Annotated in this window: 46 protein-coding genes, 1 tRNA gene and 1 pseudogene (1 of these 48 running past the window's edge); 31 read left to right on the top strand and 17 right to left on the bottom strand. The window is 65.9% G+C overall.

Going from position 1 to position 57671, the window contains the following annotated elements:
• The 4 genes from NN5_RS09345 to NN5_RS09360 all read left to right on the top strand — a co-directional run.
• Positions 1-880, top strand: an 880-nt coding sequence (locus tag NN5_RS09345; RefSeq protein ID WP_245656386.1) for a GNAT family N-acetyltransferase, incomplete at its 5' end; no start/stop codon positions are given.
• A 37-nt stretch (positions 881-917) separates the two neighbouring features.
• On the top strand, positions 918-1181 hold the full coding sequence (locus NN5_RS09350; RefSeq protein WP_067734013.1) for an acyl carrier protein: 264 nt from the start codon (positions 918-920) through the stop codon (positions 1179-1181).
• Between the two features lie 10 nt (positions 1182-1191).
• The gene (locus NN5_RS09355) at positions 1192-1866 is read left to right on the top strand and encodes a hypothetical protein (protein WP_067734014.1); all 675 of its coding nucleotides are present in this window, start codon (positions 1192-1194) and stop codon (positions 1864-1866) included.
• Positions 1863-2654, top strand: a complete 792-nt coding sequence (locus tag NN5_RS09360) for a hydrolase 1, exosortase A system-associated (RefSeq protein WP_067734015.1) — start codon at positions 1863-1865, stop codon at positions 2652-2654. The genes NN5_RS09355 and NN5_RS09360 overlap by 4 nt, the downstream gene beginning before the upstream one ends.
• 703 nt (positions 2655-3357) lie before the next feature.
• Here the strand turns inward: NN5_RS09360 and trxB are convergent.
• A complete protein-coding gene (gene trxB / locus NN5_RS09365; protein WP_067734016.1) occupies positions 3358-4311 on the bottom strand; it encodes a thioredoxin-disulfide reductase in 954 nt (317 codons plus the stop codon).
• Positions 4312-4453: 142 nt separating this feature from the next.
• Here trxB and NN5_RS09370 point away from each other — a divergent pair, with 142 nt between their 5' ends.
• The 9 genes and pseudogenes from NN5_RS09370 to NN5_RS09410 all read left to right on the top strand — a co-directional run.
• Positions 4454-5329 (top strand): alpha/beta fold hydrolase, encoded by an 876-nt coding sequence (locus NN5_RS09370; protein WP_067734017.1) that lies wholly within the window; start codon positions 4454-4456, stop codon positions 5327-5329.
• 291 nt (positions 5330-5620) lie between these two features.
• The gene (locus NN5_RS09375; protein WP_067734018.1) at positions 5621-6715 is read left to right on the top strand and encodes an HlyD family secretion protein; all 1095 of its coding nucleotides are present in this window, start codon (positions 5621-5623) and stop codon (positions 6713-6715) included.
• Positions 6716-6739: 24 nt separating this feature from the next.
• Positions 6740-8278 (top strand): DHA2 family efflux MFS transporter permease subunit, encoded by a 1539-nt coding sequence (locus NN5_RS09380; protein WP_067734019.1) that lies wholly within the window; start codon positions 6740-6742, stop codon positions 8276-8278.
• A 1-nt stretch (position 8279) separates the two neighbouring features.
• A complete protein-coding gene (locus NN5_RS09385) occupies positions 8280-9728 on the top strand; it encodes an efflux transporter outer membrane subunit (protein ID WP_067734020.1) in 1449 nt (482 codons plus the stop codon).
• Between the two features lie 53 nt (positions 9729-9781).
• Complete coding sequence (locus NN5_RS25765; protein ID WP_157081073.1) at positions 9782-10108, top strand: hypothetical protein; 327 nt, start codon at positions 9782-9784, stop codon at positions 10106-10108.
• A gap of 406 nt (positions 10109-10514) precedes the next feature.
• On the top strand, positions 10515-10895 hold the full coding sequence (locus NN5_RS09395) for a winged helix-turn-helix domain-containing protein (protein ID WP_067734022.1): 381 nt from the start codon (positions 10515-10517) through the stop codon (positions 10893-10895).
• Between the two features lie 106 nt (positions 10896-11001).
• Complete coding sequence (gene modA, locus NN5_RS09400; protein ID WP_067734023.1) at positions 11002-11772, top strand: molybdate ABC transporter substrate-binding protein; 771 nt, start codon at positions 11002-11004, stop codon at positions 11770-11772.
• A 7-nt stretch (positions 11773-11779) separates the two neighbouring features.
• Entirely contained in the window at positions 11780-12481 is a 702-nt protein-coding gene (modB, locus tag NN5_RS09405; protein ID WP_067734024.1) for a molybdate ABC transporter permease subunit, read from the top strand.
• Positions 12471-13088 (top strand): annotated as a pseudogene (locus NN5_RS09410) (molybdenum ABC transporter ATP-binding protein); the annotation flags it as partial. The gene modB and the pseudogene NN5_RS09410, both read left to right, overlap by 11 nt.
• 32 nt (positions 13089-13120) lie before the next feature.
• On the opposite strand, the gene NN5_RS09415 reads toward NN5_RS09410, so the two are convergent.
• The 4 genes from NN5_RS09415 to NN5_RS09425 form a co-directional block, all read right to left on the bottom strand.
• The gene (locus NN5_RS09415) at positions 13121-14278 is read right to left on the bottom strand and encodes an isovaleryl-CoA dehydrogenase (RefSeq protein ID WP_067734026.1); all 1158 of its coding nucleotides are present in this window, start codon (positions 14276-14278) and stop codon (positions 13121-13123) included.
• A 297-nt stretch (positions 14279-14575) separates the two neighbouring features.
• The gene (locus NN5_RS09420) at positions 14576-16087 is read right to left on the bottom strand and encodes an MFS transporter (protein ID WP_067734055.1); all 1512 of its coding nucleotides are present in this window, start codon (positions 16085-16087) and stop codon (positions 14576-14578) included.
• A 199-nt stretch (positions 16088-16286) separates the two neighbouring features.
• Positions 16287-16655, bottom strand: a complete 369-nt coding sequence (locus NN5_RS25770) for a hypothetical protein (RefSeq protein ID WP_157081074.1) — start codon at positions 16653-16655, stop codon at positions 16287-16289.
• Between the two features lie 167 nt (positions 16656-16822).
• Positions 16823-17857, bottom strand: a complete 1035-nt coding sequence (locus NN5_RS09425) for a LacI family DNA-binding transcriptional regulator (protein WP_067734056.1) — start codon at positions 17855-17857, stop codon at positions 16823-16825.
• A 302-nt stretch (positions 17858-18159) separates the two neighbouring features.
• On the opposite strand from NN5_RS09425, the gene NN5_RS09430 reads away from it, so the two are divergent.
• The 5 genes from NN5_RS09430 to NN5_RS09450 all read left to right on the top strand — a co-directional run bounded on the left by NN5_RS09430 (position 18160) and on the right by NN5_RS09450 (position 28205).
• On the top strand, positions 18160-20928 hold the full coding sequence (locus NN5_RS09430; RefSeq protein WP_174523886.1) for a TonB-dependent receptor: 2769 nt from the start codon (positions 18160-18162) through the stop codon (positions 20926-20928).
• A gap of 228 nt (positions 20929-21156) precedes the next feature.
• Complete coding sequence (locus NN5_RS09435; protein WP_067734027.1) at positions 21157-22668, top strand: tryptophan halogenase family protein; 1512 nt, start codon at positions 21157-21159, stop codon at positions 22666-22668.
• A 92-nt stretch (positions 22669-22760) separates the two neighbouring features.
• A complete protein-coding gene (locus NN5_RS09440) occupies positions 22761-24497 on the top strand; it encodes an alpha-amylase family glycosyl hydrolase (RefSeq protein WP_084384856.1) in 1737 nt (578 codons plus the stop codon).
• Between the two features lie 16 nt (positions 24498-24513).
• A complete protein-coding gene (locus tag NN5_RS09445) occupies positions 24514-26151 on the top strand; it encodes an alpha-amylase family glycosyl hydrolase (RefSeq protein ID WP_067734028.1) in 1638 nt (545 codons plus the stop codon).
• Positions 26148-28205 (top strand): glycoside hydrolase family 97 protein, encoded by a 2058-nt coding sequence (locus NN5_RS09450; RefSeq protein WP_067734029.1) that lies wholly within the window; start codon positions 26148-26150, stop codon positions 28203-28205. Before NN5_RS09445 ends, NN5_RS09450 begins: the two co-directional genes overlap by 4 nt.
• A 210-nt stretch (positions 28206-28415) precedes the next feature.
• Here the strand turns inward: NN5_RS09450 and NN5_RS09455 are convergent, their stop codons facing one another.
• Entirely contained in the window at positions 28416-30005 is a 1590-nt protein-coding gene (locus NN5_RS09455) for an amino acid ABC transporter ATP-binding/permease protein (protein WP_067734030.1), read from the bottom strand.
• The gene (locus tag NN5_RS09460; RefSeq protein WP_157081075.1) at positions 30002-31639 is read right to left on the bottom strand and encodes an ABC transporter ATP-binding protein/permease; all 1638 of its coding nucleotides are present in this window, start codon (positions 31637-31639) and stop codon (positions 30002-30004) included. Before NN5_RS09460 ends, NN5_RS09455 begins: the two co-directional genes overlap by 4 nt.
• A 118-nt stretch (positions 31640-31757) precedes the next feature.
• Between NN5_RS09460 and NN5_RS09465 the strand changes: the two genes are divergently transcribed.
• From NN5_RS09465 to cydX, 3 genes are read left to right on the top strand one after another with little or no spacing between them, the layout of a single operon-like run.
• A complete protein-coding gene (locus NN5_RS09465; RefSeq protein ID WP_067734031.1) occupies positions 31758-33332 on the top strand; it encodes a cytochrome ubiquinol oxidase subunit I in 1575 nt (524 codons plus the stop codon).
• Between the two features lie 14 nt (positions 33333-33346).
• Complete coding sequence (gene cydB / locus NN5_RS09470) at positions 33347-34495, top strand: cytochrome d ubiquinol oxidase subunit II (protein WP_067734032.1); 1149 nt, start codon at positions 33347-33349, stop codon at positions 34493-34495.
• A gap of 34 nt (positions 34496-34529) precedes the next feature.
• Positions 34530-34640: a cytochrome bd-I oxidase subunit CydX gene (cydX, locus tag NN5_RS25080; RefSeq protein WP_084384850.1), complete on the top strand. Its 111-nt coding sequence runs from the start codon at positions 34530-34532 to the stop codon at positions 34638-34640.
• A gap of 167 nt (positions 34641-34807) precedes the next feature.
• On the opposite strand, the gene NN5_RS09475 is transcribed toward cydX, so the two are convergent.
• From NN5_RS09475 to NN5_RS09500, 6 genes are read right to left on the bottom strand one after another with little or no spacing between them, the layout of a single operon-like run.
• Positions 34808-35674, bottom strand: coding sequence for a class I SAM-dependent methyltransferase (locus NN5_RS09475; RefSeq protein WP_067734033.1), 867 nt, complete (start codon positions 35672-35674; stop codon positions 34808-34810).
• Positions 35675-35691: 17 nt separating this feature from the next.
• Entirely contained in the window at positions 35692-36129 is a 438-nt protein-coding gene (gene trxC, locus NN5_RS09480) for a thioredoxin TrxC (RefSeq protein WP_067734034.1), read from the bottom strand.
• 30 nt (positions 36130-36159) lie between these two features.
• Complete coding sequence (locus tag NN5_RS09485) at positions 36160-36471, bottom strand: ArsR/SmtB family transcription factor (RefSeq protein WP_067734035.1); 312 nt, start codon at positions 36469-36471, stop codon at positions 36160-36162.
• 3 nt (positions 36472-36474) lie between these two features.
• Complete coding sequence (locus tag NN5_RS09490) at positions 36475-39693, bottom strand: efflux RND transporter permease subunit (RefSeq protein WP_067734036.1); 3219 nt, start codon at positions 39691-39693, stop codon at positions 36475-36477.
• Entirely contained in the window at positions 39690-40709 is a 1020-nt protein-coding gene (locus NN5_RS09495; RefSeq protein WP_067734060.1) for an efflux RND transporter periplasmic adaptor subunit, read from the bottom strand. Before NN5_RS09495 ends, NN5_RS09490 begins: the two co-directional genes overlap by 4 nt.
• A 50-nt stretch (positions 40710-40759) precedes the next feature.
• Positions 40760-41095 (bottom strand): rhodanese-like domain-containing protein, encoded by a 336-nt coding sequence (locus NN5_RS09500; RefSeq protein WP_067734037.1) that lies wholly within the window; start codon positions 41093-41095, stop codon positions 40760-40762.
• A gap of 172 nt (positions 41096-41267) precedes the next feature.
• Between NN5_RS09500 and NN5_RS09505 the strand changes: the two genes are divergently transcribed.
• The 6 genes from NN5_RS09505 (at position 41268) to NN5_RS09530 (ending at position 46602) form a co-directional block, all read left to right on the top strand.
• Positions 41268-42548: an NAD(P)/FAD-dependent oxidoreductase gene (locus NN5_RS09505; RefSeq protein ID WP_067734038.1), complete on the top strand. Its 1281-nt coding sequence runs from the start codon at positions 41268-41270 to the stop codon at positions 42546-42548.
• A 12-nt stretch (positions 42549-42560) separates the two neighbouring features.
• Positions 42561-42764: a YgaP family membrane protein gene (locus NN5_RS09510; RefSeq protein ID WP_067734039.1), complete on the top strand. Its 204-nt coding sequence runs from the start codon at positions 42561-42563 to the stop codon at positions 42762-42764.
• 12 nt (positions 42765-42776) lie between these two features.
• Entirely contained in the window at positions 42777-44039 is a 1263-nt protein-coding gene (locus NN5_RS09515) for a TolC family protein (protein WP_067734040.1), read from the top strand.
• Between the two features lie 124 nt (positions 44040-44163).
• Entirely contained in the window at positions 44164-44814 is a 651-nt protein-coding gene (locus tag NN5_RS09520) for a peroxiredoxin (RefSeq protein WP_067734041.1), read from the top strand.
• 72 nt (positions 44815-44886) lie between these two features.
• Entirely contained in the window at positions 44887-45810 is a 924-nt protein-coding gene (locus NN5_RS09525; RefSeq protein WP_067734042.1) for an MBL fold metallo-hydrolase, read from the top strand.
• 9 nt (positions 45811-45819) lie between these two features.
• On the top strand, positions 45820-46602 hold the full coding sequence (locus NN5_RS09530; RefSeq protein ID WP_067734043.1) for a sulfite exporter TauE/SafE family protein: 783 nt from the start codon (positions 45820-45822) through the stop codon (positions 46600-46602).
• Between the two features lie 3 nt (positions 46603-46605).
• Here the strand turns inward: NN5_RS09530 and NN5_RS09535 are convergent, their stop codons facing one another.
• From NN5_RS09535 to NN5_RS09550, 4 genes are all read right to left on the bottom strand, one after another.
• Positions 46606-49920 (bottom strand): trifunctional glycoside hydrolase family 18/polysaccharide deacetylase/glycosyltransferase family 2 protein, encoded by a 3315-nt coding sequence (locus NN5_RS09535; protein ID WP_067734044.1) that lies wholly within the window; start codon positions 49918-49920, stop codon positions 46606-46608.
• A 92-nt stretch (positions 49921-50012) separates the two neighbouring features.
• Positions 50013-50771 carry an AcvB/VirJ family lysyl-phosphatidylglycerol hydrolase gene (locus tag NN5_RS09540; protein ID WP_245656388.1) on the bottom strand — a complete coding sequence of 253 codons (759 nt, stop codon included), beginning with the start codon at positions 50769-50771 and terminating at the stop codon, positions 50013-50015.
• Positions 50768-53413 (bottom strand): bifunctional lysylphosphatidylglycerol flippase/synthetase MprF, encoded by a 2646-nt coding sequence (mprF, locus tag NN5_RS09545; RefSeq protein ID WP_084384851.1) that lies wholly within the window; start codon positions 53411-53413, stop codon positions 50768-50770. Before mprF ends, NN5_RS09540 begins: the two co-directional genes overlap by 4 nt.
• A complete protein-coding gene (locus tag NN5_RS09550) occupies positions 53410-53829 on the bottom strand; it encodes a DUF2147 domain-containing protein (protein WP_067734045.1) in 420 nt (139 codons plus the stop codon). The genes mprF and NN5_RS09550 overlap by 4 nt, the downstream gene beginning before the upstream one ends.
• Positions 53830-53956: 127 nt before the next feature.
• On the opposite strand from NN5_RS09550, the gene NN5_RS09555 reads away from it, so the two are divergent.
• The 4 genes from NN5_RS09555 to NN5_RS09570 all read left to right on the top strand — a co-directional run.
• Positions 53957-54643, top strand: a complete 687-nt coding sequence (locus tag NN5_RS09555; protein ID WP_067734062.1) for a winged helix-turn-helix domain-containing protein — start codon at positions 53957-53959, stop codon at positions 54641-54643.
• Positions 54640-55983 carry a sensor histidine kinase gene (locus tag NN5_RS09560; RefSeq protein WP_067734046.1) on the top strand — a complete coding sequence of 448 codons (1344 nt, stop codon included), beginning with the start codon at positions 54640-54642 and terminating at the stop codon, positions 55981-55983. Before NN5_RS09555 ends, NN5_RS09560 begins: the two co-directional genes overlap by 4 nt.
• A gap of 127 nt (positions 55984-56110) precedes the next feature.
• Positions 56111-56187, top strand: a tRNA-Met gene (locus NN5_RS09565).
• Between the two features lie 93 nt (positions 56188-56280).
• Positions 56281-57671: the 5' portion of a tyrosine-type recombinase/integrase gene (locus NN5_RS09570; protein ID WP_281190413.1), read on the top strand. Its footprint extends 43 nt past the window's final position; 1391 of the gene's 1434 nt are visible here — the first part of the coding sequence; it begins with the start codon at positions 56281-56283; its stop codon lies beyond the right edge, outside the window.

Below are 57671 nucleotides of genomic sequence, written 5' to 3' on the forward strand. Positions count from 1 at the left end.
GGGGGCCCCGCTTTCTTCCGCTGCGATCGCAGAAGCGGGGCCCCCGCCTGCGCGGGGGCGACGGGATAGGGTTTCCGGATTTGGCCACCTGACGGCGCTCTCCAACTGGTACACTTTCCGTTTCTGCCCGGTCGTCAGCGGCGATCCCGCGCTGCTGACCGCCCTCGCCCGCGATCTTGCGCATAAGGCCCACCGCGTGACGCTGTCCGGCCTGCCGGACGAGGACGGCAGCGCCAGCCTGCTGCAAGCCGCTTTCCGCGCCGCCGGATGGGTGGTGCTGCGCGAAGCGTGCGACACCAACCATATTCTCCCGGTCCGGGGCCGCAGCTACGATGAATACATTGCGGACCGTCCCGGCAAGCTGCGCACCACGCTCAAGCGCAAGTCGGGCAAAGTCGAAACGCAGGTGCTCACCCGTTTCGACGACGACGTCTGGGCCGCCTACGAGGATATCTACGCCGAAAGCTGGAAGCCGGAAGAAGGCTCGCCCGATTTCCTGCGCGCCTTTGCCCGCGCCGAAGGCGAAGCGGGCCGGTTGCGGCTCGGCGTCGCGCGGGCGGGCGGCGAGGCCATTGCCGCGCAGATGTGGACGGTCGAGGGCGGCACCGCCTTCATTCACAAGCTCGCACACCGCGAAGCCGCCAAGCCGCTCTCGCCCGGATCGGTGCTCACCGCCGCGCTGCTGCGCCACGTGATCGATACCGATAAGGTCGATCTGGTCGACTTCGGGACCGGCAACGATCCCTACAAGCGCGACTGGATGGAAGAGGTCCGCCCGCGCTTCCGCCTCGACATGTTCCGCCCCGCGGCCCCTGCCAACTGGCCGGTTCTCGCGAAGGCCGCCCTGCGATACCTTGCCGCAAAGGCCAAGCGCGGCTAGAGGCGCGCCGTTAATCATGCCATCAGACCGAGGGACCATGTCCGACGATACCGACCAGTTGCTGCGCCGCATCCTCACGGACGTGCTTGGGCTCAAGCCCGGTCAGGCCGATGGTTTCGACGCCGACACCGGCCTGTTCGGCCACTTGCCCGAACTGGATTCGATGGCCGTGGCCGGCCTCTTGACCGAACTGGAAGACCGGCTCGACATCGTCATCGAGGATGACGAGATCGACGGCGAGATGCTGGAAACCTTCGGCGGCCTGCTCGCCTTTGCCGAGGCCAAGCGTACCGGAGCATGAGGCAGGCGCGATGACCCCGGCGACCTGGCCCTGCCCGCTGCCTGCCGGTGGCGCAGCCCGGGAATATGCCCTGGTCTTCGACAGGGGACGCCAGCATCGCCTGCTGATCGTCCCCGCCCTGTTCGACGAAAGCAACCGCCTGCGCCGCTTCACGGTGGAAGTCATGCGCCGGCTCGATGGCGCCGGGATCGACTGTTTCCTGGCCGATCTGCCCGGCTGCAACGAGAGCCTGCAGCCGCTCGAACGGCAGGACACCACCGACTGGACCGATGCCGCGACGGCCGCGGCGTGCCATTTCAAGGCCACCTACGCCCTCGGCATTCGCGGCGGCTGCCTGTTCACGCCCACGGGCCTGCCGGTGTGGCACTATGCCCCGGTCAAGGCCGCCTCGATCCTGCGCCAGATGCTGCGCGCGCGCATTCTCGCGGCCCGCGAGGCCGGGCGCGAGGAAACCCGCGAGCTGCTGGCGGAAACCGCCGTCGTCTCGGGCATCGAGCTGAGCGGCTACCGGCTCGGCGCCGATTTCTTCCGCCACTTCGAGAAAATGGCGCCTGCATCCCGCGCCGCCACGATCGCGCAGGAAGCCGTGGGCGGCAGCGGGCTATGGATGCGCGCCGAACCGGGCGAGGACAGCGCGCAGGCCGATGCCCTGGCCGCCATCCTGATCGCGGGAATCGCGCCATGAGCCGCCGTCACTTCCCATTCGTCTGCGAAGGCGCGCGGCTGGCCGCCACGCTGGACGAAACACGGGACGACAGGGCGCCGGGCGAAACCGGCCTGCTGATCGTGACCGGCGGCAACGAAGTGCGCGGCGGCGCGTGGAACGGGCAGGCCCGTTTCGCCGCGCGGATCGCCGAAGCCGGCTTTCCCGTCCTGCGCTTCGACCGGCGCGGCACGGGTGACAGCGAGGGCAGCAACGGCGAGTTCCGCTCCAGCGGCCCGGACATGGCCGCCGCGCTGGCCGCGTTCCGGCAGGAATGCCCGCAGCTTACCCGTGTCGTGGGCCTGGGCAACTGCGATGCCGCCGCCGCGCTGATGCTGGCAGGCGGTGCCGGGCTCGACGCGCTGGTGCTGTCCAACCCCTGGACGATCGACGATGCGGAAGAAGCCGCGCCTGCCGCCGTGGTGCGCGATCATTACCGGCGGCGGCTGGCCGATCCGGCCGCCATCCGGCGCCTGCTCACCGGGCAGATCCCGATCGGCAAGCTGATCCGCAGCCTGCTCTCCGCCCTGCGCCCTTCCCCCAAGGCTCCCGCCGGGCTCGCCGCCGAAATCGCTGCGGGACTGGCCCCGTTCAAGGGCCCGGTCCGCTTCCTGATCGCCGGACGCGACCGCACCGGCCTCGCCTTCGTGGCGAAGTGGGACAAGGCCGACAAACGCATCCACACCTGCCCCGGCGCTTCGCACAGCTATGTGGAACCCGAAGCACAGGACTGGCTGGTGGAGCAGGTGCTGGACGTTCTGAGGGCATAGAGCCCCCTCCTTTTCAGAGGAGGGGGTTGGGCGTGGTGGCGTGCCCGCGTTGCGCTGTGCCGCGGCACCACCCCGCTGCGACTAAGGCCTGCTGCGCAGACCCAAGTCTCGCGCCCCTCCTCTGAAGAGGAGGGGGAAATGGTGGCGAAACTGCCCCACCTTGACATTTATAACCAAATAGGTTATAAATCCCTCCGCCGATCACCCATCGGCAAACAGCGTGCGGGACGGAAGGTGTGGAGCTGACACCTTCGCCTTTTCCGTCACGCGGCCGGTGCCCGGATGCGAATTTGCCGGTCACCTTTCGCAAAGTCTGGATGCGTGGATGAAGCCGGGGGTATGCCCCCGGGGCAGGCGGCAAGGGAGCGAGCCCGGCCCGCCACCCCCGCGCACCACAGGGCCGCGCCGGTGAGTTTCCTTCGGGTCTGCCCCTCTTCCGGCCGTTCGCAGATGAAATGGCACGATCCAGGCCACACCGCCCGATGCTGGCGGCTCTGCACCGGCCGCACCGCCGTTGCCTGCGATTTCCCGGCGCCCTATCCGCATTCGCCAGCGGAGGATGAGGGGTGCCTCCCCCTCCACCATCCTTCGGATGGTCCCCCTCCCCGAGCAAGCTCGGGGAGGAATTTACACCGATCTCTCCAGTTCCTCCCCGAGCTTGCTCGGGGAGGTGGCGCGCGCGTAGCGCGTGACGGAGGGGGAATTACCCCGCCGTGAATTCCTTCTCCGCCAGATAGCGTTCGGCATCGAGCGCGGCCATGCAGCCCATGCCTGCAGCCGTGATCGCCTGGCGGTAGGTGTGATCGCAGACGTCGCCGGCCGCGAAGACGCCGGGGATGTCGGTCTTGGGCGTGCCGGGCTGGACCAGCAGGTAGCCCGTCCCGTCCATCGCCAGCTTGCCCTTGAACAGTTCGGTCGAGGGTGCGTGGCCAATGGCGACGAAAGCGCCTTCGGTCTCGAACTCGCTGGCCTCGCCCGTCGCGGTATCGGTCAGCGCCAGCGCGCGAAGCTGGCCGTCCTCACCCGCGACGAAGCTGTCGACTTTCTTGTTCCACAGCACCGAGATCTTCGGATTGGCGAAAAGGCGGTCCTCCAGGATCTTCTCGCAGCGCAGCGAATCGCGGCGGTGGATCAGCGTCACGTCGTCGGAATGGTTGGTGAGGTAGAGCGCCTCTTCCACGGCGGTATTGCCGCCGCCGATGACCACCACTTTCTTGCCGCGATAGAAGAACCCGTCGCAAGTGGCACAAGCCGAAACGCCCTTGCCCGAAAGCTCCTGCTCGCCCGGCACGCCCAGCCACTTGGCCTGCGCGCCGGTGCAGATCACCAGCGTATCGCCTTCGTAGATGTCGCCGCCGTCACCGATGGCCTTGAACGTGCCGCCGGTGAGGTCGACCGAAGTGATCGTGTCCCACATCATCCGCGTGCCGACATGCTCGGCCTGCGCCTGCATTTCCTGCATCAGCCAGGGGCCCTGGATCACTTCGCGGAAACCGGGGTAGTTCTCGACATCGGTAGTGATGGTCAACTGGCCGCCCGGCTGCAGGCCCTGCACCACGATCGGCTCCATCCCCGCGCGCGCGCCATAGATCGCGGCGGAAAGCCCAGCCGGGCCGGAACCGATGATAAGCATACGGGTCTTGTGCGTCGTCGCCACGTCTGTCCTCCAAAACTGATGGCAGGCGAGATAGGGACAAGGAGCCGGGTTTGCCAAGCGCGGGGCGGCGATCGTTTTGCTTCATCCCCGCAAATCACAGCTTCGATTGACCTCGGCGCCCGCCCGCCCCAGTGTCGCCGCCATGGAAACGCAACTCGGCCCCACCTCCAACCGCTTCATTTCACAGCGCCTGCGCCTCAATTACGTCGATTGGGGCAATCCGGAGGCGCCGCCGCTGATTCTCCAGCACGGCGGGCGCGACCATTGCCGCAGCTGGGACTGGGTGGCCGAGGAACTGCGGCACGACTGGCACGTGATCTGCCCGGACCTGCGCGGCCACGGCGACAGCGAGTGGTCGCCCGAGGGGCACTACGGCATGGACGCCTTCGTCTATGACTTCGCCCAACTCGTCCACACGCTGGGGTATGAACAAGTGACGATCATCGCCCATTCGCTGGGCGGCAGCATCACCACGCGCTTTACCGGGCTCTATCCGGAAAAGGTGGCGAAGTTCGTCAATATCGAAGGGCTCGGCCTGCCGCCGAAGACTCGCCGCGAACAGGAGCAGACGAACGCCTGCGAGCGCCTGCGCCAGTGGATCGGGGACAAGCGCAAGGCCTCCGGCCGCACGCCGCGCAAATACGCCACCCGCCGCGATGCCTATCAGCGGATGAAGGAGGAGAATTCCTTCCTCACCGACGAACAGGCCCGCCACCTCACGATCCATGGCGCCAGCCGCAACGAGGACGGCACCTGGAGCTGGAAGTTCGACAATTACCTCAACGTCTGGTCCGGCTCCGATCTGCCCGCCGACGATATCGCCGCCTTGTGGGAAGCGATCACCTGTCCGATGCTGCTGCTCTGGGGCAACGACAGCTTCGCCGCCAGCCCGGCTTCGGACGGGCGCATGGATTACTTCCCGACGGCGAAACTGATCGAATACGAAAACGCCGGACACTGGCTGCACCACGACCAGTTCGACCGTTTCATGGGCGATGTGAAGGCGTTTCTGGGGTAATCCCGAGACGCGTCAATCAGAACGCATACCGCCGCGCTTCGTCATTGCGCGCCGCGGGCGAAGCCATCCAGGGCGGTTCGCGCCTGCTCCGGATGGCCCTCCGGATTGCCGCGCCGCCTTTGGCGGCTCGCAATGGCAGCGGCCTGCGGCATATCTCGCCAGTTCCCAGCAACGGGCTTTGGCATCAGCGGCGCGCGTCGGCCCTTCCTTCTTCCTCTTGCGGCTTGCGCCCTCTTGCCGATACTAGCCATGCTTAGTATCGGCACATAAGCAGCCACGACAGGACGATTCATGAACGCTGAGAGCACGATCGCGGCCGAGGGAGAGAACGGCACCGTAACCCCGCCGCGCAAGCGCAGCCTGCGCACGATTCTGATGCTTGCGGGCCCGGCGCTGGTACTGGCCGGTTCGGGCTGGTTCTACCTGACCGGCGGCCGCTACGAATCGACCGACAACGCCTCGCTGCAGACCGGCATGGTGGCGATCAGCCCCAGCGTGGCGGGCACGGTCGTTTCGGTGGAGGTCAAGGAAAACCAGCGCGTGGTGAAGGATCAGGTGCTCTTCCGCATCCGGTCCGACAGCTTCGAAACCGCCGTGGCCGAAGCCCAGGCCGAACTGGCCAATGCCCGGACCGACGTCGGTTCGACCCGGGCCGACTATCGCGAGGCGCTTTCGCAAGTGAGCGCCGCCAAGGCCCGCTACCAGCTCGCGACCAGCGAAGCGGCGCGGCAGAAGTCGCTGGTGGCCGAAGGAATCTCCTCGCAGGCCCAGTACGACGAGGCCGTGACCGAAGCGCGCACCGCGCAGGACGGCATCGCCGCTGCCGAGGCCAAGGCGGAAAGCCTTTTGGCCAGCCTTTCCGGCAATGCGGGCGGCAACGTTTCCGATCAGCCCGATGTCCGCAAGGCGGCATCAAAGCTCGAACAGGCCCGCATCAACCTGGCCGATACCATCGTGCGCGCCCCGCAGGACGGCGTGGTCACTCGCGTCAACCAGCTGCAGGTCGGCAACTACGTGACGCCGGGCCGCCCGGTCTTCATGCTCACGGGCCTGCATTTCTGGGTTCAGGCCAATTTCAAGGAAAACCAGCTGCGCTACATGCGCCCGGGGCAACCGGCCGAGATCGAAATCGACGCCTTCCCCGATCGCCCGCTGAAAGGCCACGTCGAAAGCTTCAGCCCCGGCACCGGGTCCAGCTTTTCAGTGCTCCCGGCGGAGAACGCGACGGGCAACTGGGTCAAGGTGGTCCAGCGCCTGCCGATCCAGGTCGCGATCGACGAGGCGCCGAAGGACCTGCCGCTTAGCGCGGGCCTGAGCGCCAGCGTCGAGGTCGACACCGGGCACCAGCGCCATCTGTTCGGGTCCGCGCCCAGCCAGAAGCCATAAGGCAGCGGCGGGCGGCCCCGGGCGATGACGACCACGATCCCCATCCAGTATCCCAGCAAGGCGCGGCGGATGCTGATCACGATTCCCTGCATGATCGCCACGACCATGGTCGCGGTGGACATCACCATCGCCAATGTCGCCCTGCCCCACATGCAGTCGAGCCTGTCGGCCTCGCAGGAGCAGGTGCTCTGGGTGCTGACGTCCTACCTCGTCGCCAGCGCCATCGCCACGCCGCTCAGCGGATGGCTGGCCGGGCGGGTCGGCCGCAAGAACGTGATGCTGGTCTCGGTCGGCGGCTTCACGATCGCCTCGGCCCTCTGCGGCCTTTCCACCAGCCTGCAGATGATCGTCCTGTCGCGGTTCCTGCAAGGGGCCTGCGGCGCGGCGCTGATACCGCTCAGCCAGGCGATCCTGCTCGACATCAATCCGCCCCGGGAACATGCCAAAGCCATGGCGATCTATGCGCTGGGCTCCATGGCCGGACCGATCGTGGGGCCGACGCTGGGCGGCTACCTGACCGATTCGCTGAGCTGGCGCTGGGTCTTTTTCGTCAACGTGCCGTTCGGCATCGTCTCGTTCCTCGGTATGCTGGCCTTCCTGGCGCGGCGCCACATCCGCGAGCAATCGCGCTTCGACCTGTTCGGCTTCGTCGCGGTATCGATCGCGCTGACCTCGCTGCAGCTCATTCTCGACCGCGGCCAGCACCTCGACTGGTGGGAATCCACCGAGATCCGCATCTACGCGCTGATCCTCGCGATTTCCGGCTACCTGACGGTAGTGCACATGTTCACGGCGAAAGGCACGTTCATCCGGCCGGAACTCTTCCGCGACCGCAACTTCGCCGTCGGCTCGGTCTTCAGCATGATGATCGGCGTCGTGGCTTTCGCCACCATCCCGCTGGTGGTGGTGATGACCCAGGCCCTGCTGAACTATTCGGCATTCGACACCGGCCTGCTCGGCCTGCCCCGCGCCGTGGGGACACTGGTATCGATGGCCATGGTGGCGCAGCTTGTCGCCCGGGTGGACGTGCGCGCGATCATCATCGCCGGGCTGGCGTTCATGAGCGCCGGGATGCTGATGTATTCGCACATGGATCTCTACGTCGACGAGCGGGCGCTGGTGATTGCCGGCTTCGTTCAGGGGATCGGCAGCGGGCTGATCTTCGTGCCGCTTTCCGTCGTGGTCTTTTCGACATTGGCGCCCAAGCTCCGCAACGAAGGCGCCTCGATGTACGCGCTCACCCGGAACATCGGCAATGCCGTGGGGATCTCGCTGCTCAACGTGGAGCTGGTCCGCGACGTCGCCGCTTCGCGCAACAGCCTGATCCAGAACCTGCGCCCCGACAATCCGGTGCTGCAATATGCCCGCCCGGACATGGACTTCGGTTCGACCCAGGCCCTTGCCGGCGCCAATGCCGAGATCATGCGCCAGTCCGCCATGGCCGGGAACATTTCAACTTATCATCTCGTCGTCATCCTGACCCTTGCCCTGATACCGCTGGTGCTCCTGCTGCGGGTCAGCAAGGTCAAGGCCGGAGACGCAACGCTTCCGATTGGGGAATGACATGAAGCGCCTGACCGCCGCCGCCCTGGTTCCGCTGCTCGGCTGCTGCCTGCTGGCCGGCGGCTGCACGGCCGTGGGGCCGGATTTCGCCCCGCCCGCCGCGCCTTCCGCCAAGGCCGGCTATGCCGGTGACGGCGGAGACCGTGCGGCACTGGCCGAAGGGCCGGACGCCGGGTGGTGGAAGGCCTTCGGATCGCAGCAGCTCGATGCTTTCGTCGCGCGCGCGCTTACCGGCAACCACAGCCTCGCCGCCAGCCGCGCCACGCTCGAAAAGGCGCGCGAACGGATCGCTGCCGTTGCCGGCAGGCGCCTGCCGCAGATCGACGCACAGGCCCGCGCCGAGCACGAACAGGTCAATCTCGCCGCGTTCGGCTTCACCGGCTTCGAGGGCGTCAGCCTCTCCAATCCCGAATTCGATCTCTACACCGTCGGCGGCGGCATATCCTACGATCTCGACCTGTTCGGCCGGAACCGCCGCGCGCTGGAGCAGGCCAGGGCGCAAGCGGAAGCGCAAGTCCGCGCCACCGAGGCGGCGCATCTGGTGATCGCCGGACGCGTCACCGGGCAAGTGCTGGCGATCGCCGCGCTCAACGACCGTATCGCCACCGAGCGCAAGCTGCTCTCCGAGGACGAGCGCAACCTGTCGCTGACCCGGTCGCGCCAGAAAGCCGGTGCAGGCACATTGGTGGAAGTGCTGAGCGCCCAGGGGCAGCTCGCCAGCGACCGCGCCAGCCTGCCCGGGCTGGAGCAGCAGCTCGCCGAGGCGCGCGCGATGCTGGCGGTGCTGCTCGGCATCTCTCCCGCCGAGCTGGAACCCACCGATTTCGGGCTCGACGACTTCATCCTTCCGGCCAGCGTGCCGGTCGCCCTGCCCTCCGCGCTGGTTCACAAGCGGCCGGACATCCTCGAAGCCGAAGCGCGGCTGCACGCCGCCACCGCCGCTGTCGGCGTGGCGACCGCCGGGCTCTATCCCGACATCACGCTGGGCGCCTCGATCACCCAGGGCTCACCCGATCCGGACCGGATCACCAGCGGCAAGTTCAATGCCTTCGACATTTTCGCAGGCCTTACCGCGCCGATCTTCCACGGCGGCACGCTCAAGGCCAACAAGCGCGGTGCCGAAGCCGAAGCCCGCGCCGCCGCCGCGCAGTACCGGGAAGTCGTCACCGAAGCTTTCGGCCAGGTCTCAAACCTGCTTTCCGCGCTCGAAAGCGATAGCCGCGAACTGGCCGCCCGGCACGAGACCGCGCAGATCGCCGACCGTTCGCTCTACTTGTCCCGGCGCAGCTTTCAGGTGGGCAACAGCGGCATCCTGCAGGTTCTCGACGCCAGCCGGTCCTACCAGCGCGCCCGGCTGGCGCTCGTCGAGGCACGCACCCGCCAATACCAGAACGTCGCGCGGCTCTACGTCGCGACGGCTGGCGGCTGGATCGAGCCGAAACCGGAATAGGCAAGAGGGCTCCTGCACCAGAACGGATCGCCATTCAGGCCCGGCGGCCTGCAATGGCGATCCATCCCGGGGAGCAACCGCGGTCAGGACAGCAGGAAAAAGCCCAGAGCTGCCCAGCAGCAGACGCACAGCAGGATCGCGACGACAAGACCACGCGCATCGTGTTCCTGCCCCAGATCCTGAGTCCGCTGCGACAGATAGACCGTTCTTGCGGATTGGCCCTGATCGCGATCTATCCGCCCTTCCAGGCGGTGATCGAACCGGATGATATTTTCTTCTGCGACCTTCATCCTGCATCCTCAACTTACCGGAGAAGAGCGCATCCCGGCGCCTTCAACTCCGATCGTTTTTTCCCACTTCGCAAAATGCGCGTCTGTTGACGTCACTCGCTTTGCAGCGCCCCGATAACAAAAATTGCGTTTCCAGACTAGAACTGCATTCAATATTTCTTCGATTTAACGCCTCATTCCACAAGGCCGAACAATTTCTCCTACAGTAAAAGACCGCATAAAACCGGATCACATGCAGACGGCATCTCTCCGTATTTTGCACTGCACAAAACCCTTCTTTGACCTTAAAATGAAAATGATGGCGGCATTCACCAAAGAATGCATCCGCCCTGCGCATTGCATGGCAGCATCGAGCGCCGGGCAAAACGGGCCCCGCCCGGCCTCACGCCGCCATTTTCGGGACTCCCGTCCTGCCTGGGGATTCCGGGCTGATCTGCGTTGCCGATTCGGGGCTAGCGGGCTTGCTGAGCCTGCCTGACACGCCTAGGTTCCAAGCATGAGCCGCACGATGCAACTCAAGATCAAGATTCAGATCTATTGCGGGAACGAGATCGCCATGGGTCCCGGCAAGGCCGACCTGCTGGACGCAATCCGCGAGCATGGCTCGATTTCCGCCGCGGGCCGGGCCATGGAAATGAGCTACCGCCGCGCCTGGTTGCTGGTCGATGCCATGAACCGCTGCTGGCAGGAGCCTCTGGTGCACACCGCGCCGGGCCGCGCCGAAGGCAGCGGAGCCCGGCTGACCGCCATGGGGGAACGGGTTCTGACGCACTACCGCGCCTTGCAGGAAACCCTGCACAGCGCGGCGGAAGGCAAGGACTGCGCCGTGCTGTCCCAACTGCTGCTTTCCGAACCGCGCGTCAGCCAGAAGGCCTGAAGCTTAACCCTTGCCGGTCCGCGCCAACGCCACAGGCATTGGCTCTAGGCAATTGCGCGATATCCATATACATTAAGATACAGAACCTGTTCGGAGACGTTCTGTAATGCGCAAGGCTCTTGCTCTTTTCGCAGTTCTGGCAGCCTTGCTGGCCACACAAGTGGCCCTCGCCGCACCCCGCGCCCAGCCGCCGCTGGTGCTGGCCGCGGCCAGCCTGCAGGAATCGATGAACGCCGCCGCAGACGCCTGGAGCGCCAAGGGGCACCCGCGCCCGCGCATCTCCTTTGCAGGCTCGTCCGCCCTCGCCCGGCAGATCGAGGCGGGCGCCCCCGCGGACATCTTCATCTCGGCCGACGAGCCGTGGATGGACGAGCTGGAAGGCAAGAAACTGCTCAAGCCCGGCACGCGCGTATCGTTCCTGCGCAACACGCTGGTGCTGATCGCCCCGCGCGGCAGCACGATGAAGATGGCGGTGCGGCCGGGTATGCCGCTGGCCAAGGCGCTCGGCACGGGGCGGCTGGCCGTCGCCGACCCGAACGGCGTGCCGGCCGGCATCTACGCGAAACAGGCCCTGACCAAGCTCGGCATCTGGAACTCGCTGCAAGGCAAGCTGGCCCCGGCCGAAAACGTGCGCGCCGCGCTGGCGCTGGTGAGCCGCGGCGCGGCTCCGCTCGGCATCGTCTATGGCACTGACGCGCAGGCCGATCAGGCGGTGAAAGTCGTGGGCCTGTTCCCGCAGACCAGCCATGCCCCGATCAGCTATCCCATCGCCCTGCTCGCCTCGTCATCAAACCCGGAAGCCGAAGGGTTTCGCCGGTTCCTGATTTCCAGCCAGGGCAAGGCGGTATTCCGCCGCTTTGGCTTCGGCACCAAATAGTCCGCACATGGGGGGACTTTCTCCGGAGGAATGGGAGGTCCTGCTCCTCTCGCTGAAAGTGAGCGGCGTCGCCATCGCGGCCGTGCTGCCGCTGGCTTTCGGGCTCGCGTGGATGCTCGCCCGCTGGCGGTTTCCCGGCAAAGTCCTGCTCGATGCCGTGGTGCACCTGCCACTGGTGCTGCCCCCGGTGGTGACGGGCTGGCTGCTGCTGCTGACATTCGGCACCAATGCCCCGCTCGGCCGCTTCTTCGCCGATACCATCGGCCTCACCTTCCTGTTCCGCTGGACCGGCGCGGCGCTGGCGGCCGCGGTGATGGCGCTGCCGCTGATGGTCCGGGCGATGCGGCTGTCGCTGGAGACGGTCGACCGGCGGCTGGAAAACGCCGCGCGCACACTCGGCGCCGGGCCCTGGCGCACGTTCTTCACCGTCACTCTGCCGCTCGCCACGCCGGGGATCATGGCCGGACTGGTGCTGGGGCTGGCCCGCTCGGTCGGCGAATTCGGCGCGACCATCACGTTCGCCTCGAACATTCCCGGCGAGACCCAGACGCTGCCGCTGGCGATCTACAGCGCGCTGCAGCTTCCCGGATCGGAATGGCAAGTGGCGCGGCTGGCGGGGCTGTCGGTGCTGCTCTCGGTCAGCGCGCTGGCGCTGTCCGAATGGCTCTCGCGCCGCAACAGTGAGGGAAAGGACCGTCATGTCCTTTGACATCGCCATGACCCTGCAGCGCGGCAGCCTGCACATGACGTACGAATTCACCGCCGGTCCGGGCCTCACCGCGCTGTTCGGCCCTTCCGGCGCGGGCAAGACCAGTCTGCTCGACGCCGTCGCCGGGCTGGCCCGCCCCACGGACGGGCATATCGCGGTGGCGGGAACGGTGCTGTTCGACCGCGCCCGCAAGATCGATCTGAAACCCGAAAAGCGGCGCTGCGGCTATGTCTTCCAGGACCACCGGTTGTTCCCGCACCGCAGCGTGCGCCGCAACCTGCTCTACGGCTGGCGGCTGGTCCGGCCCGAGGAGCGCTGGCTGTCGATCGACCTCGCGCTAGACCTGCTGGGCATCGGCCACTTGCTCGACCGTATGCCCGCCACGCTTTCGGGCGGCGAGGCGCAGCGCGTCGCCATCGGCCGGGCGCTGCTTTCCGCCCCGCGCTTCCTGCTGATGGACGAACCGCTCGCCTCGGTCGATGCCAACCGGCGCGAGGAAATCCTCAGCCTGATCGAACGCATTCGCGACGAGCTGAAGCTGCCGATCCTCTACGTCAGCCATGACCGCGCCGAAGTGGAACGGCTCGCCCAGCAGATCGTCGCGGTGGAGCCGGTGCAGGCGAAAGCCGCGCCGCGCGATCAGGTGGCCCCGATCAATTCGCGGCCGATCAACATGCGGCGGATCTCGTTGGTGCCTGCGCCGATGTCGAGCAGCTTGGCATCGCGCAAGTAGCGCTCGACCGGCCAGTCCTTGGTGTACCCCGCGCCGCCCAGCGCCTGCACCGCCTCGCCCGCCACGCGAAAAGCGTTCTCGCTCGCCAGCAGGATCGCGCCCGCCGCATCGAAGCGCGTCGTCTGCCCCCCGTCACAGGCCTTGGCCACGGCATAGACATAGGCCCGCGCCGATTGCAGCGCGACGTACATGTCCGCCACTTTCGCCTGCATCAGCTGGAACGCGCCGATCGGCTTGCCGAACTGCTTCCTCTCGCGAACATAGGGGATCACGGTATCGAGGCAGGCCTGCATGATGCCAAGCTGCAACCCGGCCAGAACCACGCGCTCGTAATCAAGCCCGCTCATCAGCACGCCGACGCCGCCGTGGAGCGGGCCCATCACGTTTTCCTCCGGCACGAAGCAATCGTCGAACACCAGCTCGCACGTGGGCGAACCGCGCATCCCCATCTTGTCGATCTTCTGGCCCGTGGCGAACCCGGCCATGCCTTTCTCGATCAGGAACGCAGTGATCCCCTTCGAACCTTCGCCGGTCCGGGCATAGACGACCAGCGTATCGGCATAAGTGCCGTTGGTGATCCAGAACTTGGTGCCGTTGAGCCGGAACCCGCCCGCGACCGCATCGGCGCGGAGCTTCATGCCGACGACATCGGAGCCCGCCCCCGTTTCCGACATGGCAAGGCTGCCCACGTGCTCGCCGGAGATCAGCCCCGGCAGATACTTCGCCTTCTGCTCTTCATTGCCCCAGCGGCGGATCTGATTGACGCACAAGTTCGAATGCGCGCCGTAGGACAGGCCGACCGAAGCCGATGCGCGGGAGACTTCCTCCACCGCGATCACATGTTCGAGATAGCCGAGCCCGATCCCGCCCCATTCCTCCTCGACGGTCAGCCCGTGCAGGCCCAGTTCGCCCATCGCCGGCCAGAGCTCGCGGGGAAACCAGTCCTCACCGTCCACTTTCGCCGCCAGCGGCGCGATCTGCTCATCGGCAAAACGCGCGACAGTCTCGCGGATCATCCGGGCACTCTCGCCCAGAGCGAAATCGAAATCGGGAGTGGCGCGCATCTTTCGTTATCCTTTCCCAGGCCGCTTGGCCGCGGCCCATGTTCCGCGAAGCAATAACGATACTGCGCAAAGACGCAACATTACTAAAGGTCAGCGTATAATTGCCTCACCCCCGGGAAGGATCTGCCTTGTGCCGGAACCTGCCGGTAACACCAGTTCCCTCCCCCATCGTCATGGCGAGGAGGCAAAGCCGACGCGGCGATCCAGTGCCGGCGCAACCCGCCCTGGATGGCTTCGCCCTTCGGGCTCGCCATGACGAAGGGCGGGAATGTGAGTTCCGATCAATGAGGCATGGTATCAATCCGCCGCTTCGCCGATCCGCAGCGACGCGCCAGCCGCAATCACCAAAGTGACGGCGGCAAAAGCCATCGTCCAGACCGGCTCGTGCGGGAAGAACGCCTTCATGATCGAGCCCATCACAGTCGCCACCAGCAATTGCGGCAGGACCACGAAGACGTTGAACAGCCCCATGTAGATGCCCAGCTTGCTCTGCGGCAGGCTGCTCGCGAGGATGGCGTAAGGCATGGCGAGGATCGAGGCCCAGGCCACGCCGATGCCGATCTCGCAGAACACCAGCGCGTCAGGATCGCGCAGCACCAGGAACCCGGCAAAGCCCGCCGCCCCTGCCAGAAGGCAGACCGCGTGCGTGCGCGCCTTGCCCAGCCGCGAAGAGAGCAAGGGCAGCAGGGCCAGCGCCGCGATGGCCGCCACGCCGTTGTAGACCGAAAACAGCACGCCGACCCAGTTTCCGGCTTCCTGATAGGCCGCGCTGGCCGGATCGGCCGACCCGAAGAAGTTCTGGGCGACTACCGGCGTGGTATTGATCCACATGATGAACAGGGCCGACCAGCTAAAGAACTGGACGAAGGCCAGCCGCTTCATCAGCGGCGGCATTCCCGAGAAATCGCCGACGATCCCGGCCAGCATAGACGCGCTGCGGCCGCTGCGGGCCAGGCGGATCGCCAGCATCACCGCCACGCCATAGGCAGCCAGCAATCCGGCAAGCAGATAGACTTCCTTTTCGAGCGCCCAGGTCCGCACGGCAAAGGCCACCACCGCGCCCGCCGCGATCCATGTCAGGCCGCCGGCCATGCTGCGTTCGGCCAGCCCCGCCGCGGAGGATGCGCCGTCATGGCTATCCGCTTCGGCCGTGGCGAAAGCGGCCTGTTCCTCCGGCGAATATTCGCGCGTGGTCAGCACCGTCCACATCACCGCCGCGAACAGCGCCAGCCCTCCGGCCCAGAAGCTGTAGCGCACCGTGTCCGGAATGCCGCCCGCAGGCGCGGTGTTGGCCACGCCCAGATGGTCGAGCAGGTAGGGAAACAGCGATCCCACGACCGCCCCCGTGCCGATGAACGCCGTCTGCACGGCATAGCCGGCCGTGTGCTGATCGCGCCGCAGCATGTCGCCCACGAAGGCCCGGAACGGCTCCATCGAGATATTGAGGCTGGCATCGAGCATCCACAGCAGCATCGCCGCCATCAGCAGCCCGCCGCTTGCGGGCATGAGCAGCAGCGCGATTCCCGCCAGCACCGCGCCGGACAGGAAATAGGGCCGCCGCCGCCCGAGCCGCCCCAGCCAGGTCCGGTCCGACATGTGGCCGACGATCGGCTGGACCAGCAGCCCGGTCAGCGGCGCAGCCACCCACAGCGCAGGCAGATCGTCGATGCTGGAGCCGAGCGACTGGAAGACCCGGCTCATGTTCGCGTTCTGCAGCGCGAAGCCGATCTGGATGCCGAAAAAGCCGAAGCTGATGTTCCACAGGCCAGCCCAACCCTGCCGGGGCTTTTCCCCGCGCGGTCCGTTCATCGCGTCCTTCCCCATACCCGGCCCAATATCCGGCGAACTGACGTCGCCTCTACTCGAACAACCGGCCTCGCACGCGCCAGCCGCATCGGCAAGATGCATACGAATGCCTAGGCGGCTGTGATGGGTCGAGAGAGGGGGTGGCGGCAGGTATCCGCGATTTTTGCCTAAGAGCGGCCGTTCCGGATGCCCGACAGAGCGGTCATCGATCTGAAACCGGGAAGCGAGGTGCGGCAATAAACGGACGATTTTTGGTGATCCTCCGTGGTGCCCAACTCCACCAAATGAACCAAATCATGGCACTGGCAACTCCGCCAATGACAACAACATTTCCCCACCAATGCGGAAGACCAAAGCGGTTCTCAGCAAACATCCAAACAAGAATTAGCATTACAAGGCAAGCTACGGCTCGCCAAATGCCGGATTTCCCCCCTACCCTGACCCAGTCTGCGAGAGCGCGTTCGTACTCTTCTTCAGTGACAAGCTTCCCTCCAGATTTCTCCGTCGGAAAAAACAGATAGCCTTCGTCCGTCTTTTGAAAGCGGCTCGTGAAGATCGTTACCGGGTCCAATATCGTCTTCCGTAACCTGAACGCTGAATAGGCTGGGAAAATCACGCTATCGCGGGTGTTGTGCCAACGCAATTTGGATGTCCGCTTCGTCCGACATTTCTACCGTTCGATCCGCTGTCCGCGCTTTCCGATAAAGCCGGTCATTCCGGCCTGAATTCCAACTAGCCCTAACCCGTAGTGCTCCGCCGGATCACCAGCCGGGCCGGAAGCGTTTCGGCAGGCCGCTGCCGGTCCTCGATCTGCGCCATCAGCGTTTCGACAAGGCGCTCGCCGGCGCCCTTGAGGTCCTGCATCACGGTGGTGAGCGGCGGATTGGTCATGCTGGCGGCGGGGATGTCGTCGAACCCCATGACGGCAACGTCGCCGGGGATCGACAGCCCGGCTTCGGCCAGCGCGCGCATGGCGCCGATCGCGATCAGATCGCTGGCGGCGAACACCGCATCGAAGGCCGTGCCATCGGCCAGCAGAGCGCGAACCGCCGCATAGCCTTCGTCCTCAAGACTGATGGCATTGCGCAGCAAGGCGGGGTCCGGGGCGATCCCGGCCGCGCCCAGCGCCTCGCACAGCCCGCGGTAGCGGTCGGCGAATTCGGGATAGTGCTCGTCCGCCTGCCCCAGGAACGCGATGCGCCGGCGGCCCAGCCCCAGCAGGTGCTCGCCCGCCATGCGCCCGGCCCCGACATTGTCGGACCCCACGGTCGCTCCCAGGTTTTCATCGTTCACCGATCCCCAGCGCACGAAATCCGTCCCCTGCCCCACCAGTTGCTGCAACCGGCTGCGGTAGAGCGTGTAGTCGCCATAGCCGAGCAGGATCAGCCCGTCGGCGCGGTGGCTGTCCTGATAGCGCACGTGCCAGTCGTCTTCGAGCTTCTGGAACGAGATCAGCAAGTCCAGCCCCCGGTTCGCGCATTGGCGGGTAATCGCCCCGAGCATGGCCAGGAAGAACGGGTTGATCTTGGAATCGTCGAGCGTCTGCTCTTCGAAGAACAGCAGCGCGATGGTGTTGGAGCGCTGCGAGCGCAGCGACGAGGCGTTCTTGTCGACCGAGTAGTTCAACTCGCGCGCGATTGCCTCGATCCTCTCGCGCGTCGCCGCGCTGACTGACCGGCTGCCGCGCAGTGCCCGGCTTACCGTCGGCTGCGAAACCCCCGCGCGGTAGGCAATGTCGAAACTGGTCGGCCGGTTGCTCGGCTTGCGTCCCATGATCATCGTCCCGTCCCGCTCTTCTTTTATCCTGCGCCGACACATCGCGATTAAGATCGATTAACCGCCATGCAATCGAATGCGGGCCCACCATACAAAACCGCCATACAAAACCGTTGCATCCCCGCAACGCTCCGTGGCCTCTCAGCATCTGCGTATACGTATGCCATATTATGCGTAACGCTGTCGCGTCCTAATCGGGGGGCATCGACGGAGTCGCGGCAGAAATCGCCGGGCCCGCCGGAAGGACAATGCCGGCCACCAATTTTTCCGGGTTCGGCTGGGACAGGAGAGGACAAGAGATGCCGCTTCGCACAGAGATTTCGGCCGTCAGGACATCGTCCTGCCTGGCCATCGCCGCTGCGCTGATCGCCGCCACCCCGGCGCTGGCGCAGGATGCGCCGTCGCCGGACAAGGGCGATGCCAGCCTCGAAAACGGGGCGATCATCGTCACCGGCTATCGCGCCAGTCTGGAAAACGCGATCAACAAGAAGAAGACGGCCGAACAGATCGTCGAATCCGTTTCGGCCGAAGACATCGGCAAGCTGCCCGACGCCTCGATTGCGGAATCGATCGCGCGCCTGCCGGGCCTGACCTCGCAGCGTCTCTCGGGCCGCTCGAACGTGATCGCCATCCGCGGTTTCGCGCCGGACTTCTCGACCACGCTCCTCAATGGCCGCGAACAGACCTCGACCGGCGACAACCGCGCCGTCGAATACGACCAGTACCCGTCCGAAGCGATCAGCGCCGTCAACGTCTACAAGACGCCGATGGCCAGCCTGATCGGCCAGGGCCTGTCCGGCACGGTCGACATGCGCACGATCCGGCCGCTGGAATCGGGCAAGCGCGTGATTTCCGTCGGTGCGCGCGGATCCTACACCGACCTCGGCAAGCTCAACACCGGCTCGGACGACATGGGCTACCGCGTCAACGGCATGTTCGTGGACCAGTTCGCGAACGACACCCTCGGCATCGCGCTGGGCGCCAGCTACACCGACGAGCCCTATCAGATCGAGGAATTCAATTCCTGGGGCTATGCCGATGCAGCCGATGGCAACAAGGTGATCGGCGGCTCGAAGTCCTACAACACCTCGACCAAGCTCAAGCGCCTCGGCCTCAACGGCACGCTCGAATGGCGTCCCGATCCGCGTTTCACCTCGACGATCGATGCCTTCTATTCGAACTTCAAGGACGACCAGATCAAGCGCGGCATCGAGCTTCCGCTGTACTGGTCGAGCGCGACGCTCGAACCGGGCTACTCGGTGAGCAACGGCCTGATCACCTCCGGCGAATATACCGGCGTCAAGGGTGTGCTGCGTAACGACGTGTTCCAGCGCCACGCCAAGCTCTATTCGTTCGGCTGGAACAACAAGTGGCAAGGCGACGACGGCTGGAACGCGATGTTCGATGCCAGCTATTCGAAGACCGACCGCAACGAGCTCAGCATCGAGAGCTACTCGGGCACGGGCCGCGCCGATACCGGCGCCACCGACACGATCGGTTTCAACAGCAGCTCGACCGGCACCACGTTCACCCACGCTCTCGACTACGGCGACTATGACCTGATCATGCTGACCAGCCCGCAAGGCTGGGGCGGCACGCAGATTGGCTCGGACGGGACCACCATCGTCGGCGGTCAGGACGGCTACTACAACAACCGCATCGTCAAGGACGAACTCTGGCAGTTCCATGCCGAAGTCGCGAAGGAACTCCACGGCGGCCCGATCAGCAGCATTCAGGCGGGCTGGAACTACACCAACCGTTCCAAGTCGCTGGTGCCCGAGGAATACTTCCTGGGTCTTGCCGCCAACACCGACGGCACCACCAGCGTTGCCGTGCCCGAGGAATACCGCCTCGGCACCACCAACCTGAAGTATCTCGGCCTAGGTCCGGTCATCAGCTACGACCCGATCGCCCTGATCAACGACGGCATCTACAACCTGGTGCCCAACCCCTACGGCGATGTCGTGGTCAAGAGCTACTCGATCCGCGAGAAGATCATGACCGCCTATGTGCAGGCCAATATCGACAGCGATATCGGGTCGGCACACCTCACCGGCAATGTCGGCGTGCAGGCCAACTGGGCCGATCAGAACTCCAAGGGCGCGACGGCCGTCTATCTCGGCACGAACGCCAATGGTTCGCCGAACATCGGCTCGCTGCCACGCAACGCCAGCACCGATTACCTCGACGTTCTGCCCAGCCTGAACCTGTCGCTGCGTTTCCCGAGCGATTTCGTCGTCCGCTTCGCCGCGGCGCGCGAAATCATCCGTCCGCGCCTCGATGACATGCGCGCCTCGTTGAGCTGGAGCTACACGATCACCGGCAACGTGGCTCAGGTCACGGGGTCCTCGGGCAACCCGGACTTGCGCCCGTGGCGTGCCAATGCGCTCGACCTGACGTTCGAGAAGTACTTCGGAGCCAAGGGCTACATCGCCGCCCAGTTCTACTGGAAGGACCTGAAGAGCTACATCTACAATCAGGACATCACTATCCCGACCTCCGCGCTCGCCCTGCAGGACCCCGGCAACGACGTGATCGTCTCGCCGACGGCGCAGCTCAACGTGCCGATCAACGGCAAGGGCGGCAAACTCTATGGCGTCGAACTTGCGACCACGCTTCCGTTCGACACGTTCACCTCGGTGCTGGAAGGTTTCGGCGTGACCGGCTCGGTCGCCTACACCGAAACCAAGATTTCGCCGACCCCGGGTGAGTCTTCATCGGATCTTCCCGGCTATTCGAAGTGGGTTGCCAATGGCACCGCCTACTTCGAAAAGTGGGGCTTCAATGCCCGCGCTTCGGTGCGATACCGTTCGACCTTCGTCGGCGAAGTGTCCGGCTTCGCGGCCAACCGTGTCCGCCGCCGCGCCGCGCCCGAAACGATCGTCGATGCGCAGATCGGTTACGACTTCCAGCCGGGCAGCGCGCTTGAGGGCCTCTCGCTCTACATCCAGGGCCAGAACCTCACCGATGAACCGTTCATCACCTACAACCCGGGCGATAGCCGCCAGATCATCGACTACCAGCGCTATGGCCGCCGGTTCCTGGCTGGCTTCACCTACAAGTTCTGACGATTTGTCCCGGGCCTCCGCGGCCCGGGACCACGACTTTTCGGTCCGGGAGGAATCCCTCCTCCTCCTCCCTCCTTCCGGACCTGGCGGCGGAACCACGAAGGGACACTTTGCGTGGTTCCGCCGCTGCCTCCCCGCTACAGATGGACCTGTTGGAAAGGGGGCGGGAGGAGTGCGAATGTCCAGCGATGGCCATGCGGCGGCGCCTGTTTCGGGAGATCGGCAAGCGTGACGGATACCAGCTTCAGGATCGTCATTCTCGGCGGCGGCACTGCCGGATGGATGAGCGCGGCGGCCCTCGCCCGCTTCGCACCGCCCGGCTATGCCGTGACGCTGATCGAAAGCGCCGCCATCGGCACTGTCGGCGTGGGCGAAGCCACGATCCCGCCGATCCGCCTGTTCAACGACGCGCTGGGGATCGACGAGGCGGAATTCCTCCGCGAGACTTCCGCCTCCTACAAGCTGGGCATCGAATTCGACGGCTGGCTGCGCGAAGGCCACAGCTACATGCACGCCTTCGGCACGGTGGGCCGCCAGCATGGCCTGCTGCCGTTCCGCCATTACTGGGCGCGCGGCGCGGCGCTGGGCGTGGCGCGGCCGCTCGCGCACTATTCCGCCAACGAAATCGCCGCGCGTACGGGGCGGATGGCGACCGGCGTCTCCGGCCCCGGCATTCCCGAACTGCCCTGGGCCTATCACTTCGACGCCGGGCTCTACGCCGCGTTCCTGCGCCGCCACGCCGAAGGCATGGGCGTCACCCGCCACGAAGGCCGCATCGCGCAAGTACGGCGGCACGGGAACGGCGACATCGCCGCCGTGGAGACGGATGACGGCCGCTCGTTCGCGGGCGATTTCTTCATCGACTGCTCCGGCTTTCGCGGCGTGCTGATCGAGGAAACGCTTCAGACCGGCTACGACGACTGGCGCGAATGGCTCCCCTGCGACCGCGCCGTCGCGGCCCCCTGCGAGGCCGCCGGTCCGTTTACGCCCTATACCCGCTCCACCGCGCGCAGCGCCGGGTGGCAGTGGCGCATCCCGCTGCAGCATCGCATCGGCAATGGCCTCGTCTATTGTTCGCAATACCTCTCCGACGATGCGGCCGCGCGCACACTGCTCGACAATCTGGAAGCGCCTGCTCAGGCCGATCCGCGCCCGCTGCAGTTCGTGACCGGCCGCCGCCGCAAGACATGGAACCGCAATGTGCTCGCGGTCGGCCTGTCGAGCGGGTTCATGGAGCCGCTGGAATCGACCTCGATCCACCTGATCCAGTCGACCATCACCCGCTTCCTCACCGTGCTGCCGTCCGGCCCCGTGGGCGACGGCGTGCGCGATGGCTTCAACCGCCGCTGCGCCGAGGAATTCGAGCGCATCCGCGATTTCCTGATCCTGCACTACAAGGCCAATGCGCGCGAAGGCGAGCCGTTCTGGGATCACTGCCGCGCCATGCCCGTCCCATGCTCGCTCGAAGCCCGCATCGCCGAGTTCCGGGAGGCCTGCCTCATCCAGCCCGGAACCGACGAACTCTTCACCGAAGTGGCCTGGCTGCAAGTCCTCGTGGGTCAGGGAATGCTTCCCGAACGCTGGAACCCGATCGCCGACAGGCTCTCGCCCGAAGAACTCGGCGGCTTCCTCGGCGCGGTCGAGAAGGCCTGCATCGAAACCGTGCGCCCGATGCCCCTGCACATCGATTTCCTCGCGGCCCGCTGCGCCCGCCAATCCGCACCGGAGACTGTCCAGTGAACCGCCCCTTCGCCTCCCTGCTGTTCCCGTCCCTGCTGGCCCTGTCGCTGAGCCTGTGCGGCAGCGCCGCGCTCGCCACGCCTGAAGAGGACATGCGCGCCCGCACGCCGGAGCAGGACGTCATCTACTTCGTCCTGCCCGACCGTTTCGAAAACGGCGATACCGCGAACGACAAGGGCGGGTTGAAAGGCGATCGCCTCGCGACCGGCTTCGATCCCTCGGACAAGGCCTTCTATCATGGCGGCGATCTCAAAGGGCTGACCGAAAAGCTCGATTACATCCAGGGCCTCGGCGCAACGGCGATCTGGGTCGGCCCGGTGTTCAAGAACAAGCCGGTGCAAGGCGCCAAGGGGCAGGAAAGCGCGGGCTACCACGGCTACTGGATCACCGATTTCACCCAGGTCGATCCGCATCTGGGCACCAATGCCGACTTCAAGGCCATGGTCGACGCGGCGCACGCACGCGGGATGAAGGTCTACATGGACATCATCGTCAACCATACGGCCGACGTGATCCGCTACAAGGAAGACGCGGCGCAAGGGTATCCCTACCGCTCGAAAGCCGCCTATCCCTTCTCCACGCGCGGCGGCGTGAACGGCCCGGCGATCAATCCGGGCTTTGCAGGCGACGACGATCCGGCCCCGGCGAACTGGGCCAAACTGACCGATCCATCCTTCGCCTATACCCCGGTGATCCCCAAGGGCGAGGAGCATGTGAAAGTGCCCGCCTGGCTCAACGATCCGATCTACTACCACAACCGCGGCAACACCGACTGGAAAGGTGAAAGCGCGCAGTACGGCGATTTCGTGGGGCTCGACGATCTGGCGACCGAAGACCCGCGCGTGGTCGAAGGCATGATCGCGATCTACGGCGAGTGGATCGACAAATACGGCGTCGACGGTTTCCGCATCGACACCGCCAAGCACGTCAATCCCGCATTCTGGCGCCGGTTCGTGCCCGCCATGCAGGCGCGGGCCAAGGCGCGCGGCATCCCGAACTTCCACATTTTCGGCGAAGTGGCGCAGGACGATTACGATCCAGCCCTGCTCGCCTCATGGACCCGCAATGCGGGGCTGCCCGCCGTGCTCGACTTTTCGTTCATGTGGGCGGTCGTCGACGCCGTATCCGGCCAGAAGGGCACCGGGGAACTGGCACGCCTCGGCGATGACGACGCGCTCTATCAGGGCGGCAAACAGGCGGCGATGCGATTGCCGACCTTCCTTGGCAATCACGACGCCGGGCGCATCGCCATGTTCATCGAAAAGGCCCATCCCGGCATCGCCCCTGATGAGCTGCTCGCCCGCGACGAACTGGCCCATGCCATGCTGCTGACCTTGCGCGGGGTGCCGACGATCTACTCCGGCGACGAGCAGGGCTTTGCCGGAACCGGCGGCGATCAGCTCGCCCGGCAGGACATGTTCCCGTCGAAAACCGCGCTCTATGAAGCCGAAACGCAAGTGGGCACCCAGGCCACCCCGGCGCAGGACAATTTCGACACGCACCATCCGCTCTACCGGCTGATCGCCCGGCTTTCCGCCGTGCGCCGCGCCACGCCGGCGCTGACCGATGGCGAGACGAAACTGCGCGCGTCGTCCGACCGGCCCGGCCTCTTTGCCGTGTCGCGCTTCGATCCCGAGAGCGGACGCGAAGTGGTGCTGGCCTTCAACACCTCGACGCAGCCGCTCTCCGCCCCGCTCGAAGTGGAAGTCCGCTCGCGGGCCTTCACAACGCTAGCTGGCGCCGCCTGCCCCGCCGCCGCAACGGCGCCCGGAAGCATCGCCGTCACTCTACCGCCGCTCGGCTTTACCGTCTGCGCCGCAAACCCCTGACCCTCGCAGGATCACGATGAAACAAGCCCTCCCCTCCGCTTCTCCCGCAACCGGCACGGCCGCCGAATGGTGGCGCGGCGCCGCGATCTACCAGATCTATCCGCGCAGTTTCCGCGACTCGAATGGAGACGGCATCGGCGACCTGCCGGGCATCACGGCCCGGCTGGACTATGTCGCCTCGCTCGGCGTCGATGCGATCTGGATCTCGCCGTTCTACGCCTCGCCCATGGCCGATTTCGGCTACGACATTTCGGACTATTGCGCGGTCGATCCGATCTTCGGCACGCTCGCGGACTTCGACGCGCTGGTCGCCCGCGCCCGCGCGCTGGGCCTCAAGGTCATGATCGATCAGGTCTATGCCCATACCTCGGACCGGCATCCGTGGTTTGCGGAAAGCCGCTCGGACCACACCAACCCGCGCGCAGACTGGTACGTCTGGGCCGATCCCAAAGTGGACGGTTCGCCGCCCAACAACTGGCAGGCGGTCTTCGGCGGCCCCTCATGGCGCTGGGACGCGCGGCGGCGGCAGTATTACATGCACAATTTCCTGGCCGAGCAGCCGCAGCTCAACCTGCACAATCCGGACGTGCAGCAGGCCCTGCTCGATGTCGCGAAGTTCTGGCTGGACCGGGGCGTATCCGGCTTCCGCATCGATGCGCTGAACTTCTCGATGCACGACCCGGAACTGCGCAACAATCCCCCCGCGCCGGACGACGGCTCGGTGCGCACGCGCCCATTCGACTTCCAGCTTCAGGTCTATAACCAGTCGCACCCGGATATCGTGCTGTTCATCGAACGGCTGCAGGCGCTGATCGCCAGCTATCCCGATACCTTCTCGCTGGCCGAAGTCGGCGGGCGCGAAGCGGCGAGCGAGATGAAGGCCTTCACGCAAGGGCCCGAGCGGCTGGACAGCGCCTACAGCTTCAAGTTCCTCTATGCCGAGAGGCTGACGCCCGCACTCGTCGCGCAGGCGCTCGATGCCTGGCCCAACACGCCCGGCACCGGCTGGCCGAGCTGGGCCTTCGAAAACCACGACGCCCCGCGCGCGCTCTCCCGCTGGTGCGCGCCGCAGGACCGCGAAGCCTTCGCGCGGATGAAGACGCTGCTGCTGCTCTCGCTGCGCGGCAATCCGATCCTGTTCCAGGGCGAGGAGCTGGGCCTGCTGCAGGACGATGTGCCGTTCGAGCAGTTGCAGGACCCCGAGGCCATCGCCAACTGGCCGCTCACTCTCTCGCGCGACGGCGTGCGCACGCCCCTGCCCTGGACCGCGCAGGCGGAGAGCGGCGGGTTCACCGATGGCACGCCCTGGCTGCCGCTCAGCGAGCAGAACCTTGCCCGTGCGGTCGACCGGCAGGAAGCAGACAATGCCTCTCTGCTGCACCTCACCCGCAGCCTGCTGCGCCTGCGCCGCGCCAGCACGGCACTGCGCATGGGCGGCTGTGAGGTCGTGCTGGCGGACGAAGCACGGCTCGTGCTGCGCCGCAGGTTCGAAAGCGAAAGCCTGCTCGCGGTGTTCAACATCGGCGCGGATGAGGCCGCCTGGCCTGCGGAGATTTCGCAGGACGGCACCGTGCTCGCCGCCGTCAACGGCGCCCTGCCCGGCACGCTCCCGGCCTGGGGCGCACTCTGGATGATCGAAGGAGAACAGGCATGAAGCCGCTTCGCCTGCTGGCCGCCGCCAGCCTTTCGCTGGCCACCCTGACCGCGCAGCCGGTCTTCGCGCAAGAGACCCGGCCTTCCGTCACCGCCGCCTCGCCGGACGGGACCCTGGTGCTCACCGTCACCACCGACAACGACAGCCGCCCCACCTGGTCGCTCTCGCGCAAGGGCAAGCTGCTGATCGCGCCGAGCAAGCTCGGCTTCCTGCTGACCGACGGGCTTAACATGGTGCGCGGCTTCCGCATCGTGGGCAGCGAGACGGCCAGTCAGGATGACACCTGGGAACAGCCGTGGGGCGAGCGCCGCTTCGTGCGCGATCACTACAACGAAGTGACGGTGAAGCTGCAGCAGTCGGAAACGCAGGGTTCGCGCCTGATGAATGTGCGCTTTCGCCTGTTCGATAACGGTATCGGCTTCCGCTACGAACTGCCGAAACAGCCCGCGCTCAAGACCATGCGCATCGCCGACGAAGTGACCGAGTTCGACATTGTCCCCAAGGGCACGGCATGGTGGATCCCCGGCGGCGAATGGAACCGCTACGAGCAGGTCTATCAGAAGACGCCGATCGACGCGGTCTCCACCGCGCATACGCCGATCACGATGCGGCTCGACGACGGCACGCACCTGGCGTTCCACGAAGCCGCGCTGGCCGATTACGCCGGATACTGGTTCAAGCGCGCCGCAGGGCAGGACTTCCGCACCACGCTGGCGCCCTCACCCGACGGCCCGCGCGTCGTGCGCGATCTGCCTTTCGCCACGCCCTGGCGCACCATCCGCATTGCCGGCGATGCCGCGGGACTGGTCGAGAACGATCTGGAACTCAATCTCAACGAGCCCAACAAGCTCGGCGATGTGAGCTGGTTCAAGCCCGCGCGCTATATCGGCATCTGGTGGGGCATGATCCGGGGCGACTGGACATGGGCCGAAGGGCCCAAACACGGCGCCACCACGGCGCGCGCGAAGCAGTACATCGACTATGCCGCCAAGCACCACTTCAGCGGCGTTCTGGTCGAAGGCTGGAACAAGGGCTGGAACGGCGACTGGTTCGGCCATGGCGACGCGTTCAGCTTCACCCAGCCGACGCCCGATTTCGACATCAAGGCCGTCACTGACTATGCCCGCAAGAAGGGCGTGCACCTGATCGGTCATCACGAGACCGGCGGCAATATCGCCAATTACGAAGCGCACATGGCCCAGGGTTTCGCGTTCTACCAGAAACTGGGCGTGGACGTGGTCAAGACCGGCTATGTCGCCGATGCCGGCGGGATCATCGCGCCCGGCGCCCAGCCCGGTGAGGCGCTGATGGAATGGCACGACGGCCAGCGCATGGTGGACCACTACCTCGACGTGGTGAAGACGGCGGCGAAGTATCACATCGCCATCGACAGCCACGAGCCGGTCAAGGACACCGGCCTGCGCCGCACTTATCCCAACTGGGTCTCGCGCGAAGGCGCGCGGGGCATGGAATACAATGCCTGGGGCCGGTTCGCCAACGGGCCGGACCACGAACCGACGCTGGTCTATACCCGGATGCTCTCGGGCCCGATGGACTACACCCCCGGCGTGCTCAGCCTGGAAGGCGCGAACCACGCGCCGCTCGCCTCGACGCTGGCCAAGCAGCTGGGGCTCTACCTCGCGCTCTATTCGCCGATCCAGATGGCGGCAGACTTCATCGAGACGCTGGACAAGTACCCGCGCGAAATGGACTTCATCTCCTCGGTCCCGACCGACTGGAGCGAGAGCCACCTGATCGCCGGCGAAGTGGGCGACTATGCGATCTTTGCCCGCAAGGACCGCCATTCGCCGCGCTGGTTCGTCGGCGGCGTCAACGATGCGACGGCGCGCACGGTCACGCTGAAGTTCGATTTCCTCGATCCGGGCAAGACCTACAAGGCCTCGATCTGGAAGGACGGCGAAGGCGCGACCTACCTCACCGAAGCGCGCCACCGGATCGCCTACGACACCCGCACCCTGCGCAAGGGCGATACGCTGGACGTGTGGCTTGCCCCGGGCGGCGGCACGGCGATCCGGCTTGAACCGGGGCGGTAATCAACCAGACCAACCTTCGTCATCCCCGCCTGCGCGGGGATGACAAGTTTTTCCGTCGGAGAGGAAGCGCAAACCGGCTCCTGGAGTGTGATCGCCTCACCTTGAATCGTCATTGCGAGGCCCGCAGGGCCGCGCAATCCAGAGCGCAGTGGCACCATCCTGGATTGCTTCGCTCGCAATGACGAAGGGTTCATTCAAAGACGATCCGCTCTAAAGTTCGAAAACCTTGCCCGCCAAATGGTGCAGCCCTTCGCGGTGGCTGACGAGGATCAGGCCAGTCCCGGTCCGGTCCAGCCACCCGGCGAGATTGCTGGCCAGCTGCTGCTCGGTCGCGCTGTCCAGCCCTTCGCTTGGTTCGTCGAGCACGATCCACGGCCGTCCAGCTAATAGCGCCCGCGCCAGCGACAGGCGCTTGCGCTGGCCGCCGGAGAGGCGCGCGCCGTCGCCGCCGAGCCACTGGTCGAGCCCATCGGGAAGCTGGCGCACGGTTTCGGCCAGACACGCGGTTTCCAGCGCGGCCCACATTTCGCTTTCGGTCACGCCCTGACGGGCCAGACGCAGATTGTCGGCAACGGTTCCGGCGATCAGGCTGGCATCCTGCGGCGCCTGCGCGAAGAGCTGGCGCAGCGTCTCCAGCCCCAGTTCGCGCACGTCCATGCCGCCGACCGTGACGCGCTGCGGCGCATCGGTGCGCAGCCCCATCACTGTGCCCAGCAGCCGCGTCTTGCCCTTGCCGGACGGGCCGCCGATCAGCACCCGGCCGCCCGCCTCGACCACGCATGCGCGCGCCTCGCTCTCGAAGCGGAGCGGTTCGCGGGCAAGGCGTTCGATCCCGCCGTGATGCGGCGCGCGCGGCGGCAGCGCGGCCATGCCCCCAAGCCTGCGCAGCGCATCGTCGACACGCGGGCGCCCCACATCGGTGCGCACCAGCCCAGACCAGGCCTCCGCCGCCGAAGCCCCGGCCAAGGCGGCAGCAGCGGCCAGCGGCGCGGTGCCGCTTGCAAGCGCGAGGACGCAGGCCACCGTGACCGCCGCCAGCACCAGTTGCCCGCCCTGCGTCAGCGCTTCGAGGCGCACGATGGCAAGGCGCGAGGCCTCCAGTTCCTCGATATCCATGCCCATCGCCTCGACGATCTGCGGGATCAGGCCATAGACGGCGATTTCGGCGGAACAGGCCGCATATTCGGCATAGGACGACTTGAGCCGCGTCATCGCATCGGCCCGCCGCCGCACTTGCGCCGCGAGCAGGCCGGGCACCACCCCCCGCGAAGCCAGGCGCATGGCGGCAAGCCCCGCCAGCAGCGCGGCGGCGGCCCATGGCCCGGCCAGCAGGCAGGCCGCCAGCCCGGTGCCGGCGCCCGCCAGCGCGCCCGGAAGCGTGACGCGGCGCACCACGGCATCTTCCAGCGCATCGACATCGGAGCCGAGCTGGGCCGCGACTTCCCCGCTCGGGCGGGAGAACACGGCGGCAGGCTCTGCCCCCGCCAGCTTTCCGAACAGCGCAGGCCGGACATCGGCCAGCGCGAAGAAAGCCGCGCGGTGGCTGAACAGACGCTCACCATAGCGGCCCAGCGTGCGGATAATGGCAAAGGCGCGGATGCCCGCGCTGGGCAGCAGGTAATTAAACCCGCGCGCCGCCGCGACGCCGGCCGCTCCGGCGATAGCCGCGCCGGTGAGGAACCAGCCCGACACCGCGAGCAGGCCCACGCCCGCAATCGCCGCGAGCACCGCCAGAAGGATCGCCACGCCGGTCGCGCTGCGCTGCCGCCGGCTGGCGTCCTGAAGCATCTGGGCAATCATGACAGTGTCACCACGCTGGCGCTGCGGCCGGCAAGCCCGGCATCATGGGTGGCCGCGATCACCAGCCGGTCTCGCGAAACCTGCGCGATCAGATCGATCACCCGGTCGGCCGTCGCGCTATCCAGATCCGCCGTCGGCTCGTCGAGCAAGAGGATGGGACGGCCCGAGGCGATCGCCCGGACCAGACCAATGCGCCGCCGCTCGCCGCCCGAAAGCCCCGATCCGCGCGGATCGATGGCGAGGTCCAGACCCCGTTCGCCGATCAGCGAGGAGAGCCCGCAAGCCTCCAGCAAGGGCAGCAGGTCAACCGCGCCGCCGGGGCTTCCCAGGACAAGGTTCTCCCTGAGCGTTCCGGGCAGCAGCAAGGGCCGCTGCCCCGCCCAGCCCACCAGCGCCGCCAGCGCCGCGGGGTCTGCCGCTCCGCCATCGAGCGTCAGCGTGCCCGCCAGGGCCGGCGTCATGCCGATCAGGGCATGGAGCAGCGAGGATTTGCCCGCGCCAGTCGGTCCGGTCAGGGCATGGAGTCCCGGCCCCTGCCATTCGGCCGAGAACGGGCCGACGCGGTTGTCTCCCGCATAGATCACTTCCAGCCGCGAGACGGCCAGACGGCTGACGCTGCCGGCAGCCGCCATGGGGGCCGCGGCGCGATGGCCTTCGGCCTGCTGCAAGGCGCCGGCGATACTGCCTTCGGCCGCTTCGCCCTGCTGCTTGTCATGATAGGCCGCCGCCATCCGGCGCATACCGAGATAGAATTCGGGCGCCAGCGCCAGCGCGAAAAAGGCGCGGCCCAGAGTGAGCGTTTCCGGCGCCGGGAACGGCAGCAGCCCCAGCAGCGAAAACCCGCAATAGACGGCCACCAGCGCCACCGAGAGCGCCGCGAAGAATTCCAGCACCGCGCTCGACAGGAAGGCCACCCGCAGCACTTGCATCGTGCGCGCGGCGACTTCATGGGCGGCCGCGCCGATCTGGCGCGTTACCCGGTCTTCGGCACCGAAGCCCAGCACGACCGGCAGCGTTGCCACGCGGTCCACGAAGAGGCCGGACAGCCGCGAAAGCGCCAGCAATTGCCGCTCTGCCTCGGCCTTTCCGGCCAGCCCGGCAAAGGCCATGCCGACACCAAAGGGCACCAGCGTCACGATCATGATCAGCGCGCAGACCCAGCTCGCGAAGGCGACGATCAGCGCGATCGTCAGCGGAGAGGCGACGGCGGCGAACTTCAGCGGATTGAAACGGGCAATGAGGCCTTCGTAAGCTTCCACATCGTCGATCGCGACGCGCATGTCCTCACCGGTCAGGCGCCCCCGCACCAGCCCGGTCGGCAACAGGGCGGCGACCAGCCGCGTGCGTAGTTCCCGCTTGATGCCGATGGCTTCGCGCTGCCCGGCGAGCCCCGCCAGCCCCTGCGCCCCCGCCCGGAGCATTCCGCTCAAGACGATGCCTGCAAGCAACGCGGGCATGATCGCCGGAGGCCGGCCCTGCGCCGCCCAGTCCCCCAGCAACAGGGCCAGGCAACCCGCAAAAAGCACCGCGCCAGCCGTGTCGGACAGCCACCATAGCGCGGCCGCGTCCAGCTTTCGCCGGGGCTGTCCCGGAAACGGGACGGAATCGATCGTAACAGTTTGAGAAGGGGACATTCAGGACCGGAGAGGCATTGACTACATTAACAACGGCTAATATTAGGGCCCCGCTAAACGACGGGACCCTTCGAGTCGAGTCCCGCCTCCGGCTACCCACAGCGACAGGAGCATGCTCATGGATATGGCAGTTGTCGAGCTTTCGCGGCTGCAATTTGCGCTCACGGCCATGTACCACTTTCTTTTCGTACCGCTGACCCTGGGCCTTTCGTTCCTGCTTGTCATCATGGAGTCTATCTATGTGATGACGGGCAAGGAGATCTGGCGCGTCACAACCCGGTTCTGGGGCAAGCTGTTCGGCATCAATTTCGTGCTGGGCGTCGCCACCGGGATCACCATGGAGTTCGAGTTCGGCACCAACTGGGCCTATTACGCGCACTACGTGGGGGACATCTTCGGCGCGCCGCTGGCCATTGAAGGCCTGATGGCATTCTTCCTGGAAGCGACGTTCGTCGGCCTGATGTTCTTCGGATGGGACAGGCTTTCCAAGGTCGGGCACCTTTTCGTGACGTTCTGCGTCGCGCTGGGCTCCAACCTCTCGGCGCTGTGGATCCTCATCGCCAACGGCTGGATGCAGCACCCGGCGGGCTCGGTCTTCAATCCGGAAACCATGCGCATGGAAGTCACCGACTTCTATGCCGTGCTGTTCAACCCGGTGGCGCAGGCCAAGTTCGTCCATACCGTGAGCGCCGGCTACGTTTGCGCCTCGGTCTTCGTCATGGGTGTTTCGGCCTGGTATCTGCTGAAAGGCAAATGGACCAATGTCGCCCGCCGCTCGATGATGGTGGCGGCTGCCTTCGGTCTTGCCTCCTCGCTGTCGGTGGTCGTGCTGGGTGACGAGTCGGGCTATGCCCTGACCGACAACCAGAAGATGAAGCTCGCTGCGATCGAGGCGATGTGGGAAACCGAACCGGCCCCGGCCGGCCTGTCGATCTTCGGCATTCCGGACATGCAAAAACATGTCACGCACGCGGAGATCAAGATTCCCTATGTGCTGGGCCTGATTTCCACCCGCAGCCTGACCGGTGAGGTCATGGGCATCGACGAACTCGTGCTCAAGGCCGACGAGCGCATCCGCAGCGGGACGATCGCCTACGATGCCGTCGAAAAGCTCAAGGCCAACCGCGGCAACATGGCCGCGCGCGAAGCGTTCGAACTGCATAAGCGCGATCTCGGCTATGCCATGCTGCTCAAGCGCTATGTCGCCGATCCGCGGCAGGCGAGCGAGCAGCAGATCCTGATGGCGGCGAAGGACACCATTCCGAACGTCCCGGTGATGTTCTGGCTGTTCCGCATGATGGCGGGCATCGGCTTCTTCTTCATCGCCTTCTTCGGCCTTGCGTTCTACTGCGCCTCCGTCTGCCAGTTCAACAAGCGCTGGTTCCTCAAACTGGCCGTGGCGATCATGCCGCTGCCCTGGCTCGCCATCGAAGGCGGCTGGGTCCTGGCTGAAATCGGCCGCCAGCCCTGGGCGGTGGAAGGCGTGCTGCCGACATTCCTCGGTGCGTCCTCGCTGACCATCAGCCAGATCTGGACGACGATCATCGGCTTCACCCTGCTCTACGGCACGCTGGCCATTATCGAAGTCCGCCTGATGATCGCATCGATCCGCAAGGGTCCGGTGGAACATCCGGTCCACGGCGGCGGGCAGCAGCAGGGCAGTGCGGGCTTCGCCCCGCTGCCGGCCGAATAAGGGAGGTTCACAAGATGGCTATACCCCTCGATTACGAAACCCTGCGCCTTATCTGGTGGGCTCTCCTGGGCGTACTGCTGATCGGCTTTACGCTGACCGACGGCTATGACCTTGGCGTCGCCGCGCTGATGCCCTTCATCGGCAAGACCGATGAGGAACGCCGCCTGGCGATCAACGCGGTCGCCCCGCACTGGGAAGGCCACCAGGTGTGGTTCATCCTCGGCGGCGGCGCGATCTTCGCGGCCTGGCCTTTCGTCTATGCCGTGAGCTTCTCGGGCTTCTACCTGGCGATGTTCCTGGTGCTGGCCGCGCTGATCCTGCGGCCGGTCAGCTTCAAGTACCGCTCCAAGCACGCCGATCCGGCATGGCGCGGCCGCTGGGACTGGGCGATGTTCATCGGCGGCTTCGTGCCCGCGCTGGTCTTTGGCGTGGCGGTGGGCAATGTGCTGCAGGGCCTGCCCTTCCGCCTCGATAGCGATCTTCGCACGTTCTACGAAGGCACGCTGCTGGGCCTGTTCTCGCCCTTCGCGCTTGTCACCGGCCTGCTCTCGGTCGCCATGATCGTGATGCACGGCGCCGGTTTCCTCGCCGTCAAGATCGAGGAAGGCCCGGTCCTCGAACGCGCCCGCCGCATCGGCACGTTCGCCGCGATTGTCTCGATCGTCCTGTTCGCCCTGGGCGGCGTATGGGTCGCGATGGGACAGATGGGCTTCCGGCTGGAAGGCGTGATCGACGCGCAGGGGCCGTCCAATCCGCACTATGCGCAGACCGTGGCCGCGCCCGGCGCATGGCTGGACAACTACGGCCGCCATCCGTGGATGCTGCTGGCACCGATCCTCGGCTTTGCCGGGCCGCTGATCGCGCTGATCGGCATCCGCACCCGCAGCCATGTGCTCAACCTGACCGGCTCTTCGCTGGCGACGGTGGGCATCATTGCCACGGTCGGGCTGTCGATGTTCCCCTTCATCCTGCCCAGCTCGATCGATCCGCAATCGAGCCTGACCGCGTGGAATGCCTCTTCGAGCCATCTCACGCTGTGGATCATGCTGCTGGTGACGCTGATCTTCCTGCCGATCGTGCTGATCTACACGGCCTGGGCGCTCAAGGTCATGTTCGGACGCGTCACGATCGCGCAGGTCCGCACCAATCCCGACTTCTACTGAGCCCCAACTTCTACTGAGAAGGAGCGAGAGACCAATGTGGTACTTTTCCTGGATCCTCGGCGTGAGCCTCGCGGTTGCTTTCGGCATCGTCAACGGCATGTGGCACGAGTTCCGCTCGCCGATGGATGACGACATCAACGTGTGAATACCAGAAGCGGGATGAGCCAGGCTCATCCCGCTTTTGACAAGCCCGCGCGGCACCTGAGCATTTCAGGACGCAGGGCGTCATGAGACAAACCATTCGAGCCGGGATGCCCCCAACGGGCGTCCCGGCTCGAACTTTATGAACTCACGAATTATGGGTGTATCAGATCAGGCCGTGGCGGAAATGAGCCAGGCGCAATAGCTCATCATCACGCCCTCGCCCGGCCGGTAGTGGCCCGCATAAAGAGCTGTGAGATCCGCTGCCGCGGCGGCCTGCACTTCCGGCGGATAATCCAGCAGGATCTGCCCGAAGGCCATCCCATTGGTGGCAAAGCCCCTCGCCTCCTCGGCCGTCGCACCAGCACCGCCCACGGCCAGCTCGCCAGCGGCCGCGCCGATATCGACATGGCTGAAGCCCGCGCTGCCCAGCACTTCACGCAGATAGCCGACCTCTTCGAAAGCGAAGGGCCCGGGCGCACGCGGCACCGGCTTGGGCATCTCCACATGCCGGCGCGCGACGGCCATGCCATCGGTCATCCACGGATTTTCGGCAGGCGGCCCCCAGACCGCAAGATCGATCCGCCCGCCGGGTTTGAGCTGTCCGCGCAGGTTCGCGAAAGCCGCGACCGGATCGGAGAAGAACATGCAGCCGAAACGCGAGACGAGCCGGTCATAGGGCGCATCGGGCAGCGTAACCGTGGCCGCGTCCGCACATAGGAAGCTGGCATTTCCCGCCCCGGCCTGCTGCGCCCGGCGCGTGGTCGCGGCGATGAGATCGGGCGAGATATCCAGCCCCAGAACGCTGCCGCCGGGAGTGACCGATGCCGCGACGGCGATCGTCGTCGCCCCGCCGCCGCAGCCCAGATCGATTACCCGCTCTCCCGGCGCGAACGCCGCGCGGGCCAGCAAGGCCTCACCGGCCGGCGCGATGGTCCCCTCGAAACCTTTCAGGTTCGCGAGCCATCGAGCCCCCATTTCGCCCGCCCAGTCCTCGTACTTGAGGGCATCTGCATGGGGGTGTGCGGCGTCGGTCATGGCCTCTTGTCCTCAGATCAGCCGAGCGTCTGCCGGACCCAGCCGACAATGGCGCTTTTCGGCATCGCGCCCGACTGGCGGGCAATTTCACGCCCGCCCGCGATCAGGATCATGGTCGGGATCGAACGAATGCCGAAGCGGCCGGCAATCGCCTGCTCGGCCTCGGTATCGAGCTTGCCGAGCCGGACCATCGGCTCCAGATCGGCAGCGGCCGCTTCGAACTGCGGGGCCATCTGCCGGCACGGGCCGCACCAGGCCGCCCAGAAATCGACCAGCAGCGGAATCCCGCTCTTCACGGCGTGGGCATCGAAATTGGCAGAGGTCAGCGTCACCGGATGGCCGGTAAACAAGGCCGACCCGCATCGGCCGCACTTGCCGCCATCGGTCAGCCTCTCGCGCGGCACGCGGTTGAGCGACGCGCACGACGGGCAAGCGATGATCAACGGGTCAGCCATGGTTATCCTCTCCTCGGGCTGCCCGCCAGGTTACTGGCAGGCGTCCCCGCAAATATCGCAAAGCGCGTGGATGATCGCCCGCACGACCTTGTCTTTCAAACTGTAATAACGCGTCTGCGCCTCGCCCCGGATGGCGACCACGTCTTCCTCGCGCAGCATGGCCAGATGCTGGGAAACGGAAGACTGCGACAGCCCCGTCAGTTCCACCAGTTCCGAAACCGACACCTCACCCTCATCCATCCGGCATAACATCAGCAGGCGTTCGGGATGGCTCATCATCTTGAGCCGGGCGGCCATGCTGTTGGCGTTTGCCTTGAGTTCGGTGAGTTGGGCGGGCTTCATGCTTCAGGCTCTTTCCAGTGGACGGCCATCGTCCCTGAGGACGACGTAAATGGCCGGGATAACCAGAACTGTAAGCAAAGTGGAAGAGGCCAGGCCAAACAGCAGCGAAATTGCCAGACCCTGGAAGATCGGGTCCGTCAGGATCACCGCCGCGCCGATCATCGCCGCCGCCGCCGTCAGCACGATCGGCTTGAAGCGGATCATGCCGGCTTCCAGCAGCGTCTGGCGCAGGCTCTTCTCGGCCGTGCGCGTATGGCGGATGAAGTCCACCAGCAGGATCGAGTTGCGCACGATGATGCCGGCCAGCGCGATAAAGCCGATCATCGACGTCGCGGTGAACGGCGCGCTGAACAGGATGTGGCCCAGCACGATGCCCACCAGCGTCAGCGGGATCGGAGTCAGGATCACCAGAGGAATGGTGAAGCTGCGGAACTGGCCGACCACCAGCACGTAGATCGCCAACAGCGCCACCATGAAGGCCCCGCCCATGTCGCGGAACGTGACCCAGGTGATCTCCCATTCGCCGTCCCACAGCACGGAGGTGTGGCTTTCGTCCTCGGGCTGGCCATGGAGAAGGATCTCCGGCTTCTGGAGGCCCTGTGCCTTCCAGTCATAGCTGTTGATCGCATCGTCGACCGCCAGCATCCCGTAGATCGGCGCTTCGTAGCGTCCGGCGAGTTCGGCCGTGACCATGTCGGCACCGCGCCCGTCGCGCCGGAAGATCATCCGGCCGCCCGGCACCATTTCCGCCTTCACCAGTTCGCCGAGCTGGACGAGCTGCGGCCCCATCGGCCCTTGCGCCACGGCCACCGGCGTCGCCGCCAGCGCCGCCGACCAGGTACGCTGCGACTGGTCGAGCGTCATTTCGATCGGCAGCGGATCACGCCCGCCTCCCCGCGGGGCATAGCCGACCGTCTGCGTCCCGAGCAGCGCCCCGATCGAATCGAAGAGCTGGCGTTCGGAGAGGCCATACTGGTCGAGCTTGGCCCGGTCCGGGATCAGCTTGAGCGTCGGCCGGGGCTGGCCGAAGGAATTGTCGACATCGACGATGTAGGGAACCGACTTGAAGATCTTTTCCACCTGCTCGGCGGTCTTCACCCGGGTCGCCTCGTCGGGACCGTAGATTTCGGCCAGCAGCGTCGCCAGCACCGGCGGTCCCGGCGGCGTTTCCACGACCTTGAGCGAGCCGCCCGCAGGCAGGGCAATGGCCTTGAGCTTCTCGCGCAGGTCCACGGCCACTTCATGGCTGGAACGCGAGCGGTCTCCCTTGGGCAGCAGCGTCACCATGAGATCGCCCATCTCGGGCTGATTGCGCAGGAAATAGTGGCGTACGAGACCGTTGAAGTTGAACGGTGCCGACGTGCCCGCATAAGCTTCCATCGATACCACTTCGGGCACGGTGCGCGTGATCGCCGCCGCCTGTTCCAGCACCCGCGAGGTCGTCTCCAGACTGGTGCCTTCGGGCAGGTCGGCGACAAGCTGGACTTCGCTCTTGTTGTCGAACGGCAGCAGCTTCACCGTCACTGCCTTGAAGTAGAACATCGAGCAGGCCACCAGCGTGGCAATGCCCACCGCGATCAGGAAGCGCCAGGCGCTGCCCTTGGTCGCAATCACGCGCGAGGCGTAACGCTCGTAAAGCGCGCCCAGCTTGCCGCCATGCGGCCCTTCATGCTCGTGATGGGCCAGCGCGGTGCGGGCAAAGCGGATCATCAGCCAGGGGGCGATGATGACCGCCACGAAGAAGCTGAAGATCATCGCGGCCGAGGCATTGATCGGGATCGGCGCCATGTAGGGGCCCATCAGGCCCGATACGAACAGCATCGGCAGCAGCGCTGCGACCACGGTGAGCGTTGCGACGATCGTCGGGTTGCCGACTTCGGCCACGGCTTCCACCGCCGCATCGATCCGGCTGCGATCGTCCTTCATCGCCCAGTGGCGCGCGATGTTCTCGATCATCACGATGGCATCGTCGACGAGGATACCGATCGAGAAGATCAGCGCGAACAGGCTCACGCGGTTGATCGTGAAGCCCATCACGTTGGACGCGAACATGGTCAGCATGATCGTCGTCGGGATGACGATCGCCGTCACCCCCGCTTCGCGCCAGCCGATGGCAAAGCCGATCAGGATGACGATCGAAACCGTCGCCAGCGCGAGGTGGAAGATCAGCTCGTTGGCTTTCTCGTTCGCGGTCTCGCCATAATTGCGCGTGACGGCGACATTCACCGAATCCGGGATCAGCTTGCCTTCGAGCAAGTGGACGCGGTCGACGATCTGTTCCGACACGGTCACGGCATTGGCGCCCGCGCGCTTGGCGATGGCCAGGCTGACGGCAGGCGCCATCGACCACTTGCCGTCCGCGTCCTTGGCCCAGCGCCAGGCCCGCGCCTGGTCCTGCGTCGGCGTCTGCTCGACCGTGGCGACGTCCGACAGCAGCACTGGCGCGCCCGTGACCGAGCGGACCGTCAGCCGCGAAAGTTCCTGGGCATCGCGCAGCGTCTGGCCGGCGACCACAAGCGCAGCATCCCCGCCCTCGCGGACGGTTCCGGCAGGGAAGGAACGATTGGCCTGGCTCACGGCCTCGATCACGCTGCCCAGCGGCACGCGGTGCGCCGCCATCTTCGCCGGATCGGGCACGACGCGCAGGGCCATCTTCTGGCCGCCGGTGATGAAGGTCAGACCGACGTCATCGACCTTGGCCACCTCTGTCCGCAGCTTGCCCGCGAGTTCCGCCAGCGCCTGATCGTTCCACTGCCCCACCGCGCCCGGCTTGGGCGTCAGCGTCAACACGACGATCGGCACATCATTGATGCCGCGCACCGTCACCTGCGGCGGCGGGATGCCGACCGGGATGCTGTTTTTGTTGGCCTCGATCTTCTCGTTGATGCGAGTCACCGCATCCTCGGGATCGGAACCGACCAGGAAGCGCGCCGTCACCAGCGCGCCATTGTCCTGCGCCTGGGTATAGACATGCTCGACGCCGTTCACGCTCTTGACGATGGTTTCCAGCGGCTTGGCCACCAGTTCCACGACGTCCGGGGCCGAAAGGCCCGGTGCCTGAACCATGATGTCGACCATCGGCACCTTGATCTGCGGCTCTTCCTCGCGCGGGATCGTGATCGTGGCGATCAGGCCGACGATGATCGCGGCGAGCAGGAACAGCGGCGTGAGCGGCGACTGGATCGTCGCGCGCGTCAGCTTTCCGGAGATACCGAGATTCATTGACCTGCCGCCCCGTTGGCCGCCCCGCCAGCCGCCCCATTGGTCCCGATGAGCGTGTCACCGGCGGAAACGCCCGAGAGAATCTCGACCTTGCCCGGTTCGGACGAAGGCGCGGTCTGCACCGGCACTTGCGTGGCCGTGCCGTCCTTACCCGCCAGCGTCACGTAATCGATGCCATAGCGGTCGGTGACATAGCTCTTGGGCACCAGCAGCGCCTTGCGGCTGCCGGTCTCCACTTTGGCGGCTACCCTGCGGCCGATGAGCTTGTTGTCGATGCCGGGCATATCGACATCGGCCGTCACCTGACCTGCCGTAACCGAGGGATAGACCTTGATGATACGGCCCGTGGCATCGCCCGAGCCGATACCGCTGGCCTTTACCAGCGAGCCGGGGTGAACCTTGTCGCCCAGCGATTCGGGCATTTCCAGCCGCACGATGGTCGGCCCTGCGGTAATGACGGCGATCGCCATGCCCGGCGCCACGGGAGCGCCCGCCGGCACGTCCGCGCGCAGCACCCGGCCGGTGGCGGGGGCCACGACGGCGCCCTGCCCGGCCACGGCGGTTGCCGCGGCATATTGCGCCCGCGACGCGGATGCGGCGGCCTGCGCCTGCTCCAGCCGGGCATCGGCATAGACGCCGTTGTCATGGAGGTATTTCACGCGCTTCAGCTCGGACTGCGCCTGCACCATCTGCGCCTGCGCAGCCGCGGCCTGAGGCCCGAGCTGGCTGTCGACGATTCGACCGATCGTCTGGCCCTTGCGGACCATGTCGCCCTCATGCACCGAGAGCGAGGTGAGGATGCCGGGGATGCGTGCCAGCACTTGCGCCTGATCGACCGTGGCGATCTCGGCACTCACGTCCTGCCAGTCCGCCGTGTCGCTGGTCTGCAGCACGAGTTTCGGGCCGGAAGGCGCCTTGCTTTCCTGCGCCACTTCCTCGCTGCTGCCGCAGCCTGCCAGCGGCAGGCCCAGCACGGACAGTCCGAGTGCGGACAGAACCAGGACTTTTGCGCGCATCATGACATCCCCTGCCTTGTAGTTCTGGTGCTTAGTTCTTGTGCTGCCGCTCAGCGTTCGACCGGCAGCCGGGCCGCCGTCCACGCCCCGAAGCCGCCAGCGAGGTGCGTATCGACCTCGGCCTGCGCAATACCGCATTTGTCGAGCGCCATGCCCGAACGCTTGCCGCCCAGACAGTTGAGAATCAGCGTCTTGCCTTCCGGATGCGGAAGCTTCGAAGGCTGGAAGCTGGAAAGCGGCATGTTCACTGCGCCGGGAATGTGCCCGGCAGCAAACTCGTCCACCTCGCGAACGTCGACCACCAGCGCCTCGCCAGCGCGCAGCATCGCATCGAGTTGTTCCGCCGTGATTTCCTTGTGGCGCGGCTTTCCGAAACCGAAGACCATCTGATTCACCTCTCGTCCGTGTAACATGCGCACCAGCCGAACCGGCCGTACATTGCCTCTTGCATATATTCCAATCTCATAATATTAGTCAAGCCACATACAGCGCATTCTATCGGGTCGCTCTCGCTGACGGGACGTCAGACGCGGGGACTTGGCAACGGGAGAGCATGAGATGTCTTTGCCCCAGATCATTATCCTTGGTGCAGGCCTTGGGGGCACCATTGCAGCCTACGAGATTCGCGATGCCGTAAAGGGCAAGGCGGAAGTGACAGTGGTGAACGACCAGGACGATTACTGGTTCGTCCCCAGCAACCCGTGGGTTGCCGTGCGCTGGCGCGAACCGGAAGCGATCAAGGTCCATCTTCCCCCGATCATGAAGAAGAAGGGCATCGGCTTCACGTCCGTGGGTGCGAAAAAGGTTCATCCGGCCGAAAATCGCCTCGAACTGAACGACGGCACCTCGCTGAACTACGACTATCTCGTCATCGCCACCGGCCCGGAACTGGCCTTCGACGAGATCGAGGGGCTGGGCCCCGACGGCCACACCGTATCGGTATGCAAGACCGATCATGCCGCCGAAGCCGCCGATGCGTTCGACCGCTTCTGCGCCGATCCCAAGCCGATCGTGGTCGGCGCCGTTCAGGGCGCGTCCTGCTATGGCCCGGCCTATGAATTCGCCCTGATCCTCGACACGGAGCTCCGGCGCCGCAAGATCCGCGACAAGGTGCCGATGACTTTCGTCACGGCCGAACCTTATGTCGGCCACCTCGGCCTCGACGGCGTGGGCGACACCAAGAGCCTGCTCGAAAGCGAACTGCGCGACCGCCACATCAAGTGGATCTGCAACAACCGCATCACCGGCATCGAAGACGGCATGATGCACACCGAGGAACTGGCCGAGGACGGTTCGGTCAAGGCCTCGCACGATCTGCCTTTCGGCTATTCTATGCTGCTGCCCGCTTTCCGCGGCATCGATGCCGTGATGGGCGTGGAAGGCCTCGTCAATCCGCGCGGCTTCATCCTGGCGGACAAGCATCAGCGCAACCCGAACTTCAAGAACGTCTATTCGCTGGGCGTCTGCGTGGCGATCCCGCCGGTCGGCCCGACGCCGGTGCCGGTGGGCGTGCCCAAGACCGGGTTCATGATCGAATCGATGGTCACGGCCATCGCCGCGAACCTGAAACTGGAACTGGCCGGCAAGGAGCCGACCGAGGAAGCCACCTGGAACGCCGTGTGCCTTGCCGACTTCGGCGACGGCGGCGTGGCCTTCGTGGCCCAGCCGCAGATCCCGCCGCGCAATCTCAACTGGTCGTCGAGCGGCAAGTGGGTCCACCTCGCCAAAGTCGGGTTCGAGAAGTACTTCCTGCACAAGGTGCGGAGCGGCAAGAGCGAGCCGTTCTATGAAAAGCTCGCCATGCATGCCCTTGGCATCCGCAAGCTGCGTTTCAAGTAAAGGAGAGGATCGATGAATCTCGATGCTGCCGTTCTTCGCTTCGCCGGCGTGGTCGTCATGGCCAGTGCACTCCTGTCGATCTTTGTGCACCCGTACTGGATCGGCCTGACGATCTTCGCCGGATTCAATATGTTCCAGGCCAGCTTCACGGGACTTTGCCCTGCCGCAATGGTCTTCAAGAAGCTGGGTGTGAAACCCGGAAACGCCTTCCGCTGAGCGAGACCGACTATGCGCCGCGTCCTACTTCCCTTGCTGCCCCTGTCCTGCTTCATCGCGTCCCCCATCGCGTCAGCACAGGACCTCAACGCGGCCATCGCCGATGCCCTGGCGCATGCCCCGGCGCTTGAGGCTGCCAAGGCGGAGGAGGCTGCGGCGCAGGCCCGTCTCGATCGCGCCAAGAGTGAGAGCAATCCCCTCCTTCGGGTCGAAGGGTCGGTCGGGACGGGCCGCATAGACAATGGCGGCTTCTTCGGCATCACGGCCGACGATACGACGCCCCTGGCCTTGCAAGGCACGGCGGAAATGCCGCTCTATGCGGGCGGGCGGATCTCGGCAGCGATCGATCAGGCCAAGGGCGGCGCGCAAATCGCCGGTTTTCAGGCCGAGCAGACGCGCCTGACGACTGTGGTTCAGGCGATTTCCGCCTATACCGAAGTGCTGACCGCCCGGAAACTCAATGCCCGCTTCCATCAGCTGGTCACCGAACTGGCCGAAGTGGAACGTCAGGCCGGTCTGCGGTTCAAGGCGGGTGAAATTTCGAGCGCCGATCTCGCCCAGGCCCGCGCCCGCAAGGCGCAGGCAGACGCCGGGCAAGCCCATGCGCAAGGCCGTCTGGCCTCGGCGGAAGCCGCTTATGAACGGCTGACCGGAAACCCGGCCGGCGATCTGGCCCCCCTGCCCGATCTGCCGCGCACCCCGCCCACGCTCGATGAAGCGCTGGACCTTGCCCGCAATGCCAATCCGTCGCTGCGTCAGGCCAAGACTGCCGTGGACGTCGCCAAGGCAGGCGTGCGCGCGGCCAAAGCGGAAGGTATGCCGCAAGTCGGCGCCTATGCCGAAGCGGCCCATGTCCGCGATCAGTTCTTCCCCGGCTACAAGGCGGATTCCTATTCCGTCGGCATCCGCGGCAAGTGGACGATCTTCGCTGGCGGCCGCGTCGCCACGCAGATCCGCGCGGCCGATGCCGGGGTCGATGCCAGCGAAGCCCGCCTGCGCCAGGCCGATCAGGCGCTGCAAGGCATGGTCATCGATGCCTGGACCGGCCTCGCCACGGCCAATCGTATGGTCGATGCCACAAACCTGCAAAATCAGGCTGCCATGGAAGCGCTGCGGGGCCGCAAGCTGGAAGCGAAAGTCGGCTCCGTGCCGGTGCTCTCCGTGCTCGATGCCGAGCGCGAGGCGATCGCCGCCGACGCCGCACTGCTGGAAGCGCAGGGCCAGCGCCTTGTCGCCGCCTGGCAGCTCAATGCCCTGACCGGGAATATCGATTGATGTCCGCTCGTTCAGCATCCGGGACATGATCGCTTTTGCCGATCACAGAAACCCGGACTCCTTCCTTCATAAAATAAGTGCATCCTAATATTAGAAATGCACAATTTAATGAAAGGAGACTGCTATGACTGAATTGCCCGCTACCGCCGCCTCGATGCCCCGCATCAATGAGCCGGCTCCCGACTTCACCGCCAAGACCACCCATGGCGAGCGCAAGCTGTCCGATTATCGCGGCCAGTGGCTGATCCTCTTCTCGCACCCGGCGGATTTCACGCCCGTATGCACTACGGAATTCATGGGATTTGCCCGCCATGCGGACGAATTCAAGGCGATGAACACCGAACTGCTGGGGCTGTCGATTGACTCCAACTACGCCCACATCGCGTGGGTGCGCAGCATCAAGGAAAAGTTCGGCGTCGAAATCCCGTTCCCGATCATCGAGGACATCTCGATGACGGTGGCCGGTGCTTACGGCATGGTCCATCCGGGGGCTTCCGACACGCAGGCCGTACGCGCAACGTTCATCATCGATCCGGACGGTATGCTTCGCGCGATGGTTTACTATCCCATGTCGAATGGCCGTTCGATCGCAGAATTCGTACGCCTGATGAAAGCGCTCCAGACGTCCGATACGAACAAGGTGGCCACCCCCGAAGGCTGGCAACCGGGCCAGGACGTGATCGTGCCCCCGCCGCAGACTGCGCCGGCTGCTGAAACCCGCGCCAGCGAAGGCTACAACACCGTCGACTGGTATTTCAGCACCCGCAAACTTTAACGGTGTTCAGCCGGGTTCGGGCGAAAGCCCGAACCCGGTCTCCCATGCAACACCTCGAACGAGGTCAAGACGATGTCAGATCCAGCAATTGAAACCGCCGCCGCCCAGATCATCGCGGCACTTGCCTCGAAACGCCTGCCGGTGGTGCGCACGTTCTTCGACGAAGCGACATTCACGGCCACCCATGTCGTGCATGATCCGGAAACGAAACGCGCGGCCGTGATCGATTCCGTGCTCGATTTCGACCAGCCCTCGGGCCGCACCAGCCATGGCTCGGCCGATGCCGTGATCGCCTATGTGCGCGCGCAAGGCCTGACGGTCGACTGGCTGCTCGAAACCCACGCCCATGCCGACCACTTGTCCGACGCGCCCTATATCCAGCAGGAACTGGGCGGGACGCTGGTGATCGGCAGCGATATCCGCACGGTGCAGGACGTCTTCGCCAAAGTCTTCAACGAGCCCGAGAGCTTCGTGCACGACGGCTCGCAGTTCGACCGGCTGATGCACGATGGCGAACGCTTCACGCTCGGCGGGATCGACGCCGTGGCCCTGCACGTGCCCGGCCATACGCCGGCCTGCCTCGCCTATGTAATCGGCGATGCCGTGTTCGTCGGCGATACCCTGTTCATGCCGGACTACGGCTCGGCCCGCGCGGATTTCCCCGGCGGCGATGCCCGCACGCTGTTCCGCTCGATCCGGCGCCTTATGGAACTGCCGGAAGCGGCGCGCGTGTTCCTGTGCCACGACTACAAGGCGCCCGGCCGTGACGAATATGTCTGGGAAACCACGATCGGCGCGGAAAAGACCGGCAACATCCACGTTCACGACGGCGTGACCGAGGACGAATTCGTGGCCATGCGCGAAGCGCGCGACGCCACGCTCGGTATGCCGCGCCTGATCCTGCCCTCGATCCAGGTCAATATCCGCGCCGGGCATTTCCCGGAACCGGAAGCCAACGGTGTCAGCTATCTCAAGCTGCCGCTGAACCTGCTCTAGGCCGATCCCATGACCGAACTCCAATACCTGCTGGGCGGCCTGAGCGGCATTCTCGTGGGCTTCACGCTCGGGCTGGTGGGCGGCGGCGGCTCTATCCTGGCCGTGCCGCTGATGGTCTATTTCGTCGGGGTGAAGAGCCCGCACCTCGCAATCGGCACCAGCGCGCTGGCCGTCGCCGTCAATGCCCTCACCGGCGTGTGGAACCATGCCCGCGAACGCAACGTCAACTGGCGCTGCGGCGCGGCCTTCGCCGCGGCCGGAATCATCGGCGCGCTGGCCGGATCGACGGCAGGCAAGGCCTTCGACGGGCAGAAACTGCTGTTCCTGTTCGCGCTGCTGATGCTGGTAGTGGCCTTTGCCATGTACCGGGGGCGCAAGGACACCGGCGTCGAAGGCGTCACCTGCAACCGCGAGAACCTGCCCAAGGTCCTCAGCTTCGGTTTCGGCACCGGGGCGCTTTCGGGCTTCTTCGGGATCGGGGGCGGCTTCCTGATCGTTCCGGCGCTGATCGCCTCGACCTCCATGCCGATCTACCGCGCCGTGGGCACTTCGCTGATCGCCGTCGCTGCCTTTGGCCTGACGACGGCCGCGAACTATGCCTGGTCGGGCCTGATCGACTGGCCGCTGGCCGGGACCTTCATCGGCGGCGGTATCGTTGGCACCGGCCTCGGCGCTCTGGCCGCCCGGCGCCTTGCCGCGGCGAAGGGACGCCTCAACACCCTGTTCGCCGCACTGATCGCCTGCGTCGCGCTCTACATGCTGTACCGCGCCGGGCTCGTTCTCATCGCGTAGCGTTTACCCGGGCGTGGCCGGGACTGCCCCGGACACGCGCCCGGTGCGCTCCAGCTTGCCCCATCCCACGATCCAGCCCCCGATCGCCGAGGCAATCGCGCGCAGGACCACCCAGTACATGATCTGCCGGTAGACCAGCCGCTGCGCCACCAGCAGTAGCGGCGGATACCGCACGCTGTGGCCATCCAGACGATAGGCGACCCACCCGCACAGCACATCGACGGCGGTGAACGCGATCCAGTAGAGCGCCATAGTCCCGACATCGCCCTGAGTCTGCGCCCAGCCGTGCTGCGCGACGCGAATGGCTGTCCCGACGATCGAGACCACCAGCGCAAGGTCGATCAGCGGAGAGATGGCGGCAAAGCCGATCTGGAACAGCCAGGCCTGCGGCAGGCCGACAAGCCCCAGCCCCGACGGCTTGCGGCGCACCAGCACTTCGCGATGCTTCCACAGGCACTGCAATGTGCCGAAGGCCCAGCGGAAGCGCTGCCTGGCAAGCGCCTTGAAGCTTTCCGGCGCCTCGGTCCAGGCCACCGCGCGCGGGTCGTAAGTCACGCGCCAGCCGGCCCGCTGGATCGCGATGGTGAGATCCTGATCCTCTGCCAAGGTGTTTTCCGGATAGCCGCCGACCGAATCCAGCGCCGCGCGCCGCCAGGCGCCCACAGCCCCCGGCACCACGGTCATCGCATCGAACCCGGCGAGCGCGCGGCGTTCGAGGTTCTGCGCGGTGATATATTCTACCGCCTGCCAGCGGGTGACGAGATTGACCCGGTTGCCCACCCGCGCATCGCCCGCGACGGCGCCGATCTTCGGATCGGCAAACCAGCGGGCGAGGCGGCGGATAGTCTCGGGCTCGAACTGGGTATCGGCATCGAGCGCGATGATCACTTCGCCGGTGGCGCGCGTCAACGCACGGTTCAAGGCGGAAGCCTTGCCGCCATTGTCCAGCGTCAGCAGCGTCACGCGCGGATCGTGACCGAACTTTTCGGCAACGATCCGGCTTGTGGCGTCCTTCGAGCCGTCATCAGCGACAATCACTTCGAGTGCGGGATAATCGCTCGCCAGCACCCGCGCGACCGAGGCGGCGATCACGCGCTCCTCGTTGTAGGCGGGAATGATGACCGATACGGCCGGTTCGAAATGCGGCGGTTCACCGCGCTTCTGACGGCTCTGGAACCAGGCGAGCCCCGCCATGAGCACGGCGCGGGCCATGCCCAGCGAGATCGCGAGATAAAACAGCCAGGCCAGCAGCGCGGACAGGGCCATCAGGACCACGAAGACCGCCACGTCGATTCGGATGGCGGCAAGATCGCTCGACGACACTACCGGCATGGCGCGGGCTACCGGCACACCGGCGAGCTGCGAGGCCGTCACGAACGTATAGCCCTGCGCCTTCAGCGCCGCGATGATGCGCGGAAGCGCCGCGACCGTCTGCGCGCGATCACCGCCGCCGTCATGCAGGAGAACGACATTCATGGTGTTCCCGGCCGTTGCCGAGTGCACCTGATCCAGCACTTGCTGGACAATCGCATCGGCACCGGGACGCTGCCAGTCGTTGGGATCGACGTGGAGGCCGACAACCGTGTAACCCGCCTGCTGCGCTTCCAGCGCAGGCTCCAGTTCGTCGAAAGTCGTCGGCTCCGCGTCCCCGAAATAGGGCGCCCGGAACAGCGTCATGCTGCGGCCCGTATAGGCCTGCACCAGCCGCTGGGTGGCATTGAGTTCGAGGCTGGTTTCGGACTTGCCGGCATTGGCGAGGTTGGGATGGGTATAGGTGTGATTTCCCAGCTCATCGCCGTCGGCAACGATGCGCTTGAGCAGTTCGGGATGAGTCAGCGCATTTTCGCCGATCACGAAGAAAGTCGCGGGAACATGAGCCGCTTCAAGCTCGGACAGGATGCGCGGCGTCCATGTCCCGTCCGGGCCATCGTCAAACGTCAGGGCAATGCGCCTGGGGTCGGTGCCGCCGGTCCGCTGCACCACGAAAGGCGTGGGCAGCGCGTCGTACCGCTCGTCCCGAATCGTGCCGTCTGGACCGAAACGAACCGTGCGATGGCCGCCGCGCGGCGTGGCCGTGATGCGCAGGATTTCGCCCGAACCCTCGACATCGGCCCCACTCTGGGCCTCCGGCGCCGAGAGATCGGGCGTGCCGCCCTTGCGGAATGCTCCCAGACCGTTCCAGAAGCCGGGGTCCTCGATACCAAGCCGCCACATGGCGACATCTTCGATGCCGAGCCGCCGCAGCGTTGCCAGCTCGTTCCAGTTCGCCGCCGCATCGAGCATCCAGACCATATGGTGCTGCGTTCCCTCGTCATAGGCAAAACCGCTGTTGCCGCTGGCCGGATCGAACGTGATCTGGGCATCGCTGTCATGCGCGGCCAGCCAGGCATCCTCGATCGACAGGGCATCGGTGTCGCCCCCGTGCCAGTCATAGGCATAGCTGCCCAGCGCGACGACGATCTTGTCCGGCCCGATGCGGTGCAATGCCCCTACGACTTCGCGGACGAACCAGTCCTGTGCCGCAATCGGCCCGGCCTCGCCACCTTCCCAGTGCTGGTCGTAGGCCATGAAAATGACCTTGTCGGAGACCCTCGCGATGGCCTCCAGCGCCCAGGCATCGTCCTCGGCTGGCACTGTAACGGCAAGCCGCGCGCTTTTGGGCAATGCGGCGCGGACTTGGCGCAGAAAGGCGATGTAGTCCGGCATGGCGCCGCGCGGCAGGGCCTCGAAGTCCATGACCAGCCCGGCGTCCTTGCGGCTGCTCACCAGTGCCGCCAGCCTGCCCGCCAGTGCCCGGCGCTGGCGGGCATCGCGCAGGAGCGAGGCCGCCCCCTTGCTGTCCCACCCCGCATCGCTGAGGTTCTGAACCATCGGCAGCACCTTGAAGCGGTGCGGCGCGGACGTAACCAGCCGGTCGAAACGGCGATCCTGCTCGACCGTGACATGGTGATCCGCGCCCGAAACGCTGACCAGCGCAGGAACGACCCAGTCGAGATCGTTGCCGTGATGCCGCAGCGAGAGGAATCCCTCGTCGCTGTTGGGCTCGTAGAACCCGATCGTCAGCGGCGCCTGCTGCGCCGCCTTGCCGTGCCCTTTGGGAAGCCATGCCGTCAGCGCGTGCTTCAGCTTGTGCCGGGAAAAGCTCGCGGGATGGAGGCGCGGCACCGGCAGTTCCAGCTCCCGCTGGCGCGGCACGGCGACCAGCGTCGTCGCAAAAGCGATCCCGCCAAGGATCGCTGCAAGCAGGAGCGCGGCAATGGCCCGGCGCGACCATCGGCTGCGGCGTCCGGTCGGATCGTAGAAAATCGGTTTGGTCATGGAATGTCGCACATATTGCCGCCGGCTGGGGGCAGGAAAGGGAATGGAGCTGCCCGGACATTGCCGGGCCGGTTCAGAACCTCAGGTCATGGTCACACCCCGGTCGCGGGACCGGCGACATGCAGCGCGCGGAGCACCGTTGCCGTCAGCCGCGCCGGATCGCGCCGGAGATAGTGGCCGCCGGGCAGGCCGATAACTTGCGCGCCGCTGCCTTTCAGCAAGGGGCACAAGCTGTCGCTTTCCTCTACGCCGTAGATGCAGATGACGGGCGCCCAGCCCAGCCGGCGCAAGGCAGCCGCCGGGCGGGCTTCCGGCGTGCCGAGATAGGCAAGGCCGCTGGGATCGGCGCGGAAATAGACGTCTCGCCCGGGCACGGTCAGCCCGATCGCGGCAATGCGCGCCCGCAGATCGGCGGGCAGGTCTGGCGCGACAGTGGCCACGATATCCGCCCCGAAGGAGCCGCCCATCAGGATGATGCGCTGCGCACCGGTCTGCCTAAGCGCCCGGCCGATGGCATCCGTAACCACGGCCTGTGCCTGCGCGCGCGTCCGGTGGTGCGCGAACGCGACCGGCGACACGACACCCACAACGGGAATGCCATGCGCGGCCAGCCCTTTGGAGACAGCGCCGCTCATGCCGAAATCGAACCCCATGTCGCCGGAGAGGAAAACGGCGGCCACCGGCGCTTTGCCGCCCGCCGCGGGAAACGTGCGGTAGGTGCGGCTGCCGAGCAGATGCAGGGCCGGGGCATGGGTCGCGATGGCAGCAAGGGCCGCCAGCAGCAGCACGGCGATACCTACCCGGCGGCGCCACGCCGGCCTCTTCTGGCGAATCATGGGCTTGCGGATCATGCCGGCACGCCCCGGGGCGCCTGCAGGCTTCTGGCCATCGCCGGGACAGGAGTCCCCTGCCCTTTCGCCGCTTCGGGCGGCAGCGCGTCCTGAGGCCCGCTGCCGATCAGGCGCGAAACGTCATGGAGCCCCTGCAGCAGGCCGACGCCATGCGGCCCGGCGACGTAGCGCGGCTCCCATCGCGGCGCGAACTTCTCCTTGTACCCGCGCAGCCCCCGGAAGCCGTAGAAACCCTCGCCATGATGAAAGATCAGCGCCGCCGCCTTGGCCCAGGCCGGTGCGAGCTGGCGCCCTTCGATCCCCGAAAGCGGCACCATGCCCAGCGTGAACTGGCGGTATCCGCGCGCCTTGGCCCAGAGCATCAGGTTGGTGAACAGGAAGTCCATGGTGCCGTTCGGCGCATCGTCGCGATGGCGCATCAGATCGACCGATGCCTCGTCCTTGTTCGCGGTAAGCCACAAGTTGGCGAAGGCGACGATCCGGTCATCCATTGTCACCACCGCCATGTCGAAATTGCTCAGATAGGCGCGGTTGAAGCAGCCCAGGCTGAACCCCTTCTCGCGCTGCCCCTTCGACTGCATCCATTCATCGGACACCGCTTCAAGCTCATCCATGATTACCGGGACGGCGGCGGCGGGAACGATCCGGAAACGCGCGCCCGCCTTGGCCGCTGCGCGCTCGGAGCGGCGAATGCTGCGCAACTGGGGCGTATCGAGCTCGAAATCCGCCAGATCGACGATCGCTTCCTCGCCGTACTTCACGATCTGCAGGCCCATGCCGATGGCGAGGTCCAGCACCGCGGGCGACACCTCGTAGAGAACCAGCCGCCCCTGCCGCCGGTGCGACAGGCCGCGGATCGTCCAGAGCAGTTCGCCCCAGGACTGTTCGTCCCCCACCGGATCGCCCATGACGATCCAGCTCGTGCCCTTGATCTGGTACATCAGGAACGCATCGCCCGCCTCGGAGACAAGAAACTGCTTGTCGCCTGTCAGCGCGAGCATGGCTTCGGTCCTTGACGCCTGCGCCAGCACGGAGCGGATCGCGGGCCAGTCTGCCCGTCCGGCCTGCGGATTGCGGCGCGGAGAGACCGGAGCCAGCATCCGCCACAGGGCCACGCCCGTCAGCAGCACGGCACTTGCCAGCATGGCCCGAAGATAGCGCGGCGCGTCGGCCCGCAGGGCGAACTTCCACCACAGGTTGTCGCTGTAGGGCACATGGCGATACGCGAACATCCCCGCCCATCCAGCCAGCGCCGCCGCCATTGCGATGGCTGTAAGCCAGCCCGCCGTCAGCGGCTGTTCAGTGATCGCCGTCCGCCGGTAGAAGGCTCCGCGCGTCAGATAGAGCAGTCCAGCCAGTGTCAGGCAGACGGCCGCTTCCTCGTAGTCGAACCCCTTGGCCAGCGAGAAGACCATACCGGCCAGCAGCAGCCACCGCGCCGCCAGACTGGCCCCGTCCAGCCGCCGGTAAAGCCCCGGTGCCAGCAGCAGCAGCGCCGCGCCGCACAGGCTGGCGGCGATATGGCTGGCCTCGATGACAGGCAGCGGCAGGACGCCGATCAGCGCCCGCATCCGGGTATGGATCGAAGGCAGCGAGCCGGACAGCAGGAGCATTCCCCCGCCCAGAAACACCGCCGAACTCAGCAGGATCGGCGAAAGGCTGCTGGCAAAGGCCTGCACGCCGTCCACCAGACGGGCAAGCTTGCGGTTGCGCGCGCCTTCGTGCCAGACGAGCAGGATCACGCCCAGCGCCAGCGGCAGCAGGTAATAGATCAGCCGGTAAGCGATCAGCGCTGCGAAAAGCGTGGTCCGGTCTTCCGGCAGCACCGCCAGCACCACCGCCTCGAACACGCCGAGACCGCCGGGTACATGGCTCACCAGCGCCACCACGATGCCAAGCGCGTAAGCGAGCACGAAGGCAGGCATCTGCGATGGATCGGCCCCGGGGATCAGCACGAAAAGCGCCGCCGCCGCGCAAGTCGTGTCGGCAAAGGCCACGCCGATCTGTTCCAGCAGGTCGCGCCGGTGGGGCAACGGCAGCCTTACGCCCAGTACCGAAGGCGGACGTTTCAGGCGGCCTGTCACGACCACGAGCGCGGCGATGGCGGCCAGCACCGCGGCGCCTGCCGTATGTACGACATCGGGTCCCAGAGTGACCGCGCCAAGCGGAAGCGGTCCCTGGCGCAGCAGCATCGCCACCCCGGCGATCGCGGAAACGCCGGCCCAGAACGTCCCTGCCGCGATACCGACAATCCGCGCGATGTCCGGCCCGTCGAGCCCGGCGGCGACATAGATGCGGTAGCGCGCGGATCCGCCCGTCAGCAGTGAAAGCCCCAGATTGTGGCTGAGCGTGTAGCTGGTGAACGATGCCAGCGCCGCCGTATGCCAGGGCAGCGGCCGCCCGATCACGCGCAGGGCCAGCATGTCGTAGAACGTCAGCGCCAGATAGCTCGCCGCGGTAAATCCCAGTGCCAGCGCGATCTGCCCGGCCGTCAGCGCATGGAAGGCGGCACGGACCTGGGTATAGCGAATCTCATGCGTCAGGCTGTCGAGCGCGGCGAAACCCAGCGCGATGACAGCCAGCACCACGCCGCCTGCAAGGACCCGGCGATAGCGCTGGAAGATCTGCGGCACGGCTTTCATACCGGCACCTGCCCGATACGCGTCCAGACCTGAGACTTGCAGATGAGGCCGCCGAGAATGCAGCCCTTCACTTGCATCTGCGTCAGCGAGACGGTGTGGATTTCGGAATAGAACCGCCGCCCCATGTCGGGCACGAACACTGTCCCCGCCCAGGCGCCCCGCCCTTTCGGCCGGTAGCCTTCGAGCAATTGCGTGCCGACAAGCTGCACAACACCGCTATCCCTTGCATCGGCCTGCGCTTCGGAACTGGCCCAGACGATGCGCCCGCAGACATTCTGCGCGCAAGGTTCGGTGCGAACCGCGACCGTCCCGCGCGGGTTCAGCCAGATGCCTTCGATCTCCGCAGGCGAAAGCGCGGGCGCCGCCGAAACGGGCGCGGCCAGTGCCGCAAGACAGACAACAAACCCCTTTTGCATCGGCAAACTCCAGCTGGCCGATACCGGAGTAACCATGGGTGCATTGCCCGGGGCTCGCCGCGACATGACAAATCGGTAATGTCACGGTTGGTGCGCCGCCATCGAACCGGCGCTATACGGGATGGCGATGGCCCAGAAGATCCTGCTTGTCGAAGATGACCCGGCGACTGCCGAATTCGTGGCGAACGGCCTTGCCGAGGAAGGCTTCGTCGTCGACCGCGCGGACAATGGCCGCGACGGCCTGTTCCTCGCCACCGACAGCGGCTACCAGTGCATCGTGCTCGACCGGATGCTGCCGGGTCTCGACGGTATGGCGGTGCTGGCCGCGCTGCGCGGAGCAGGAGTCGAAACGCCGGTCATCATCCTCTCGGCACTGGGATCTCCCGACGACCGCATCAAAGGGCTGACCAGCGGCTGCGACGACTATCTCGTCAAACCCTTCACTTTTGCCGAACTGCTGGCGCGCATCCGCCTGCTGATCCGCCGGGGCAGCGCAGTGCCCGCGGCCCAGACCGTGCTGCGCTGCGAGGATCTGGAAATGGACCTGCTCGCCCGGCGCGTCCGCCGGGGTGAGCGGACGATCGACCTGCAGCCGCGCGAATTCCGCCTGCTCGAATTCCTGCTGCGCCATGTCGATCAGGTGGTCACGCGCACGATGCTGCTCGAAGGCGTCTGGGACTATCACTTCGATCCCGGCACCAACGTCGTCGACGTCCATCTCAGCCGGCTCCGCAAGAAGATCGACGAAGGGGCCGGCCGCCCGCTTCTGCATACGGTGCGCGGTGCCGGCTACCGTATCGGCCCGCAGCCGTGATCTGGCGCTCGACGACGGTCCGCTTCGCGGCGCTCGTCTTCCTCTTTCAGGCGCTGGCGGCCGCAATTCTGCTGTTCGGTCTGGGAGCCGTGCTGCGCTCACAAAGCAATGCGGATGCCGTTGCCGTGGCCGAAGCCGTGCGCGACGATCTGGTCGAGACGTACACCGACGGCGGCCCCGCAGCCCTGGCAAAAGCTGTCGAAATGCACGCCGGCCGTCAGCGCAAGCGAACGGTGGTACTGCTTCTCACCGACCCGGACGGAAAGCCTCTGGCCGGCAACCTGACGGCGCTGCCGCCGGGACTCGCCGTGGACGCCCCTTACACGCTCATCCGTTCCCGCCGGACCGGGCACAGCCTGCCCGAAGCGATGTTCGTCCACGCCATGCGTCTGTCCGGCGGGGAAACCCTGATAACCGGCACGGTCGTCGAGGGCGAAAGACAGTTCTTCGCCTTGCTCGAACGCGCCAGCCTCATCGCCTTGTGCCTCTCGCTGCTTTTCGCCGCATTCGCCGCATTCGTCTCCACCCGGCTGATCCTCAACCGGTTGAAAGCGACAGTCGCCACGCTCCACGGCGTGCGCGAAGGCGATATGTCGCGCCGCGTGCCCCGGGACGGCACCGGCGATGCCTTCGCCCTGCTCGGCGACGAAGTGAACCGGACGCTGGACCGGGTGGAGACTCTCAACACCGAGCTCAAGGTGGCCACCGACGGGCTCGCCCACGATCTCAAGTCGCCGCTGACCCGGATGCGCTCGGCGCTCGACCGGGCAGCCAGCGCAGTCACCGATCCCTCGGCCCAGACGGCGGTCGATCAGGCCCTCGCCGAAAGCGAGCGGCTGATGGCGATGATCGAGACCGCCCTGAGCATCACCCGTGCGGAAGCCGGACTGGGCCGCGACAGCTTTGCCCGGACAGACCTGCGCGACATGCTAGATACGATCGCGGAAATCTACGCCCCCCTGATCGAAGACCAGGACCGTGCCATCGTGGTCGAAGCCCCGGTGTCCTTCACGATGCCGGTGCACCGGCAACTGATGGATCAGGCGATCGGCAATCTCGTCGACAACGCGCTCAAGTACGGTGCGGGCACGATCACCCTGTCGCTCGTACCCGGCCCTGCCCGCGTGACTCTCGCCGTTGCCGACGAAGGCCCGGGCATTGCCCCGGAACAAAGAGCCGAAGCGCTGCGCCGCTTCGGCCGCCTCGACGAAGCCCGGCGCGGCTGGGGCGCCGGGCTGGGGCTGTCGCTGGTGCAAGCCGTCGCCCATCTCCACGGCGGAACCGTCGCGCTGAACGACGCCGGACCGGGGCTTGCGGTGGCGATTGAATTGCCCCTTTGAATCTTTCCGTATCCACCTGCTTTTTGGGTGTTGACCGGGACCAACCTCCCCCCTAAAGGACGCGGCCTGCACCGGCCATCCGGTGCACCTGATCAGGCCTCCCGCACAGCGGGCCCGGCCTTGGTATGGCGGAGTAGCTCAGCCGGTTAGAGCAGCGGAATCATAATCCGCGTGTCGGGGGTTCGAGTCCCTCCTCCGCTACCATACCCCATTTTCAGACGTTGTCCGCGCTAGTCCAGAACGAGCCGGCAGCGTCTTTTTTCTTTTTAAAATCAAATATTTTTCTCGGTTGTCCGCGTGCGCCGACGTCCGAGCGCGTTCGGCTGCGTTTGGGGGTGTCGGTTTGAATTTTCGCTGAATTTGGGGGTACCATCGCCGCATACCCCACAACAGCGATACCCCCACATGGCACTCAAGGAACTCGAGGTGAAATATGCGGCCGTCCGACCGCGCCCCTATAAGCTCTCGGACGGGGGTGGGCTGCATGTGCTCGTCCAGCCCAACGGCTCAAAGCTGTGGCGGATGAAATACCGCTTCGCGGGGAAGGAGAAGCTGCTGAGCTTCGGCAAGTACCCCGAGGTCTCCCTCGCGGTCGCCCGTGCGCGCAGGGATGTGGCGCGGGGCCTGCTCGCCGACGGGCGTGATCCGGGCGTCGAGATCGCTGCGGAGGTCCAGGTCAGGACGAACACTTTCGAGACAGTGGCGCGCAAGTGGCACGCAAATCGAGAAGAGGGACTGGACGATGCGCACGCCAAGCGTGTGCTGAGTCGGATGGAGCGGGATGTCTTCCCGATGCTGGGCGCAAAACCGATCACCCAGATCACCGCACCCGAAATTCTGATCATGATCCGCAAGATCGAAGAGCGTGGGGCTCTCGATATCAGTCGCCGGGCCAAGCAGTGCGTGGGGCAGGTCTTCCGCTTCGCGATTGCCAACGGCTGGGCGCAAGACGATCCTTCGGTTCATCTTGTGGGCGCGCTCAAGCCTCGGCCGCGCGTCAAGCACATGTCTCGCGTTCCGCTCAAGGAACTGCCTCAGTTGCTGCGGGCCATCGCTTCCTATGATGGTGAGGACAATCCGCGCTGTCAGTTGCTTACCCGCGATGCCCTGATGTTCACCATGATGACGTGGGCGCGCACCAGCGAAGTACGATTCGCCGCCTGGAGCGAGTTCGAGGATTTGGACGGGAGCGAACCTGTTTGGCGCATTTCAGCTGAACGCATGAAGATGGGGCGCGAGCATCTCGTGCCCTTGCCGAGGCAAGCCGTCGCACTGCTGCGCCGCCGCCGGTCGGCAACAGATGGCGAGTTCGTCTTTCCCGGCCCGAAGGCCGGTCGGCCGATTTCCGAGAACACGATGATCTATGCCTGCTACCGCATGGGCTACCGACGTCGGCAGACCGTCCATGGCTTTCGCGGACTCGCGTCGACATGGGCAAACGAGACCGAAGGCTACAGCTCTGACTGGATCGAGATGGCTCTGGCCCATTCCGAAGCCAATTCGGTCAGGGGAGCTTACAACAGCGCGCTCTATATTTCTTCGCGGAGGCGCATGCTTCAGGACTGGGCGGACATGATCGACGGGGCGGTCGACAAGAATGCCAAGCCTTCAGTTCTCAAAAAGCAAAGGCGCCGTGATCATTCGGACGCACCCGTGGATCAGGCCCAACCGCCAATAGGAAAGGCTAG

This window comes from Novosphingobium naphthalenivorans NBRC 102051, assembly GCF_001590985.1.
Lineage (GTDB): Bacteria > Pseudomonadota > Alphaproteobacteria > Sphingomonadales > Sphingomonadaceae > Novosphingobium > Novosphingobium naphthalenivorans.

Excerpts from the sequence above, each read along its gene's own strand:
- NN5_RS09535 (WP_067734044.1), bottom strand. The coding sequence starts at position 49,920 with ATGACCAAACCGATTTTCTACGATCCGACCGGACGCCGCAGCCGATGG.
- NN5_RS09385 (WP_067734020.1), top strand. The coding sequence starts at position 8,280 with ATGAAGCGCCTGACCGCCGCCGCCCTGGTTCCGCTGCTCGGCTGCTGC.
- modB (WP_067734024.1), top strand. The coding sequence starts at position 11,780 with ATGGGGGGACTTTCTCCGGAGGAATGGGAGGTCCTGCTCCTCTCGCTG.
- mprF (WP_084384851.1), bottom strand. The coding sequence starts at position 53,413 with ATGAAAGCCGTGCCGCAGATCTTCCAGCGCTATCGCCGGGTCCTTGCA.
- NN5_RS09485 (WP_067734035.1), bottom strand. The coding sequence starts at position 36,471 with ATGAAGCCCGCCCAACTCACCGAACTCAAGGCAAACGCCAACAGCATG.
- NN5_RS09550 (WP_067734045.1), bottom strand. The coding sequence starts at position 53,829 with ATGCAAAAGGGGTTTGTTGTCTGTCTTGCGGCACTGGCCGCGCCCGTT.
- NN5_RS25765 (WP_157081073.1), top strand. The coding sequence starts at position 9,782 with ATGGCGATCCATCCCGGGGAGCAACCGCGGTCAGGACAGCAGGAAAAA.
- NN5_RS09425 (WP_067734056.1), bottom strand. The coding sequence starts at position 17,857 with ATGGGACGCAAGCCGAGCAACCGGCCGACCAGTTTCGACATTGCCTAC.
- NN5_RS09375 (WP_067734018.1), top strand. The coding sequence starts at position 5,621 with ATGAACGCTGAGAGCACGATCGCGGCCGAGGGAGAGAACGGCACCGTA.
- NN5_RS09460 (WP_157081075.1), bottom strand. The coding sequence starts at position 31,639 with ATGTCCCCTTCTCAAACTGTTACGATCGATTCCGTCCCGTTTCCGGGA.
- NN5_RS09450 (WP_067734029.1), top strand. The coding sequence starts at position 26,148 with ATGAAGCCGCTTCGCCTGCTGGCCGCCGCCAGCCTTTCGCTGGCCACC.
- NN5_RS09395 (WP_067734022.1), top strand. The coding sequence starts at position 10,515 with ATGAGCCGCACGATGCAACTCAAGATCAAGATTCAGATCTATTGCGGG.
- NN5_RS09350 (WP_067734013.1), top strand. The coding sequence starts at position 918 with ATGTCCGACGATACCGACCAGTTGCTGCGCCGCATCCTCACGGACGTG.
- NN5_RS09525 (WP_067734042.1), top strand. The coding sequence starts at position 44,887 with ATGTCAGATCCAGCAATTGAAACCGCCGCCGCCCAGATCATCGCGGCA.
- NN5_RS09380 (WP_067734019.1), top strand. The coding sequence starts at position 6,740 with ATGACGACCACGATCCCCATCCAGTATCCCAGCAAGGCGCGGCGGATG.
- NN5_RS09540 (WP_245656388.1), bottom strand. The coding sequence starts at position 50,771 with ATGATCCGCAAGCCCATGATTCGCCAGAAGAGGCCGGCGTGGCGCCGC.
- NN5_RS09430 (WP_174523886.1), top strand. The coding sequence starts at position 18,160 with ATGCCGCTTCGCACAGAGATTTCGGCCGTCAGGACATCGTCCTGCCTG.
- NN5_RS09455 (WP_067734030.1), bottom strand. The coding sequence starts at position 30,005 with ATGATTGCCCAGATGCTTCAGGACGCCAGCCGGCGGCAGCGCAGCGCG.
- NN5_RS09520 (WP_067734041.1), top strand. The coding sequence starts at position 44,164 with ATGACTGAATTGCCCGCTACCGCCGCCTCGATGCCCCGCATCAATGAG.
- NN5_RS09360 (WP_067734015.1), top strand. The coding sequence starts at position 1,863 with ATGAGCCGCCGTCACTTCCCATTCGTCTGCGAAGGCGCGCGGCTGGCC.
- trxC (WP_067734034.1), bottom strand. The coding sequence starts at position 36,129 with ATGGCTGACCCGTTGATCATCGCTTGCCCGTCGTGCGCGTCGCTCAAC.
- NN5_RS09515 (WP_067734040.1), top strand. The coding sequence starts at position 42,777 with ATGCGCCGCGTCCTACTTCCCTTGCTGCCCCTGTCCTGCTTCATCGCG.
- cydX (WP_084384850.1), top strand. The coding sequence starts at position 34,530 with ATGTGGTACTTTTCCTGGATCCTCGGCGTGAGCCTCGCGGTTGCTTTC.
- NN5_RS09445 (WP_067734028.1), top strand. The coding sequence starts at position 24,514 with ATGAAACAAGCCCTCCCCTCCGCTTCTCCCGCAACCGGCACGGCCGCC.
- NN5_RS09500 (WP_067734037.1), bottom strand. The coding sequence starts at position 41,095 with ATGGTCTTCGGTTTCGGAAAGCCGCGCCACAAGGAAATCACGGCGGAA.
- NN5_RS09355 (WP_067734014.1), top strand. The coding sequence starts at position 1,192 with ATGACCCCGGCGACCTGGCCCTGCCCGCTGCCTGCCGGTGGCGCAGCC.
- NN5_RS09490 (WP_067734036.1), bottom strand. The coding sequence starts at position 39,693 with ATGAATCTCGGTATCTCCGGAAAGCTGACGCGCGCGACGATCCAGTCG.
- modA (WP_067734023.1), top strand. The coding sequence starts at position 11,002 with ATGCGCAAGGCTCTTGCTCTTTTCGCAGTTCTGGCAGCCTTGCTGGCC.
- NN5_RS09555 (WP_067734062.1), top strand. The coding sequence starts at position 53,957 with ATGGCCCAGAAGATCCTGCTTGTCGAAGATGACCCGGCGACTGCCGAA.
- NN5_RS09415 (WP_067734026.1), bottom strand. The coding sequence starts at position 14,278 with ATGCGCGCCACTCCCGATTTCGATTTCGCTCTGGGCGAGAGTGCCCGG.
- NN5_RS09505 (WP_067734038.1), top strand. The coding sequence starts at position 41,268 with ATGTCTTTGCCCCAGATCATTATCCTTGGTGCAGGCCTTGGGGGCACC.
- NN5_RS09440 (WP_084384856.1), top strand. The coding sequence starts at position 22,761 with ATGCGCGCCCGCACGCCGGAGCAGGACGTCATCTACTTCGTCCTGCCC.
- NN5_RS09495 (WP_067734060.1), bottom strand. The coding sequence starts at position 40,709 with ATGCGCGCAAAAGTCCTGGTTCTGTCCGCACTCGGACTGTCCGTGCTG.
- cydB (WP_067734032.1), top strand. The coding sequence starts at position 33,347 with ATGGCTATACCCCTCGATTACGAAACCCTGCGCCTTATCTGGTGGGCT.
- NN5_RS09510 (WP_067734039.1), top strand. The coding sequence starts at position 42,561 with ATGAATCTCGATGCTGCCGTTCTTCGCTTCGCCGGCGTGGTCGTCATG.
- NN5_RS09420 (WP_067734055.1), bottom strand. The coding sequence starts at position 16,087 with ATGAACGGACCGCGCGGGGAAAAGCCCCGGCAGGGTTGGGCTGGCCTG.
- NN5_RS09465 (WP_067734031.1), top strand. The coding sequence starts at position 31,758 with ATGGATATGGCAGTTGTCGAGCTTTCGCGGCTGCAATTTGCGCTCACG.
- NN5_RS09370 (WP_067734017.1), top strand. The coding sequence starts at position 4,454 with ATGGAAACGCAACTCGGCCCCACCTCCAACCGCTTCATTTCACAGCGC.
- NN5_RS09475 (WP_067734033.1), bottom strand. The coding sequence starts at position 35,674 with ATGACCGACGCCGCACACCCCCATGCAGATGCCCTCAAGTACGAGGAC.
- NN5_RS09530 (WP_067734043.1), top strand. The coding sequence starts at position 45,820 with ATGACCGAACTCCAATACCTGCTGGGCGGCCTGAGCGGCATTCTCGTG.